General features: G+C 72.3%; 52 protein-coding genes (1 of these 52 running past the window's edge). 27 read left to right on the plus strand and 25 right to left on the minus strand.

The window, feature by feature from the left end:
* Together HWD93_RS04965 and HWD93_RS04970 are read right to left on the minus strand one after the other, a co-directional pair.
* Positions 1–352 carry the beginning of a ThiF family adenylyltransferase gene (locus HWD93_RS04965; protein ID WP_261646204.1) on the minus strand. 746 nt of this gene lie to the left of the window's left edge, so 352 of the gene's 1,098 nt are visible here — the first part of the coding sequence; the start codon lies at positions 350–352; its stop codon lies off the left edge, out of view.
* On the minus strand, positions 349–759 hold the full coding sequence (locus HWD93_RS04970; RefSeq protein WP_071296058.1) for a molybdopterin-binding protein: 411 nt from the start codon (positions 757–759) through the stop codon (positions 349–351). Before HWD93_RS04970 ends, HWD93_RS04965 begins: the two co-directional genes overlap by 4 nt.
* Positions 760–851: 92 nt before the next feature.
* Here HWD93_RS04970 and HWD93_RS04975 point away from each other — a divergent pair, with 92 nt between their 5' ends.
* The gene (locus HWD93_RS04975; RefSeq protein ID WP_071296059.1) at positions 852–2,522 is read left to right on the plus strand and encodes a hypothetical protein; all 1,671 of its coding nucleotides are present in this window, start codon (positions 852–854) and stop codon (positions 2,520–2,522) included.
* Positions 2,523–2,542: 20 nt separating this feature from the next.
* Here HWD93_RS04975 and HWD93_RS04980 read toward each other — a convergent pair whose 3' ends face one another.
* The 5 genes from HWD93_RS04980 to HWD93_RS05000 form a co-directional block, all read right to left on the minus strand.
* The gene (locus HWD93_RS04980) at positions 2,543–3,475 is read right to left on the minus strand and encodes a 4-(cytidine 5'-diphospho)-2-C-methyl-D-erythritol kinase (protein ID WP_070418109.1); all 933 of its coding nucleotides are present in this window, start codon (positions 3,473–3,475) and stop codon (positions 2,543–2,545) included.
* 9 nt (positions 3,476–3,484) lie between these two features.
* Positions 3,485–4,801: an O-acetylhomoserine aminocarboxypropyltransferase/cysteine synthase family protein gene (locus HWD93_RS04985; RefSeq protein ID WP_261646205.1), complete on the minus strand. Its 1,317-nt coding sequence runs from the start codon at positions 4,799–4,801 to the stop codon at positions 3,485–3,487.
* Positions 4,801–5,853, minus strand: a complete 1,053-nt coding sequence (locus HWD93_RS04990; protein ID WP_261646206.1) for an LLM class flavin-dependent oxidoreductase — start codon at positions 5,851–5,853, stop codon at positions 4,801–4,803. Before HWD93_RS04990 ends, HWD93_RS04985 begins: the two co-directional genes overlap by 1 nt.
* Positions 5,854–5,943: 90 nt before the next feature.
* The gene (locus HWD93_RS04995; protein WP_261646207.1) at positions 5,944–6,942 is read right to left on the minus strand and encodes an alpha-L-glutamate ligase; all 999 of its coding nucleotides are present in this window, start codon (positions 6,940–6,942) and stop codon (positions 5,944–5,946) included.
* A 60-nt stretch (positions 6,943–7,002) separates the two neighbouring features.
* Complete coding sequence (locus tag HWD93_RS05000; protein ID WP_071296062.1) at positions 7,003–7,845, minus strand: helix-turn-helix transcriptional regulator; 843 nt, start codon at positions 7,843–7,845, stop codon at positions 7,003–7,005.
* Positions 7,846–7,898: 53 nt separating this feature from the next.
* Between HWD93_RS05000 and HWD93_RS05005 the strand changes: the two genes are divergently transcribed.
* Positions 7,899–8,690 carry an SDR family oxidoreductase gene (locus tag HWD93_RS05005; protein ID WP_261646208.1) on the plus strand — a complete coding sequence of 264 codons (792 nt, stop codon included), beginning with the start codon at positions 7,899–7,901 and terminating at the stop codon, positions 8,688–8,690.
* A gap of 54 nt (positions 8,691–8,744) precedes the next feature.
* Here the strand turns inward: HWD93_RS05005 and HWD93_RS05010 are convergent, their stop codons facing one another.
* The 4 genes from HWD93_RS05010 to HWD93_RS05025 are packed head-to-tail and all read right to left on the minus strand — an operon-like array spanning position 8,745 to position 10,608.
* Positions 8,745–9,194 carry a hypothetical protein gene (locus HWD93_RS05010; RefSeq protein WP_261646209.1) on the minus strand — a complete coding sequence of 150 codons (450 nt, stop codon included), beginning with the start codon at positions 9,192–9,194 and terminating at the stop codon, positions 8,745–8,747.
* Between the two features lie 57 nt (positions 9,195–9,251).
* Positions 9,252–9,791, minus strand: a complete 540-nt coding sequence (locus HWD93_RS05015; protein WP_261646210.1) for a DUF4287 domain-containing protein — start codon at positions 9,789–9,791, stop codon at positions 9,252–9,254.
* Positions 9,792–9,845: 54 nt separating this feature from the next.
* Entirely contained in the window at positions 9,846–10,379 is a 534-nt protein-coding gene (locus HWD93_RS05020; protein ID WP_261646211.1) for a hypothetical protein, read from the minus strand.
* Between the two features lie 4 nt (positions 10,380–10,383).
* A complete protein-coding gene (locus HWD93_RS05025; protein WP_139219788.1) occupies positions 10,384–10,608 on the minus strand; it encodes a hypothetical protein in 225 nt (74 codons plus the stop codon).
* A 125-nt stretch (positions 10,609–10,733) separates the two neighbouring features.
* Here HWD93_RS05025 and HWD93_RS05030 point away from each other — a divergent pair, with 125 nt between their 5' ends.
* Positions 10,734–11,204: a YbaK/EbsC family protein gene (locus HWD93_RS05030; protein WP_261646212.1), complete on the plus strand. Its 471-nt coding sequence runs from the start codon at positions 10,734–10,736 to the stop codon at positions 11,202–11,204.
* Positions 11,204–12,121 (plus strand): pentapeptide repeat-containing protein, encoded by a 918-nt coding sequence (locus tag HWD93_RS05035; protein ID WP_261646213.1) that lies wholly within the window; start codon positions 11,204–11,206, stop codon positions 12,119–12,121. The genes HWD93_RS05030 and HWD93_RS05035 overlap by 1 nt, the downstream gene beginning before the upstream one ends.
* Here the strand turns inward: HWD93_RS05035 and rsmA are convergent.
* The 4 genes from rsmA to rsmI all read right to left on the minus strand — a co-directional run bounded on the left by rsmA (position 12,066) and on the right by rsmI (position 16,342).
* On the minus strand, positions 12,066–12,917 hold the full coding sequence (gene rsmA, locus HWD93_RS05040; RefSeq protein ID WP_070418099.1) for a 16S rRNA (adenine(1518)-N(6)/adenine(1519)-N(6))-dimethyltransferase RsmA: 852 nt from the start codon (positions 12,915–12,917) through the stop codon (positions 12,066–12,068). The two genes, HWD93_RS05035 and rsmA, sit on opposite strands and share 56 nt — an antisense overlap.
* Positions 12,917–13,825 (minus strand): TatD family hydrolase, encoded by a 909-nt coding sequence (locus HWD93_RS05045; RefSeq protein ID WP_261646214.1) that lies wholly within the window; start codon positions 13,823–13,825, stop codon positions 12,917–12,919. Before HWD93_RS05045 ends, rsmA begins: the two co-directional genes overlap by 1 nt.
* Positions 13,822–15,399, minus strand: coding sequence for a methionine--tRNA ligase (gene metG / locus HWD93_RS05050; protein WP_092385954.1), 1,578 nt, complete (start codon positions 15,397–15,399; stop codon positions 13,822–13,824). Before metG ends, HWD93_RS05045 begins: the two co-directional genes overlap by 4 nt.
* A gap of 121 nt (positions 15,400–15,520) precedes the next feature.
* Positions 15,521–16,342: a 16S rRNA (cytidine(1402)-2'-O)-methyltransferase gene (rsmI, locus tag HWD93_RS05055; protein WP_261646215.1), complete on the minus strand. Its 822-nt coding sequence runs from the start codon at positions 16,340–16,342 to the stop codon at positions 15,521–15,523.
* A 65-nt stretch (positions 16,343–16,407) separates the two neighbouring features.
* Between rsmI and HWD93_RS05060 the strand changes: the two genes are divergently transcribed.
* Positions 16,408–18,039 (plus strand): dolichyl-phosphate-mannose--protein mannosyltransferase, encoded by a 1,632-nt coding sequence (locus HWD93_RS05060; RefSeq protein ID WP_261646216.1) that lies wholly within the window; start codon positions 16,408–16,410, stop codon positions 18,037–18,039.
* 41 nt (positions 18,040–18,080) lie between these two features.
* On the opposite strand, the gene HWD93_RS05065 is transcribed toward HWD93_RS05060, so the two are convergent.
* A complete protein-coding gene (locus HWD93_RS05065) occupies positions 18,081–18,728 on the minus strand; it encodes a TetR/AcrR family transcriptional regulator (protein ID WP_071296070.1) in 648 nt (215 codons plus the stop codon).
* A gap of 166 nt (positions 18,729–18,894) precedes the next feature.
* Here HWD93_RS05065 and HWD93_RS05070 point away from each other — a divergent pair, with 166 nt between their 5' ends.
* From HWD93_RS05070 to HWD93_RS05120, 11 genes are all read left to right on the plus strand, one after another.
* Entirely contained in the window at positions 18,895–20,436 is a 1,542-nt protein-coding gene (locus HWD93_RS05070) for an MFS transporter (RefSeq protein ID WP_071302831.1), read from the plus strand.
* A 179-nt stretch (positions 20,437–20,615) separates the two neighbouring features.
* Positions 20,616–21,176 (plus strand): MOSC domain-containing protein, encoded by a 561-nt coding sequence (locus HWD93_RS05075; RefSeq protein ID WP_070418093.1) that lies wholly within the window; start codon positions 20,616–20,618, stop codon positions 21,174–21,176.
* A gap of 83 nt (positions 21,177–21,259) precedes the next feature.
* Complete coding sequence (locus HWD93_RS05080) at positions 21,260–22,153, plus strand: sulfurtransferase (protein WP_071296072.1); 894 nt, start codon at positions 21,260–21,262, stop codon at positions 22,151–22,153.
* Positions 22,154–22,248: 95 nt separating this feature from the next.
* Positions 22,249–23,316: an NAD(P)-dependent oxidoreductase gene (locus HWD93_RS05085; RefSeq protein WP_261646217.1), complete on the plus strand. Its 1,068-nt coding sequence runs from the start codon at positions 22,249–22,251 to the stop codon at positions 23,314–23,316.
* 4 nt (positions 23,317–23,320) lie between these two features.
* Positions 23,321–23,893 carry an AAA family ATPase gene (locus HWD93_RS05090; RefSeq protein ID WP_261646218.1) on the plus strand — a complete coding sequence of 191 codons (573 nt, stop codon included), beginning with the start codon at positions 23,321–23,323 and terminating at the stop codon, positions 23,891–23,893.
* Between the two features lie 38 nt (positions 23,894–23,931).
* Positions 23,932–25,776, plus strand: coding sequence for a thioredoxin domain-containing protein (locus tag HWD93_RS05095; protein ID WP_261646219.1), 1,845 nt, complete (start codon positions 23,932–23,934; stop codon positions 25,774–25,776).
* A gap of 19 nt (positions 25,777–25,795) precedes the next feature.
* A complete protein-coding gene (gene hrpA / locus HWD93_RS05100; RefSeq protein ID WP_261646220.1) occupies positions 25,796–29,659 on the plus strand; it encodes an ATP-dependent RNA helicase HrpA in 3,864 nt (1,287 codons plus the stop codon).
* A gap of 17 nt (positions 29,660–29,676) precedes the next feature.
* Positions 29,677–30,450 (plus strand): CPBP family intramembrane glutamic endopeptidase, encoded by a 774-nt coding sequence (locus tag HWD93_RS05105; RefSeq protein WP_261646221.1) that lies wholly within the window; start codon positions 29,677–29,679, stop codon positions 30,448–30,450.
* Positions 30,447–30,815 carry a VOC family protein gene (locus HWD93_RS05110; protein WP_261646222.1) on the plus strand — a complete coding sequence of 123 codons (369 nt, stop codon included), beginning with the start codon at positions 30,447–30,449 and terminating at the stop codon, positions 30,813–30,815. Before HWD93_RS05105 ends, HWD93_RS05110 begins: the two co-directional genes overlap by 4 nt.
* 6 nt (positions 30,816–30,821) lie before the next feature.
* Entirely contained in the window at positions 30,822–32,120 is a 1,299-nt protein-coding gene (locus tag HWD93_RS05115) for an HAD-IA family hydrolase (RefSeq protein WP_261646223.1), read from the plus strand.
* A complete protein-coding gene (locus tag HWD93_RS05120; RefSeq protein ID WP_071296078.1) occupies positions 32,117–32,773 on the plus strand; it encodes a CatA-like O-acetyltransferase in 657 nt (218 codons plus the stop codon). The genes HWD93_RS05115 and HWD93_RS05120 overlap by 4 nt, the downstream gene beginning before the upstream one ends.
* 24 nt (positions 32,774–32,797) lie before the next feature.
* On the opposite strand, the gene HWD93_RS05125 is transcribed toward HWD93_RS05120, so the two are convergent.
* The 5 genes from HWD93_RS05125 to HWD93_RS05145 form a co-directional block, all read right to left on the minus strand.
* Positions 32,798–33,469 (minus strand): DUF4166 domain-containing protein, encoded by a 672-nt coding sequence (locus HWD93_RS05125; protein ID WP_261646224.1) that lies wholly within the window; start codon positions 33,467–33,469, stop codon positions 32,798–32,800.
* On the minus strand, positions 33,466–34,095 hold the full coding sequence (locus HWD93_RS05130) for an SRPBCC family protein (RefSeq protein WP_261646225.1): 630 nt from the start codon (positions 34,093–34,095) through the stop codon (positions 33,466–33,468). Before HWD93_RS05130 ends, HWD93_RS05125 begins: the two co-directional genes overlap by 4 nt.
* A 223-nt stretch (positions 34,096–34,318) precedes the next feature.
* Positions 34,319–35,938, minus strand: coding sequence for a hypothetical protein (locus HWD93_RS05135; RefSeq protein WP_261646226.1), 1,620 nt, complete (start codon positions 35,936–35,938; stop codon positions 34,319–34,321).
* Positions 35,939–35,940: 2 nt separating this feature from the next.
* Positions 35,941–36,867: a carbohydrate ABC transporter permease gene (locus HWD93_RS05140; RefSeq protein ID WP_175496031.1), complete on the minus strand. Its 927-nt coding sequence runs from the start codon at positions 36,865–36,867 to the stop codon at positions 35,941–35,943.
* The gene (locus HWD93_RS05145) at positions 36,864–37,877 is read right to left on the minus strand and encodes a sugar ABC transporter permease (protein ID WP_258027630.1); all 1,014 of its coding nucleotides are present in this window, start codon (positions 37,875–37,877) and stop codon (positions 36,864–36,866) included. Before HWD93_RS05145 ends, HWD93_RS05140 begins: the two co-directional genes overlap by 4 nt.
* Before the next feature lie 157 nt (positions 37,878–38,034).
* On the opposite strand from HWD93_RS05145, the gene HWD93_RS05150 reads away from it, so the two are divergent.
* From HWD93_RS05150 to HWD93_RS05170, 5 genes are all read left to right on the plus strand, one after another.
* Positions 38,035–39,057, plus strand: coding sequence for a Gfo/Idh/MocA family protein (locus HWD93_RS05150; RefSeq protein ID WP_261646227.1), 1,023 nt, complete (start codon positions 38,035–38,037; stop codon positions 39,055–39,057).
* Complete coding sequence (locus HWD93_RS05155; protein WP_261646228.1) at positions 39,054–40,079, plus strand: Gfo/Idh/MocA family protein; 1,026 nt, start codon at positions 39,054–39,056, stop codon at positions 40,077–40,079. The genes HWD93_RS05150 and HWD93_RS05155 overlap by 4 nt, the downstream gene beginning before the upstream one ends.
* Before the next feature lie 153 nt (positions 40,080–40,232).
* Positions 40,233–40,970: a class I SAM-dependent methyltransferase gene (locus HWD93_RS05160; RefSeq protein ID WP_261646229.1), complete on the plus strand. Its 738-nt coding sequence runs from the start codon at positions 40,233–40,235 to the stop codon at positions 40,968–40,970.
* A gap of 26 nt (positions 40,971–40,996) precedes the next feature.
* Positions 40,997–42,004: a LacI family DNA-binding transcriptional regulator gene (locus HWD93_RS05165; RefSeq protein ID WP_261646230.1), complete on the plus strand. Its 1,008-nt coding sequence runs from the start codon at positions 40,997–40,999 to the stop codon at positions 42,002–42,004.
* A 34-nt stretch (positions 42,005–42,038) separates the two neighbouring features.
* Positions 42,039–42,425 carry a VOC family protein gene (locus tag HWD93_RS05170; RefSeq protein ID WP_071302846.1) on the plus strand — a complete coding sequence of 129 codons (387 nt, stop codon included), beginning with the start codon at positions 42,039–42,041 and terminating at the stop codon, positions 42,423–42,425.
* A 3-nt stretch (positions 42,426–42,428) separates the two neighbouring features.
* Here the strand turns inward: HWD93_RS05170 and HWD93_RS05175 are convergent, their stop codons facing one another.
* Together HWD93_RS05175 and HWD93_RS05180 are read right to left on the minus strand one after the other, a co-directional pair.
* On the minus strand, positions 42,429–43,238 hold the full coding sequence (locus tag HWD93_RS05175; protein WP_261646231.1) for an alpha/beta hydrolase: 810 nt from the start codon (positions 43,236–43,238) through the stop codon (positions 42,429–42,431).
* Positions 43,235–44,008 (minus strand): alpha/beta hydrolase, encoded by a 774-nt coding sequence (locus HWD93_RS05180; protein ID WP_261646232.1) that lies wholly within the window; start codon positions 44,006–44,008, stop codon positions 43,235–43,237. The genes HWD93_RS05175 and HWD93_RS05180 overlap by 4 nt, the downstream gene beginning before the upstream one ends.
* Before the next feature lie 89 nt (positions 44,009–44,097).
* Between HWD93_RS05180 and HWD93_RS05185 the strand changes: the two genes are divergently transcribed.
* The 3 genes from HWD93_RS05185 to HWD93_RS05195 all read left to right on the plus strand — a co-directional run bounded on the left by HWD93_RS05185 (position 44,098) and on the right by HWD93_RS05195 (position 46,595).
* Positions 44,098–44,634 carry a hypothetical protein gene (locus HWD93_RS05185; RefSeq protein ID WP_261646233.1) on the plus strand — a complete coding sequence of 179 codons (537 nt, stop codon included), beginning with the start codon at positions 44,098–44,100 and terminating at the stop codon, positions 44,632–44,634.
* A 16-nt stretch (positions 44,635–44,650) separates the two neighbouring features.
* Positions 44,651–45,199: a dihydrofolate reductase family protein gene (locus tag HWD93_RS05190; RefSeq protein WP_261646234.1), complete on the plus strand. Its 549-nt coding sequence runs from the start codon at positions 44,651–44,653 to the stop codon at positions 45,197–45,199.
* A gap of 61 nt (positions 45,200–45,260) precedes the next feature.
* Entirely contained in the window at positions 45,261–46,595 is a 1,335-nt protein-coding gene (locus tag HWD93_RS05195; protein ID WP_229086779.1) for an NAD(P)/FAD-dependent oxidoreductase, read from the plus strand.
* A gap of 159 nt (positions 46,596–46,754) precedes the next feature.
* Here the strand turns inward: HWD93_RS05195 and HWD93_RS05200 are convergent, their stop codons facing one another.
* Entirely contained in the window at positions 46,755–47,660 is a 906-nt protein-coding gene (locus HWD93_RS05200) for an SDR family oxidoreductase (RefSeq protein WP_261646235.1), read from the minus strand.
* A 95-nt stretch (positions 47,661–47,755) separates the two neighbouring features.
* Here HWD93_RS05200 and HWD93_RS05205 point away from each other — a divergent pair, with 95 nt between their 5' ends.
* Both HWD93_RS05205 and HWD93_RS05210 read left to right on the plus strand, forming a co-directional pair.
* A complete protein-coding gene (locus HWD93_RS05205; RefSeq protein ID WP_261646236.1) occupies positions 47,756–48,328 on the plus strand; it encodes a TetR/AcrR family transcriptional regulator in 573 nt (190 codons plus the stop codon).
* Positions 48,329–48,420: 92 nt separating this feature from the next.
* The gene (locus tag HWD93_RS05210; RefSeq protein WP_261646237.1) at positions 48,421–49,632 is read left to right on the plus strand and encodes an acyltransferase; all 1,212 of its coding nucleotides are present in this window, start codon (positions 48,421–48,423) and stop codon (positions 49,630–49,632) included.
* Between the two features lie 155 nt (positions 49,633–49,787).
* Here the strand turns inward: HWD93_RS05210 and HWD93_RS05215 are convergent, their stop codons facing one another.
* Positions 49,788–50,540 (minus strand): DUF4184 family protein, encoded by a 753-nt coding sequence (locus tag HWD93_RS05215; protein WP_261646238.1) that lies wholly within the window; start codon positions 50,538–50,540, stop codon positions 49,788–49,790.
* Positions 50,541–50,648: 108 nt separating this feature from the next.
* Between HWD93_RS05215 and HWD93_RS05220 the strand changes: the two genes are divergently transcribed.
* On the plus strand, positions 50,649–51,629 hold a 981-nt coding region (locus HWD93_RS05220; protein ID WP_261646239.1), incomplete at its 3' end, for an NAD(P)/FAD-dependent oxidoreductase.

Here is a 51,629-nt window from a genome sequence, read left to right on the forward strand (position 1 = left end):
CGTGGTCGGCGTGGAACGGCTCGGCGAGTGCGACGACCTCGAGCTCCGGGTCGACGCCCCGCACCCGCTCGGCCGCGCACTCGGCCTTGGGTCGGCCGACGTCCGCCGCGGCGAAGAGCGTCTGCCGTGCCAGGTTGGACGTGTCGACGACGTCGTGGTCGACGATGGTGACGCGGCGGAGTCCCGACCCGGCCAGGTACGTGAGCACGGGCGCGCCGAGGCCTCCGGCGCCGACGACGAGGACGCTCGCCTCGGACAGTGCCCGGACGGCCCGGTCCCCCGCGCCCTGGAGCGCCGCGGTGCGGGACAGCAACCGACGGCGGTCGTCGCTCGTGTGCCGGTCGTCGGTCATGCGTCCGTCGGTTCCGCCGGTACCTCGACCGACACCATCGTCGCCTTGACCGATGCGACGGCGACCGTCCCGACCTCGAGCCCGAGGTCGCGGACGGCCTCGGCGCTCATGAGCGACACGACCCGGTGCGGGCCGCTCTGCAGCTCCACCTGCGCCATCACGCCGTCGACCACGAGGTCGGTGACGATCCCGACGAACCGGTTGCGCGCCGAGCTCTTCGTCCCCGACGGGTCGTCGAGCTGCCCGCCGGTGCCGCGGATGTGCGCCGCGAGTTCCCGCCCGTCCACGACGGTCCGTCCGGAGGGGTCCGTCCCCCGCGTGAAGGTCCCGGCGTCCACCATCCGCCGGACGGTGTCGTCGCTGACGCCGAGGTACCGCGCGGCGTCGCGGATGCGGAGCTTCGTCATGGTCCTCCGCACGATACCGGTATGTGGAACTCTCAGTCTGGGCTGCGGGGACGCCGGGCACCTGCCCAGCCGCCGCGGATACCGTCCTCACCGTGACTGCACCACGGACCGGCACCATCAGCATCCCCCGAACGTCGGGGATCGCGCCGGTCCGTGCCCGCTCCCGCTCCTGGTTCCGCGGCCTCGTGTCGAGCATCGGCACCGCCGTCGTCCGTACGCCCGAACTGACGGTCGGCGCGTTCGGCGTGATCGTCTGCGCCGCCTTCGCCTGGGTCCCGTCGCTCTGGTACGACGAGGCCGCGACGGTCACGAGCGCCCAGCGGACCTGGCCGCAGCTCTGGGCCGAGCTGCACAGCGTCGACGCCGTGCACGGGCTCTACTACTCGCTGATGCACGTCTGGTTCTGGCTCGTCGGGTACACACCGTTCACGCTGCGGTTCCCGAGCGCCCTGGCCATCGGCGTGGCCGCGGGGCTCCTCGTCGCGCTCGGGCGCCGGCTCGGCGGACTCCGCCTGGGCATCACCGCCGGGCTCGTGTTCCTCGCGCTGCCCCGCGTGCAGTGGGCCGGGTCCGAAGGTCGGCCGTACGCCACGATCACGACCCTGGCCGTCTGCCTCACCCTCGTCGGCCTGACCGCGGTCCGCCGCACCCGGACGGGTCGCAGCCTGCACTGGTGGGCGGCCTACGGGGCACTCGCACTCGTCTCGGTGACCTTCAACGTCTACCTCTCGCTCGCGGTCGTCGCGCACGCCGTGACCCTGCTGTGGACGCTGGTGGCCCGCCGCGCGGCCGTCCGTCGCGCCACGGTGTCCCGCCGCGGCCACGACCTGGGTCCGGCGCTCGTCACCCGCGGGGTCCTGGTCCGCTGGGCCGTCGCAGCCGCCTTCGCCGCCGTGGCCGTCTCGCCGCTCGTCGTCGAGGTCGCCTCGCAGTCGAAGCAGGTCGCGTGGATCGCCGGCATCGGCGAGCGCACGGGTGTGCAGGTGTTCGCCACGGCGTGGTTCGGTGGCGTCGACGTGTACGCCGCGGGCGCGTGGGCGCTCATGCTCGTCGGCACGGTGTTCGCCCTCGTCGAGGCGCACCGGCGCTCCGCCACGGTCCGGTCGCTCGTCCGAGCGCAGGCGGTCCGCGTCGCCGTGCCGCTCGTCGTCATCCCGACGGCCGCGCTCGTGCTCGCCACGGCGATGGGGAAGCACCTGTACTCCCCGAAGTACGCCACCCTCAGCCTGCCGTTCGTCGCGCTGCTCATCGCCCTCGCCCTGACGCTGGTCCGGCCGAAGGCACTGCTCGCCGCAGCCGTGGCCGCCGTCCTCGTGCTGTCGGTGCCGACGGCCGTGGCCGTGAAGGAGCCGCTCGCGAAGCAGGACTCGACCTGGGCCCGTGCCGCCTCGATCATCGCCGAGCGGAGCACGAACCGCGCCGACGCCGACGAGGGTGTCGTGTTCGGCAGCGTCTACGGGCACCCCGGCACCACCGCCGACGTCATCCGCGTCTCCTACCCGTCGGCGTTCGCGGGCATGACGGACCTCGGCGTGCGCAAGGTCGGAGCCGAGTCCGGCGTCCTGTGGAACCAGACCGGTGACCTCGAGACGACGATCCCGAGCCGCCTGGGCGACATCGACACGGTGTGGTTCGTCGGCGGGACGGTGAAGGCACGCAACATCGAGCCGGAGACCGCCGCGGTGCTCGCGGAGCACGGCTTCACGGCGAAGGAGCACTGGAAGACCGGCACGGTCGTCATCACGGAGTACGTCCGGAACTGACCGGCCGACGGGGCTCGCTGTCAGTGCAGGACGCGGGCGCCGTGCACCGGTCCGGCGGCACGCACCGCGACCATGCCGGCGGCGCTGAGCTCGACCTGCACCTCGAGCGCGGCATCGCGGTCGGCGACGAGGAACGCCACCGTCGGCCCGCTGCCCGACACCAGTCCGGCGAGGGCACCGGCCTTCTCACCGATCTCGAGCGTCGTCGCGAGCGCGGGCTGGAGGCGCATCGCCGGGGCCTGCAGGTCGTTGTGCAGGCAGTCCGCGAGCAGGTCGGGATCGCCGGCGCGGAGGGCCTGCAGCACGTTCGCCTCGACCACGGGCGTGGTGGGTGCCGGCGCGATGTCCGCACGGTACCGCTCACGGTGTTCGTCGAGCGCCCGGTACACGGCGGGCGTCGAGAGGCCGGCGTCGCTCAGGGCGAGCACCCAGTGGAACTCGCCCTTGGCCAGCGCCGGGCTCAGCTCGTCGCCGCGCCCGGTCCCGACCGCGGTCCCGCCGGCGAAGGCGAAGGGCACGTCGGCGCCGAGCTGCGCGGCGAGACGCAGCAGTTCCTCACGCCCGAGCGCGGTCCCCCACAGCGTGTCGACGGCGAGCAGGGTCGCTGCGGCGTCGGCCGATCCACCGCCCATCCCACCGGCGACCGGGACCTGCTTGTCGATGGTGAGCCGGACGCCCCCGCGGTACCCGGCGGCGTCGGCCACGAGGCGAGCGGCCCGGATCGCGAGGTTCGACTCGTCGACCGGGACAGACCGGGTGTCGATCGGCCCGGTGAAGGTCACCGAGAAGTCGTCCGCCGGCTCGGCCGAGACGTCTTCGTACAACGAGACGGCCTGGTACGCCGTCGCCACGTCGTGGTAGCCGTCGTCCTGCAGGGCCCCCACCGACAGGTAGACGTTGATCTTCCCGGGGGCGCGCGTCCGCACACGGGTCGGTGCGGCCAGCGTGGTCATGCCCCCAACCTATCCCGACGCAGCCGCGAAGCCGCGCGCGAGGTCCGCGAGGATGTCGTCCACGTGCTCGAGTCCGATGGACAGCCGGATCAACCCGTCCCCGACCCCCGCGGCCGCCCGCTCCGCCGAGGTCATCTGCACGTGGGTCGTCGACGCCGGGTGCACGACGAGCGAGCGCACGTCGCCGATGTTCGACACGTGGTCGAACAGCTCGAGCGCCGCGACGAACCGCCGCCCGGCGTCGACCCCGCCGTCGAGGTCGAACGCGAGCACCGCCGACGGACCCGCCGGCACGTACTGCTGGGCGAGTTCGTGCCACGGCGACGACGGAAGCCCGGCGTAGTGCACGCCGAGCACCTGGTCGTGCGCGTCGAGCCACGTCGCCACCGCGGCCGCGTTCGACACGTGCCGGTCCATCCGGAGCGACAGGGTCTGGATGCCCTGCAGCACGAGGAAGGCGTTGAAGGGTGCGATCGCCGGCCCGAGGTCCGCGGAGAGCTTCGAGCGGGTGCGCTGGATGAAGGCGCGCCGCCCGAACTTCGCCGCGAAGTTCGTGTTCGCGAACCCGGACTGCTCGATCGTGGCGAGCTGCGGGTACCGCTCGGCGTGCGCCGCCCAGTCGAAGTTCCCGCTGTCGACGATGAGCCCGGCGATGGCGCTGCCGTGCCCGGCGAGGTACTTCGTCGCCGAGTGCACGACGATGTCCGCACCGTGCTCGATCGGCCGGACGAGGTAGGGCGTGGCGATGGTGTTGTCGACGATGAGCGGCACGCCGTGCTCGTGCGCGACACCGGCCACCCCCGCGAAGTCGAGGACGTCGCCGCGCGGGTTCGGGATCGACTCGCCGAAGAACGCCTTCGTCTCCGGACGGACCGCCGCCGCCCACTCGTCGAGGTCGGTCGGGTCCTGCACGAACGTGAACGCGATGCCGAGGTCGCCCAGGGTGGAGGCGAAGAGCGTGTAGGTCGCGCCGTAGAGCGACGCACTCGACACGATGTGGTCTCCGGCGCGGGCCAGGCCGAGGACGGCGAGCGAGGTCGCGGCCTGCCCGGACGCGAGCGCGAGGGCGCCGACACCACCCTCGAGGTCGGCGATGCGCCGCTCGAGGGCCGCCGCCGACGGGTTGTTCACCCGCGAGTACGTGTGACCGGGCGCGTTGAGCATGAACCGGTCGGCCGCGTCCTCACCCGACGGGTACACGAACGCGGCGCTCTGCGCGATCGGCGGCACGTTGGCACCGAACCCGGGGTCCGCACGGAATCCGGCACGGATCTGCCGGGTCTCGAAGGCCCAGCCGGCCTCGGTGCCGTCGGAGGCGTCGCCCATCAGACGACCGCCCCGGACGGCGCGGCCACGGACGGCCGGACGAGCGGGATGACCTGCTCGCCGAACCGGTCCATCTCCTCGAGCTGCGGCGAGAACTGCAGCAGCAGCGTGTCCACCCCGGCGTCCTCGAACTCGCGGATCCGCGCGGCCACCTGCTCCGGCGTCCCCACGAACCCGGGGCGGAGCCCACGGTTCGACACCGAGTAGTCCTCGAGCGACGGCACGTGCTCGAGCTGCGACTTCGAGATGAAGTCCTGGTACGACTCGTAGGCCCTGCCGTGCTGCACGTCCGTGATCCGGGCGAGCTCGGCCTGTGCCTCCTCCTCCGTCTCGCGCACGATGACGTAGGCGGCCATGCCGAACGCCTCGAACGGCGGCAGGCCGGCGTCGACACGGCGCTGCTTCATCTCGGCGATCTTCGTCCGGAGCTCCTCGACGGTGCCGCCGTGGGTCACGTAGGCGTCGGCGTACCCGGTGATCGCCGCCTTGCCGGCCTCGCTCTCGCCGCCGGCGTAGATGCGCGGGGTGACCCGGGGCTTCGGCTCGAGGTGGCTGTTCTCGATGTCGTAGTACTCGCCGTGGAAGGAGTACGGCGTCTCCCGCCAGAGCCCCTTCATGATCTCGACGAACTCCGCCGTGCGCTTGTACCGGTCGTCGTGCTCCGAGAAGATGCCGCCGTACTGCTTGGCCTCTTCCGCCCACCACGCGCTCACCACGTTGAACGTGAACCGGCCGCACGAGATGTCGTCGATCGTCGCGGCCTGCTTCGCCGTCACCGCGGGCAGGTGGTACCCGGGACGCATCGCCGCCATGATCTCGAGGCGCTCGGTCGTCGCCGCGATGGCCGCGGCGAGCGACCAGGCCTCCAGCGAGGGCGCGGCCGTGCCCTTGATGTCGTTGAGGTTGAGCTCCGGCACGAGCGTCAGGTCGAAGCCGATCCGCTCGGCGCGCTGCGCCAGCCGCTTCACGTAGTCGAAGGTGACCGGCATGTTCTCGTTGTCGACGTTGCGCAGCCAGCCGCCGAAGAGCGGGGTCCAGTATCCGAATCGCACGGGGTGGGTTCCTTGGGGAGGTGGGGAGGGACGGACTGGAGGCGCGGGGCGGGCCCGCACCGCGCCTCCAGTCCGGTGGATCTTGCGTTCTCAGGCCGTGAGCTGCGCCGCGTACTGCGTCTCCAGCAGGCCACCGAGGTACCGCGCGATGGAGCGCGGGCCGGAGGCCGGCGCGGTCTCCTCGACGGCGGGGTTGTAGTTCGTGTTCGTGTTGATGTCGTAGACGACCGTGCGACCGTCCGTCGTCTCCATGAACTCGACGCCCGCGATCTGGATCCGCTGCTCTGCGAGGAACCCGCGGAGCTGCTGGACGAGCGGGTGTCCGGCGGTGACCTCCGTGCGGACGCTGAACGCCGGGGGTGCCCCGGCGGCCTCGGTGCCGGGGACGTCGCAGACCGCACCGGCGATGACCTGCGGGACCTCGCACGCGTCGGCCGGGCACAGCTCGAAGCTGCCGGCGCTCGTGTCGACGCGGACGGCGTAGACGAACTCGCCGCCGACGAACTCGACGCGCGTGATGAACGGCTCGCGGGCCGTGAGGTACTCCTGCAGCAGGGTGATGCCGTCGACGGGCTCCTCGAACTCCGGGCTGTCGACGTAGGCGTCGAACTCGGCGAGCGAGTCGAACCGGCGGACGCCGAGGCCCTTGCCGCCCTGGTTGTGCTTCGTGATGAACGGCACGTCCTGGCCGCCGGTGAAGTCGTGGGCCGCCTGCTTGAGCGTCGTGCGCCCGAAGACGGCCGTGGTGCGGGGCACGTCGAACCCGGCGTTCCGGAGCAGTCCGTGCTGGGCGACCTTCGAGACCTCGAGCTCGAGGACGTGGCTGCCGCCGACGACCGGTCGACCGGCACGCTCGAGCCAGCCGAGGACCGCGCGGGTGTACTCCTTCGAGTGCTCGTGCCCGCGCGTGTGCGAGCTCGCCGACATCCGCGACCAGTACACACCCGGTTCGGGGTCGGCTGCGAGGTCGATCTGTCCCTCGGTGAGGAGGATCTCCTCGACGGGGACCCCCTCGGCCTCGAAGGCAGCGGCGAGCGGCGGGAACCACTCGGGGTTCTCGTGGATGACGTACACGCGGGGAGTGCTCACCTCGCCACCCTAGGCACGGCCTGCCGGGAGTCGCCAGGTGTGTGACGCGGGTTTACTCCGTCAGCGGGCGAAGGTCTGCTGGCCGACGACGCCGAGGAGCTCGAGCTTCTGCGCGTCCTCGCTGCCCGTCGGTGCCGTGAAGAGCAGCAGCGCCTGCGTCTGGCTCGTCGTGTGGAGCACCTGGCAGTCCACGGTGATGCGACCGAGCTCGGGGTGGACGAACGTCTTGTGGTCCTCCCACCGGCTCGCCACCTCGTGCAGGGACCACAGCGCTCGGAAGTCCGCGCTGTTCGCCTCGAGGTCGGCGATGAGCTCCGCCGCCCGGGTGTCCGTCGGTCCCGCGGCGCCGACCGCTGCGCGGAGTGCGGCGACCTGTGCCCGGGCGAGCCGCTCGTGCTCCTCCGGCGCGTACTTCGCCCGTTCGTAGCCCGTCATGAACCAGCGCCACGGCTGGTACCGCTCGTTGCCCGGCAACCCCGTGGTCGTGCCGAGGAGCGCGGCCCCGAGCCGGTTCTCGACGAGGGTCTCCCCCAGGTCGTTCACCACGATCGCCGGGGTGTCCTCGAGGCGGTCGAGTACCCGGAGGATCGCGGGGTCGACGTGGTCGGAACGGTGGACCCGTGCGGGCGCGTTGTGCCCGGCGAGGCGGAACAGGTGGTCGCGCTCGTCGAGGCTGCAGCGGAGCGCCCGGGCGATCGCCGCCACCATCTGCTCGGACGGCTGCGGTCCGCGCTGCTGCTCGAGGCGCGTGTAGTAGTCGGCGGACATCCCCGCCAGCGCGGCGACCTCCTCGCGCCGGAGGCCCGGCGTGCGGCGGCGCTGCCCGGAGCCGAGCCCGACGTCTTCGGGGCGCAGCAGTTCGCGACGGCGGCGGAGGAAGTCGGCGAGCCCGGGGCGGTCCATGCCTTCATCGTGCACCGGGTCCGGCGACCGTGCCAGGGATCGGCGGTCCCCCGATGACGGCGCTCTGGTTCGGGCGGTCGGGCGGGTGGATCGTGGTCGTCATGGACATCACGAACTCCACCGTCTTCATCCCCGGCGCGACCTCGGGCATCGGCCTCGGGCTGGCCCAGCGCCTGCAGGCAGCGGGCAGCACCGTCGTCATCGGCGGCCGACGTCGCGCGCTGCTCGACTCGCTGCACGACGAGTACGGCTTCGGCACCGTCGAGCTCGACGTCACCGACCCAGCGTCGATCACCGCCGCGGCCGCCTCCGTCATCGATGCCTACCCGTCGCTCGACGCCCTCGTCACGATGTCGGGCATCATGCGCGCCGAGGACCTGCGATCGTCGGAGCACCTGGCCGACGCCGTCGCCACCGTCGAGACGAACCTGCTCGGCACCATCCGCCTCATCGACGCGTTCCTGCCGCACCTGCTCGGTCGTCCGGCGTCGACGATCGTCACCGTGTCGTCGGGGCTGGCGTACACACCGCTCGCCGCGACCCCGACCTACAGCGCCACGAAGGCCGCGGTGCACTCGTACACGCAGTCGCTCCGCCAGCAGCTGACCGGGTCACCCGTCTCGGTGCTCGAGCTCGTGCCGCCGGCGGTCGCCACGGACCTGATGGGCGAGGGCGTCGACTTCGGCGGGATGCCGCTGGCCTCGTTCCTCGACGAGGTGGTGTCGCTGCTGCAGGCCGGCGCCGCGCCGGAGATCCTGGTGCAGAACGTGCTGCCGCTGCGGTGGTCGGAGCGGGACGGGACGCAGCAGCAGCTCATCGAGGCGCTGGCGTCGCGTCGGCACTGACGATCGGCTCGCCGGCCTCCGCTGGCGGGTCGGCGGAGGCGCCGTCCGCCTCGCTCAGTCGGTGGCGCCGTCCGCCTCGCCGCGGGCTCCGCGCCGTCGGATCACGCCGTCGAGGAACCGGTTGACGAGTCGCCAGGCCGGCCACGCGAGGGCCCCGACCAGCGCCGTGTCGAGCGGGCGGCCGAGCGCGCGGATCACGACGTACGCGCCCGTCATCGCCAGGCCGGTCGACAGGGCGGCGTTGAGGCGGCGGGGTGTCCAGCCCTGGTTGTGGTGGTCGCTGTCGTCGACGCCGTCGCTGTCGCTGGCGCGGTCATCGTCGGGGAGGCGGTCGAACGTGATCCCCCACGCGACGAACAGCCCGCCCAGCACGACGGCCACCCACGCGGCGTCGTCGGAGGGATCCCGGAGGAGCGCGAGCACGGCGAAGACCACGATGGCGCACCCCGCGACCACTGCCGTGAGCAGGAGGACGAGTGCGGAACGGGAACGGGGTGCAGACACCCGTCGAAGCCTAGGGCCATCCGGTCGATCCGCGCGTGCCCCGTTCGGGACCCCGGTTCAGAGTGCCGCGAGCAGGTCCTGGAGCTCCGCCTTGGCGTCGGGCATGCGTTCCGGTCCGGTGAGCCGTTCCCGCTGCACGGCGATCCGGACCGTGCCCGCCCGGGAGCCGTCCTCGGTGGTGAGCAGCACCGACTCGCGATCGGGGAACGTCCACCGCGCCGACGGCCGCTTCCCGCCCCGGCGTTCCGAGGTCGGGGCGAACCCGAACGCCGCCGTGCAGACCGGCACGACCCCGTCGAGCACCGTCTCGCGCTCCCCGGGCACCTGGCGCGACGCCGACACCGCGAACGAGCCGTCCGATCGTTGCCCGGGGATCCGGAGGCCCCGCGCCTGCTCGTACCCGATCGTGACGCCCTGCGCCCACCACGGCTCGACGCCCTGTTCGACGATCCAGGCGGCGATGGCGGCGTGCCCGATCGTCCGTCCGTCGATCTCGTCGATGCGGGCGTACCAGTCGTCCGGCGTGCGACCGGTCGCCGCGAGCACGCTGTCGGCGGCCATCCCCTGCGCGTGCGATCGCACCGTCCCGTCGGTCATGCGGCCATCGTAGGGGCGGTGCGATCGCATCACGCTCGTGATCTCATGATCTCGTCAGCTCGCGGATCCGGACCGCAGTCGCCGCGCAGCATCGACGCCGTCAGGCGAGATGAGGAGCGGGAGTTCCTCGCGCGGAACGGTGCCGAACGCGACGTCGCACGTGACGAAGGCGCTGACATCGGCGGCGATCGCGGTCGCGACCTGAACCGCTCCCCGGGTGGTGAGCCCCCACGTCGACATCAGGAGCGGGAGATCGGACGCGACCTCGTCCACGCCCACCCAGTGCATCGAGATCGACCCGAGCATGCCCTGCCAAGCCGCTATGTACGAGGCCGCGGCGTCCTGGCCGATGTCGAACGCCGCGTCGAACACGTCGAGCTCGAGGAGCGTGGTGTACAGGATCTTGGTGTCGATCAGGTCGAGGCGGTCGAGGAACGCGACGGCCTCGACGTGACCCGGCTCGGAGGGGTTCAGGGCGCGCAGCATGAAACTGCTGTCGAGGAGTACCTGGTCCGGACGCGCGGTGCAGGTGGAGTAGGAGAGCACTCCGCGGTCACCGAACGCCGTCGGGCTGAGCGGCTCGAACACCGGCTCAGACCGCGGTGCGTCGGAAGTGTTCGACCGGTGCGGGCCTGACCTCACCCTGGAACGAGTTCAGCGCGCGATGCAGCCGAGCTCGACGTTCTTCCCGCGTCCCTTCGCGCGGCGGCGTTCGTGTGAGGATCGATGCCATCTCCGCCGCGGTGAACACGCGGACTCCGTGACGCACCTCTGCCGGAGCGGTGTCGGTGGCTGGCGGTCGGTACTGGACGCTCATGGTGTCTCCTTCGGTTCGTGGGCGACCGTAGGCGGGCACGGAGCCGGTCTGCAAACATGTTGGATTTCCATGACTTCGGGGCAGGTGCTCGCGCTCGACACCGCTTCCCACGAGGATGGACGGTGATGAACGACCGCCTCGCCACCGTCCAGCGCATCGTCGCCGAAGCCGGCATCGACGCGACCGCCCGGGAACTCCCCGACTCGACCCACAGCGCCGCGCAGGCGGCCGCCGCGCTCGGCACCGAACCGGGAGCGATCGCGAGCAGCCTGCTGTTCCTGGCCGACGGGGAACCCCTGCTCGCGATGACGTCCGGCCGGCACCGGGTCGACACCGACCTGCTCGCCGCCCAGATCGACGCGACCGAGCTCGCCATGGCCACCGCGAAGCAGGTCCGCGAGATCACCGGGCAGCCGATCGGCGGCGTCTCCCCCGTCGGGCACCCGGCCCCGATCCGCACGGTGGTGGACGAGGCGCTCCGCGAGTACGACACGGTCTGGTCGGCGGCCGGGACCGCGAACAGCGTGCTCCCCCTGACCTTCGAGCAGTTGCTGTCGCTGACCGGTGGGACGGTCGTCCGGGTCAACGACCACTGATGGCGGCGCGGACGCGGGTCGAGCTGGGGCGACGAGAGGACCTCGGCGCCGACTGCGCGAACTGCTTCGGCCTGTGCTGCGTCGCCCTGGCGTTCGCGAAGTCCGCGGACTTCCCGTTCGACAAGGACGCCGGCGACCCGTGCACGAACCTCGACGACGCGGACGGCTGCCGGATCCACCCGCACCTGCGTGAGCGGGGCTTCTCCGGCTGCACGGTGTTCGACTGCTCGGGGGCCGGGCAGAAGGTCTCCCGGCACACCTTCGCGGGCCGCTCGTGGCGCGACGACCCCGACACGCGGCGGTCCATGTTCGCCACGTTCCCGGTCGTCCGACGACTCCACGACCTCCTGCGGTACCTCGACGAGGCGATCACCCTCGTGCGAGCGACACACGACGAGACCTCCTGGGTCGCGGCCTTCGAGCACGTCCGTCTGCTGAGCGACGGGACGCCGGAGGACCTCACCACCCTCGACGTCGACGCGGAGTACGACCGTACCCGTCCGCTCTTGCTCGAGGCGAGCGCGATCGCACGTCGGCAGGGTCCGATCGGTGCCCACGCCCAGCGGGTCGGTCCGGGGACGGACCTCGTCGGCGCGGACCTGCGCGGGGCCGACCTGCGTGGGGCGACGCTGCGGGGGGCGCTCGCCATCGCGGCGGACCTGCGGGGCACCCGGTTGGACCGTTGCGATCTGCTCGGCGTGGACCTCCGCGACGCGGACCTGCGCGGCACCGATCTCCGTGGCGCGGTGTTCCTCACGCAGATGCAGGTCAACGCGGCGCGGGGCGACGCGGCCACGGTCCTACCGGAGGGGTTCCAGCGCCCCGGGCACTGGAGCACGACGGCGGACGCGGCCGCCGGGGTCACTCCGCCGCGGCGAGGACCGTCCGGCCGAGGCGCACGAAGTCGTCGGCGCTGAGCATCTCGCCCCGAGCCGTCGGGTCGACCCCACCGGCCGTGAGGAGTTCCGACGCCCGGGCACTGCTGCCGAGGACGCCGGAGAGGCTCTGGCGGAGCATCTTCCGCCGCTGCTGGAACGCCCCGTCGACGAGCGCGAAGACCTGCGCCCGCAGTGCTTCGTCCCCGGGCGGGTCGTGCCGGTCGAACCCGACGAGCACGCTGTCGACGTTCGGCACCGGCCAGAACACCTGCCGGCTGACCTGTCCGGCGATCGACCACGACCCGTACCAGGCGGCCTTCACGCTCGGCGCCCCGTAGACCTTGCTGCCGGGGCCCGCGGCGATGCGGTAGCCGACCTCGGCCTGCACCATGACGAGCGCCCGTTCGATCGACGGGAAGGTCGCCAGCAGGTGGAGCAGCACCGGGACGGAGACGTTGTAGGGCAGGTTCGCGACGACGTGCGTGGGCGCCTCGGGCAGGTCCGTCGCGGCGACGGTGAGGGCGTCCTGGTGGATGACCTCGAGCCGGGCTGCCGGTTGCATCGTGGCGACCGTGGTCGGCAGCTGGGCGGCGAGTCGGCCGTCGATCTCCACCGCGGTGACGGACGCGCCCGTCTCGGTCAACCCGAGCGTCAGCGAGCCGAGACCGGGACCGATCTCGAGCACCTTCGAGTCGGCGGTGACCCGACCGGACGCCACGATGCGACGGACCGTGTTCGCGTCGTGCACGAAGTTCTGGCCGAGCTTCTTCGTCGGCGTGACGTCGAGCTGGGCCGCGAGGTCCCGGATCTCCGCCGGGCCGAGGAGCGATGCCACTACTGCTCCACCGTCACGGGCTCGGCGTCCCACGCGCCGTAGACGAGCTCGGTGTTCGAGGCGATCTGCGCCGCGAGCATCGAGGCGTCGGTCCCGAGGGTGTCGGCCATCGACCGGAGGGTGAGCGGGATGAGGTACGGCGCGTTCGGGCGACCGCGGAACGGCGTCGGCGTGAGGTACGGGGCGTCGGTCTCGACCATGATCAGGTGACGGGGTGCGACCTCGAGCGCGGCGCGCAGGGGGGCCGCGTTCTTGAACGTCACGGTGCCGGCGAACGACATGTACCAGCCGCGCTCCGCGCAGAGCCGGGCGAGGTCGGGACCGCCGGAGAAGCAGTGGAACACGGTCTTCTCGGGAGCGCCGACACGGTCGAGGACCTCGACCACGGCGTCGTGCGCGTCGCGGTCGTGGATCGTCAGCGCGAGGTCGTGCGCCTTCGCGATGCGGATGTGCTCCTCGAACGAGCGGACCTGGGCGTCGCGGCCGTCCTCGCCGGTGCGGAAGAAGTCGAGACCGGTCTCACCGATCGCCCGGACCCGGGGCAGCGCCGCGAGCCGTTCGATGCCGGCGAGGTGCTCGTCGAGCAGACCCTGTTCCTGCAGCGACGGCGCCTCGTTCGGGTGCAGCGCCACCGCGGCGAGGACCCGCGGCTCACGTGCAGCGATGGCCGCCGACCACTCCGAGGTGGCCAGGTCGGTGCCGACCTGCACGACCCCGCGGACGCCGACGCTCGACGCGCGGTCGAGGTGTTCCCGGTAGTCGAGCGCGCCGTCGCCGCCGTCGGCGATCTCCATGTGGGTGTGGTTGTCGTAGACCGGGACGACGAGCGCCTCGGGCAGGGGCGGGTAGGTCAGGTCCCGCTTGGACCCGTCGCCGTCACCACGGGCGCGGAGGTGGGCGTCGGTCACGCTGCGCCCTGCTCCGACTGCTCGATGCGCGGGAACAACCCGGACTCGAGCGGGACCACGGTCGAGGCACCCTGCCACTCCCACGCACGGTCCACCCGCTGCTCGGCGATCGATCCGCCGGCACCGATCGAGGCCCAGAGCTTCTCGGTCGCCTTCGGCATGACCGGCGAGAGCAGGACGGCGACGGTGCCGAGCCCACGGAGCGCGGTGGCCAGGACGGTGCCGAGCCGCTCGCGCTGCGCGTCGTCCTTCGCCAGCGCCCACGGCTGCTGCTCGGTGATGTACCCGTTCAGCGCGTCGACGAGCTCCCACACCGCGGCGATGGCCTCGTGCGGAGCGAACGCGGCGATGGCGGCGTCGGCGCGCTCGGTGACGGAGACCGCGAGCGCGTCGATCGCTTCGTCGGACGAGGTCAGCGACCCACGCTCGGGCACCGCACCGTCGAAGTACTTCTGCAGCATCGCGACGAGTCGGGAGGCGAGGTTGCCGAAGCCGTTCGCGAGCTCGGCCTGGTAGCGGGCGGAGATGTCCTCCCAGCTGAAGTTGCCGTCCTGCCCGAAGGTGATGGCACGGAGGAAGTAGTAGCGGAAGGCGTCGGACCCGAACGTGTCGGTGATCTCCGACGGCGCGATCCCGGTCAGCTTCGACTTCGACATCTTCTCGCCGCCGACGAGCAGCCAGCCGTGGCCGAACACGCGCTCGGGGACGGGCAGCCCGGCGGCCATGAGCATCGCCGGCCAGATCACCGCGTGGAACCGGGCGATGTCCTTGCCGACGATGTGCACGCTCGGCCAGAGGCGCTGGAAGGCCTCGTCGTCGTCGGTGCCGTACCCGAGCGCCGTGACGTAGTTGAGCAGGGCGTCGAACCACACGTAGAGGACGTGGTCGTGGTCCCAGGGGATCTGGATGCCCCAGTCGAAGCTCGACCGCGAGATCGACAGGTCGCGCAGACCCTGCTTGACGAACGAGATGATCTCGTTGCGGACGCTCTCCGGCTGGATGAACAGCGGGTTCGACTCGTACAGGTCGAGCAGGCGCTGCTCGAAGTCGGACATCCGGAAGAAGTAGTTGCGCTCGGACAGCACCTCGACCGGGATCGAGTGGATCGCGCAGACCTGCTGCCCCTCGTACGCACCGGTGCCGGGGACGAGGTCGCTCGGCTGCTTGTACTCCTCGCAGCCCACGCAGTAGAAGCCCTCGAACTCGCCCGCGTAGATGTAGCCGTCGTCGTACAGCTTCTGCAGGAACGCCGTCACACCGCGCTCGTGGCGCTCGTCCGTGGTGCGGATGAAGTCGTCGTTCGCCACGTCGACGGTGTCGAGGAGCGGCTTCCACGCCTCGGTCACGAGCCGGTCGGCCCATTCCTTGGGCGTGACGTCGTTGGCCGAGGCCGTCCGCAGGATCTTCTGCCCGTGCTCGTCGGTGCCGGTGAGCAGCCACGTGTCGTCGCCGCGCTGCCGGTGCCAGCGCGCGAGGACGTCCGCGGCCACCTCGGTGTAGGCGTGCCCGATGTGGGGCACGTCGTTCACGTAGAAGATCGGCGTGGTGATGCTGAACGAGGACCCGTCGGACATGCGGACCATCCTACGGGCGGGCGGGAGCCGCATGACGCGCCCCGCGCGCCACCTGTGGAGAACCGGACGGGAGGCGCGGTGCGCGTCCGGAGCCGCGCCTCCAGTCCGGTGACGCTCGCGTCTACCGCGCCGCCAGCGCGCCCTCGTAGAGGTCGCGCTTCGACAGCCCCGTCGCGTCGGCGACGGCCGCGGCCGCCTCCTTCATGCGCGACCCGGCGGCCACCCGCTCCAGCACGAGCCGGACCCCGTCCTCGATCGTCGTGTCGTCGAGCGCACCGGTCGACCCCTCGACGACCACGCAGATCTCGCCGCGTACCCCGTCGGCTGCCCACGCCGCGAGCTCCACGAGGGACCCGCGCCGGACCTCCTCGTGCAGCTTCGTGAGCTCGCGGCAGACGACCGCGCGCCGGTCGTCCCCGAAGCCCGCGGCCATGTCCGCGAGCGTGTCACCCAACCGGTGCGGCGACTCGAAGAACACCATCGTCCGCTGCTCCCCGGCGAGCGACGCGAAGAGCCGCCGACGTTCCCCGCCCTTCCGCGTCGGGAACCCCTCGAAGCTGAAGCGGTCGGTCGGCAGCCCCGACACGGCGAGCGCCATGAGCACCGCCGAGGGGCCCGGCAGCGCGGTGACCGTGACCCCGGCGGCCGCGGCGGCCTCGACGAGGGGGAAGCCCGGGTCGCTGATCGCGGGCATGCCGGCGTCGGTGAGGACGACGACGTCCTCGTCCCGCGCGAGCTCGACGACCTCGGCCGCCTTCGCCCGTTCGTTGTGCTCGTGCAGGGCGATGAGGCGCGGGCGGTTCTCGATGCCGAGCGCCCGCATGAGGTGGATCGCGGTGCGGGTGTCCTCGGCGGCGACCACACTCGCGTTCGAGAGGGTCTCGACCAACCTCCGGGAGGCGTCTCCGAGGTTGCCGATGGGCGTTGCTGCGAGCACGATCACGGGACCATTGTGGTCGCCTGTGCGCGGCTGCGGGGACATGGCGGCGATCCGTAGGATGCTCTCCGATGACCAGCGAGCTGACCGACGACCGCACCGCCGTCCCCGACGGGCCGGTCGGCTCCCGTCTCGACGACTGGTGGGGGCGCACACTCTCCACCGCCAGGCGCGTCGCCGTCTGGCGCTGGGCCGGGCCCCTGGCCGTCACGCTGCTGGCCGCGGTGCTGCGGCTCGTCGCCCTCGGACACCCGCACTCGCTCGTGTTCGACGAGACGTACTACGTCAAGGACGGCTGGTCGATCGTGCACCTCGGGTACGAGGGCACCTGGCCGGGCAACCCCGCCGACAGCTCCCAGCCGACGACGGACCAGCGGTTCGCGTCCGGTGAGACCTCGCTGTTCACCAGCGCTGCGGAGTTCATCGCGCACCCGCCGCTCGGCAAGTACCTCATCGGCCTCGGGATGCTCCTGTTCGGCGCGGACAACTCGTTCGGCTGGCGGTTCGCCGTGGCGGTGCTCGGCATCGCGACCGTGTTCCTCACGGCGGTCATCGCCCGGTCGCTCTTCCGCTCGACGCTGGTCGGCACCCTCGCCGGCTTCCTGCTGGCGATCGACGGGCAGGCGATCGTGCTGTCCCGTGTGAGCCTGCTCGACGGGATCCTGACGTTCTTCGTGGTGCTCGGCTTCGGCGCGCTGCTGCTCGACCGTCGCTGGACGTCCAGGCGGCTCGACGCCTGGGTCGCCCGGCGCACGGCAGCCGGCCGAGACACGCTCTGGGGACCGGTGCTCTGGTGGCGTCCGTGGCTGATCGCGATGGGGGTGGCGCTCGGACTCGCGACCGCGACGAAGTGGTCCGGCATGTACTTCCTCGCGTTCTTCGCGGTGTACTCCGTGCTGACCGACATGATGCTGCGGAAGCGGGCCGGCATCGAGTTCTGGTCCTCGAGCGCCTGGCTGCAGCAGGGGCCGGCGTCGTTCCTGCTCACGGTGCCGATCGCGGCGGTCACCTACGTCGCGTCGTGGACCGGGTGGTTCGTGTCGAAGGACGGCTGGGACCGCGACTGGATCGCCACGGGCGGGCAGCGCTGGACCGGCGTGCTGTCGTGGGTGCCGGACAGCCTGCAGAACTGGTGGCACTACCAGTCCGAGATCTACGGCTTCAACATCGGCCTGCACACCCCGCACTCGTACCAGGCGAACCCACTGCTCTGGCTGCTCATGCAGCGGCCCACGTCGATGTACTACGTCGGCACGAACGCCGGCCAGGACGGCTGCACGGCGACCCGCTGCGGGGAGGCCATCACCGGCATCGCGAACCCGTTCATCTGGTACGCCGCGGTCATCGCGACCGTGGCGCTGCTGGTGCTCTGGATCCTGCGCCGCCGGTGGGAGTACGCCTTCGTCCTGATGGGCGTCGCGGCGGGGTACCTGCCGTGGCTGCTCTACGTGAACCGAACGGTGTTCCAGTTCTACACGGTCTCGTTCGAGCCCTTCATGGTGATGGCGCTCGCCGCGGCGATCGGGTTGGTGCTCGGGTCACGGGACGATCCCCGGCCACGCCGGACCCGAGCGGTCGTCTGGGTCGGCGTGTACCTCGGGGTCGTGGTGCTCGCGTCGGCGTACTGGTTCCCGATGTGGACCGGCATGCAGATGCCGTGGGACTTCGTCCGGTCGCACTACTGGGTGCCGAGCTGGTTGTAGTGCTCGGCCGCCGCGGTGCCGGGACTGCGACGTGCGCGGCGTCAGGACTGCGCGTGCAGCGCTCGCTCGATCGATTCGCGGTCGAGCGGGTCGCCGAGCATGGGCGCTTCCCGTTCGCCTGGTAGCACGCCCTCGATGAGGACCTCGGCGTAGCGGCGCCACGCGTTCGGGTCGTGCGCGCGGGTGGTGTCCGCGACGGCGCCGACCATCGAGGTGAGCATCGGCAGGTCGCGGTAGTCGAACCCGACCCGCACGACGCCGGCGTCCCGCGCACGGCGGATGATCTCGGAGACCTGGGTCTCGAGTCGATCGCGTTCCTGCACGATCGACGGACGCGACTTGCCGGCACGCACGATGGCGTCGGCGAGGGCCCGGTCGCGTGCACGGAACTCGAACACGCCCATCAGGTACACCCGCAGGGACTCGCGCGGATCGGACTCGTCCGCCGCACGTGCCGCGGCGTCGTTCATCGCCTCGAACTTGGTGGCGAGCAGCGCCTCGATCAGGGAGTCCTTGTCGGCGAAGCGTCGGTAGACCGTCCCGACGCCGACCCCGGCCTCGTGCGCGATGTCGTTCAGCGTGACCGACAACCCGCGTTCCGCGAAGCACTTGCGTGCCGTCTGCAGGATCAGCTCGCGGTTGCGTGCTGCGTCGGCGCGGAGGGGGCGCTCGAGGTCGGTGGTGCTCACGGCCTCGACGCTAGTTGAACTTTCTGGGAATAAGCGGATGCGGACCTTCCGTTTCGGTCTACACTGGTCACAAGCGGATGCATCGCATCCGCTTCACCCCTCCCTCTCCCGGAGCGCCCGACGGCGCGTGCTCCACCATCCCTCCACCTTCTCGAAGGAGGCTGCCGTGACGGCAGAACAGACCGTGCCGACCCCCACGGGGACCGCACCCACGACTTCCGGCTCCACGCCCGACAAGAGCAACCACCGTTGGATCGCCCTGGCGGTCATCGCCCTCGCGCAGCTGATGGTCGTGCTCGACGCGACGATCGTCAACATCGCACTGCCCTCGGCCCAGGCCGACCTCGACTTCGGCACCGACCAGCGCCAGTGGATCGTCACGGCGTACTCGCTCGCGTTCGGGTCGCTGCTGCTCCTCGGCGGGCGGCTCGGCGACCTCTTCGGCCGGAAGAACACCTTCATCATCGGGCTCGTCGGCTTCGCCGTGGCGTCCGTGCTCGGCGGCCTGGCGGACTCGTTCGGCCTGCTCGTCGCCGCTCGTGCACTGCAGGGCGTGTTCGGCGCGCTCCTCGCCCCCTCCGCGCTGGGCATGCTGACGACGACCTTCCGCGACCCGAAGGAACGCGGCCGTGCGTTCGGCATCTTCGGGTCGATCGCCGGCTCGGGTGCCGCGATCGGCCTGCTCCTCGGCGGCGTGCTCACCGAGTACGCGTCGTGGCGCTGGTGCCTCTACGTGAACGTCGTGTTCGCGGTGCTCGGCGTGATCGGCGCCCTGGTGTTCATGGCGAAGCCGCCGAAGGTCGAGCGCCCGCGCATCGACGTCGCCGGTGTCCTCACGATCACTGCCGGCCTGGTCGGCGTCGTCTACGGCTTCTCCAACGCCGAGACCAACGGCTGGGACTCCCCGGTCACGATCGTCATGCTCGCCGCGGGCGTGGTGCTCATCGCGGCGTTCGTCTTCATCGAGACCCGCGTCGCGCACCCGCTGCTGCCGCTCCGGGTCGTGCTCGACCGTGACCGCGGTGGCTCGTTCATCGCGATCGGCCTGGTGGCGATCGGCATGTTCGGTATCTTCCTGTTCCTGACCTACTACCTCGAGCAGACCCTCGGGTTCAGCTCGCTGCAGACGGGTCTGGCGTTCCTGCCGATGCCCCTCTCGATCATGATCTCGGCGACGCAGATCGGCGGTCGCCTGCTCCCCCGCGTCGGGCCGAAGGTGCTCATCTTCGCCGGTGGTCTCGTCGCGTCGATCGGTCTGCTGCTGCTCCTCCGCACGGACCTCGACAGCTCCTACGCGGGCACCGTCCTGCCGGCGCTCATCGTGATCGGCCTCGGCATGGGCACGATCTTCTCGTCCGCGATGAACACCGCGACGACCGGGGTCGCCCGTGCCGACGCGGGCGTGGCCTCGGCGACGGTGAACACGATGCAGCAGATCGGCGGCTCGATCGGTACCGCGCTCCTGTCGACGATCTTCGCGGACGTCGTGGCGAACAGCCTCTCCGGGCTCTCCGCGGCGCCGACGAAGCTCCAGCAGGCGCAGGCCGTGCTCGACGGGTACCACGTGGCGTTCGGCATCTCGGCGGGCGTGCTCGTCCTGGTCGCCCTGGCCGGTGGGCTCCTCATCAACCGCCAGTCGGTGCGGCTCGCGAAGCTCGAGCACGCCAGCGCGGCGACGACGGGCAGCATCCCGACCGCGGCGCACTGACCCGTCCCGCTCGTCACGAACGGCCCGTCCCGGTTCTCCGGGGCGGGCCGTTCGTCGCTCGCGGGCTCGCCCTGGGTTGCACGCGGTCTTCGACAACCCGCGGGCGGATCGACTCGCGGAACGTCGCACTCCGCACGGGACCCCTCGCGCCCCGACCCGATCCGCGCCAGGATCGAGGGGTGACCGAACACCAGGAAGACCACGCCGCCGTCGTCTCCGTCAGCCGCGACACCGATCACCGGTTCAGCAAGCCGGTCGTGGACGAGGTCGTGCTCGTCGCCGGCTGGGGCATCGAGGGCGACGCACACGCCGGCACCACGGTCCAGCACCGGTCCCGGGTCGCGCGGGACCCCTCGCAGCCGAACCTGCGGCAGGTCCACCTGCTGCACACCGAACTCTTCGACGAGGTCGCCGAGGCCGGGTACGAGGTCGCTCCGGGCCAGATGGGCGAGAACGTCACCACCCGCGGCGTCGACCTGCTCGGGTTGCCGACCGACACGCTCCTGCACCTCGGCGACGACGCGTGCGTCCGCGTGACCGGCCTGCGGAACCCGTGCCAGCAGATCAACGACTTCGAGCCCGGGCTCCTGCGCGCCGTGCTCGGTCGCGCCGAGGACGGCTCGGTCGAGCGCAAGGGCGGCGTGATGGCCGTCGTCGTCACCGGCGGGGTCGTCCGCCCCGGGGACCGTATCCGCGTCGAGGTCCCCGCCGGCACGCCGGAACCGCTCCGTCCGGTCTGACGATCCGCCGCAGGACGCGGCCCGGTTGCGCCGTGTGTCGGTTTCCCTCGCACACGTCAGGGGTGCCGATTACCCTTTCCGGCATGGCCCCCGTCCTGACCTCGCCGCTCGTGTCGACGCAGTGGCTCGCAGACCACCTCGGTGCTGACGAGCTCGTCGTGCTCGACGCGTCCGTGCACACCGCGGGGACCGGTCTCGAGACGACGTGGCAGACGGCGCGGGACTCCTACGAGCAGCGCGGACACGTCCCCGGCGCCCGGTACGCCGACCTCGTCGAGGCGTTCTCCACGCCCGACGCCGACGTCCCGTTCACCCGACCCGGCGCCGAGCGGTTCGAGTCCGCCGCCGGCGACCTCGGCGTGACGAACACCTCGACGGTCGTGGTCTACGACGACAGCGTCGGCGAGTGGTCGGCGCGGCTCTGGTGGATCTTCCGCTCGTTCGGCTTCGACTCCGTCGCTGTGCTCGACGGGGGCTTCACGAAGTGGCGGGACGAGGGTCGCCCGGTGCGCGTCGGCGCGCTCCGATCGGCGCCGAAGCCAGCGTCGACCCCGGCGTCGCACGTGGGCGACGCGACGGCGACCACGACCTTCCTCGCGGGCGAGGAGCGTCCGCTCTGGGCCGACCACGAACGAGTCCTCCGTGCCGTCTCGGGCGAGCAGCCCGCGTCGCTGGTGTTCGCCGCGCCCGAGTCCGCCCTCGGCGCCGAGCACCCGCCGATCGTCCCCGGCAGCACCCCGATCACCGTGGACACGCTCGTGGACCCCACGACGAACGCGTACCTGCGCCGTCCCGCCCTCGAGCAGGCCTTCGCATCGGTACTCGACGCCGACGAGATCGTGACCTACTGCGGTGTCGGCAGTGCCGCGTGCGTCGACGCCCTCGCGCTGACGGTGCTCGGCCACGAGAAGGTCCGGGTCTACGACGGGTCCCTGCTCGACTGGTGGCGGCGCGAGCCCGAGGCGCTGGCCTCCTAGCCCGACGACACCGGCCGCCGACGCCCGTCACACCGGCGGCCGACACCGGCGGCCGTCTCGGGTGGCCCCGCGCCCGCGCCGACTACCGTTGACCCATGAGCACCAGACGCGCGGTCGTCCTCGGCGGTACCGGCGGGATCGGTTCGGCCGTCGCGCGTGCGCTCCTCGACGCCTCCGGACGCGGCGGCGACGACTGGCAGGTGGACGTGGTCGCTCGCCGCGGTGGCCCCGTCGCCGACGAACTCACCGCGGCGGGAGCGACGTTCACCCCGGGCGACCGTCGCGACACCGCCGTCCTCCGCGCCCTCCTCCGCCCCGGCGCCGACCTGCTGGTGGACACGGTCGGCCTCACCCGCGACGACGCCCGGCAGCTCCTGCCCTTCCTCGAGGACGTCGGCTCGACCGTGTTCGTGTCGTCGAAGGCCGTGTACGCCGACGAGCAGGGTCGGCACGCGAACTCGCTGGACAAGCCCGTGTTCGGCGGCGCAGTGACCGAGCTGCAGCCGACCGTCGCGGCGGGCGACGGCGACCCCACCGGTCGTGACGGCTACGGCGCCGCCAAGGTCGCCGCCGAACAGGTGCTGCTCGACCACGGCGCCCCGGTCACCGTGGTCCGGCCATCGAAGGTGTACGGCGTCGGCATCGGTCGGCCCCGCGAGTGGTTCGTCGTCCGGCGGGCGCTGGACGGTCGGGAGCGCATCCTCCTCGCCGACCACGGCCGCAGCGTCGACCACACCACGGCGGCCAGCGGCATCGGTTCCCTCGTCCGTCTCGTCGCCGACGCACCGGACCGCCGCATCCTCAACGTCGCCGACGACACCGCGCCGAGCGTGCTCGAGATCGTCCGGACCATCGCGGGCCACCTCGACCACCCGTTCGACGAGGTCCTGCTCGACGCCGACGCCCCCGCGTTCGTGGGCACCACCCCGTGGACCACGCCGACGCCGTTCGTCCTCGACACCACCGCTGCACGCTCCCTCGGGTGGGAGCCGCCCGTGTTCGCGACGGCGGTCCGGCCGGAACTCGACTGGCTCGTCGAGACGGCGCACGCGGTCCCGGTCGGCAGCGACGTGCCGTGGGCCGACGACCCGTTCTGGGACCGGCTGTTCGACTACGGCCCCGAGGACGCCGCCCTCGCCCTCCTGTCGCTCAGCCGGGACTGACGCCGTGCCCCGCTCCGAGGTCCTCTTCATCGGGGGCAGGTCCGGCGTGGGCAAGTCGACCGCGGCAGAGGCACTGCACGACCTGCTCGTCGCCGCCGACGTCCGGCACGCCGTCATCGAGGGCGACTTCCTCGACCTCGCCCACCCCGCGCCGCACGTCGAGCACCCGGAGGCCCGCGTCGCCGAACGGAACCTCGCCGCGATGTGGGCCCGGTACCGCGAACTCGGCCACCACCGGCTCGTGTACACGAACACCGTGTCGGTGCTGGAGCGGGACGCGTTGGCCGAGGCGATGGGCGACGATCCCGTCGTGACCGCCGTGCTGCTCCGCGCCGGCGACACGACGACCGCCGACCGGCTGCGCCGTCGATCTGGTGGGCACCTCCCCGAGGCGCAGCTGGCGCACAGCACACGGACGGCCAGGAGGCTCGACTCGGCTGTCCGAGGCGACGTCACCCGGGTGGACACCGACTCCCGGTCGCCGGCCGACGTTGCCGCGCAGCTCGCGTCGCTCGTGGGCTGGGTCCGTCTGCGGCTGCCTGTGGACACCGCGGATCCGTCCACAGATCGCGACTGAGGGCAGCGCACCCAGGACGGTCGAGGCAGGCTGGACGCATGACCGACAACCGCCTCGGCTCCGCCGTCAGCCCGTACCTCCGCCAGCACGCCGACAACCCGGTGGACTGGCGTGAGTGGGGTCCGGAAGTCTTCGCCGAGGCCCGCGAACGCGACGTCCCCGTGCTCGTGTCGGTCGGCTACGCCACGTGCCACTGGTGCCACGTCATGGCACGCGAGAGCTTCTCCGACCCGGGCATCGGCGAGCTGCTCCGCCAGGACTTCGTCGCGGTGAAGGTCGACCGCGAAGAACGGCCGGACGTGGACGCCAGCCTGATGGCCTCGGCGAGTGCCTTCACGCAGCAGCTCGGCTGGCCCCTGACGACGTTCCTCACACCGGACGGGCACGTGTTCTTCGCGGGGACGTACTTCCCGCCGTCGCCCGTCGGGCAGGTGCCGGCGTTCCGGCAGATCCTGGCGGCGGTGCTCGACGCGTGGACCGAGCGCCGGCACGAGGTGGACGCGAACGCGAGTGCGATCGCGGCGGCGATCCGGCAGGGGGCCGAGGCGGACCGGACCGCCCGCGCTGGCGCGAACGGTGGCGGGGACGAGCCGCGCCTCCCGAGCGTCGACGACGTCCGTGCCGTCGTCGACCAACTGGCACAGGCCGAGGACACCACATACGGCGGTTTCGGCGGTGCTCCCAAGTTCCCGAGCGCGCCGCTGCTCGAGTTCCTGTCGGACGTCGCCGCCGACGGCGACGCTCGGGCGTCCGCACTGCTCGAACGTTCCCTGCACGCGATCCGCGCGAGCGAGCTGACCGACGCCGACGGCGGGGTCTTCCGGTACGCGACCAAGCGCGACTGGTCGGTGCCGCACTACGAGCGGATGCTCTACGACAACGCGGGAGTGCTCGCGGTGGCCGGGGCGGAGCAGGCCCGGGGCATCGCCGACTTCCTGCGGGACACGCTCCGGCGTGCGGACGGCGCGTTCGTCGCGGCGCAGGACAGCGAGTCCACCATCGACGGCCGGCGGGTCGAGGGCGAGTGGTACCGACTCCCGCTCGACGAGCGTGGGCGGCTCGATCCTCCGCCGCTCGACGACCAGGTGCTCACCGGGTGGAACGGCCTGGCGATCCGGGGGCTCGCGATGGCCGGGGCCCGTCACGGGGACGCCGAGATGATCGCGCTCGCACGGGGTGCGGCCGACGCGATCGTCGCCGGACACCTCACGGACGGACACGTGTCGGTGCGGTCGAGCACTCCGCGCGGCGCGTCGACGGCGGCGCCCACCATCGAGGACGTGGGACTCCTCGCCGAAGGACTCCTCGAACTCGCCCTCGTCACCGGGGAGCTCCCGTACGCCGACGTCGCGCGCACGCTGGTCGACGACGGCCTGGCCGGTCGGTTCGACACCGACCCGGTGCTCGCGGCAGCCGGCACCGCCACGGGCGAGCAGCCGCAGACCGCCATGCGCTCCGGCACGGTCGCACTCGCCGCGGCCGCCGCGACGCTCGCCGCACTGACCGGCGACGAGTCGTACCGGGGGGCGGCGGTGTCGCTCGTGGCCGACCGGGCCGTGACCGGGACGGAGCGGCCGCTCGGGCACGCCGATGCCCTCGGGGTCGCGCTCGCGCTGCAGCGTCCCTCGCGCGAGGTCGTCGTGGTCGCGTCGGACCCGGACGACCCGATCCGTGCGGCGGCCCGCGGCGCTCGGCGTCCGGGGACCGTCGTCGCCACGGTGACCCCGGCGCAGGCGGCCGACTGGTCGGCCGCGGGCTTCACGCTCTTCGAGTCCCGTGACGGGCTCGACCCCGCCGGGTACGTCTGCCACGACCGCGTGTGCGCCCTGCCCGCGCGGTCGGTCGACGAGCTGACGGCACAGCTCAGCGCCCCGGACGCCTGACGGGTATCCTGGAATGCTCATGTCGACCACGCTGCCCGTCATCACGTACCCGCCCGAACTGCCGGTGTCGCAGCGGCGGGACGACATCGCTGCCGCCATCCGCGACAACCAGGTCGTGATCGTCGCCGGTGCCACGGGGTCGGGCAAGACCACCCAGCTGCCGAAGATCTGCCTCGAGCTCGGACGTGAGCACATCGGGCACACCCAGCCCCGACGGATCGCGGCCCGGACCATCGCCGAGCGCGTGTCCGAGGAGCTCGGGGGCGAGCTCGGCGGCCTCGTCGGGTACCAGGTCCGCTTCACCGACAAGGTGTCCTCCGACACCCGGGTCAAGCTGATGACCGACGGCATCCTGCTCAACGAGATCCACTTCGACCGCGACCTCAAGCGGTACGACACGATCATCATCGACGAGGCGCACGAGCGGTCCCTCACCATCGACTTCCTGCTCGGCTACCTCAAGCGGCTGCTCCCCCGCCGGCCCGACCTCAAGCTCATCATCACGAGTGCGACGATCGACCCCGAGTCGTTCTCGCAGCACTTCGGCGGGGCACCGATCATCGAGGTGTCCGGCCGCACCTACCCGGTCGAGATCCGGTACCGGCCGCTCGTCGCGGAGGACGCCGACGACGCCGACCGCGACGACGAAGGCGACGAGGACGATCCGCGGACGGACGACCACGGCGGCCGCACGGCCGACGACCGCGACACGATGCAGGGCATCACCGACGCGCTCGACGAACTCGCGCAGGAGGACCCGGGCGACGTCCTCGTGTTCCTCTCCGGCGAGAACGAGATCCGCGACGCGCAGGACGCCATCGAGGGCAAGCGCTACCCCGGTACCGAGGTCCTCCCGCTCTACGGCCGCCTGTCCGCCGCCGACCAGCACCGGGTCTTCGAGCGGCGCACCACACCGGGCATCCGACGCCGAGTGGTCCTCGCCACCAACGTGGCGGAGACGAGTCTGACGGTCCCCGGCATCAAGTACGTGATCGACGTCGGCACCGCCCGCATCTCCCGGTACTCGCCGCGGGCCAAGGTGCAGCGGTTGCCGATCGAAGCGATCTCGCAGGCGAGCGCGAACCAGCGCTCCGGTCGCGCGGGCCGCACGAGCGCCGGCATCGCGATCCGGCTCTACTCCGAGGACGACTTCGAACGCCGTCCGGAGTTCACCGACCCCGAGATCCTCCGAACGAACCTCGCGGCGGTGATCCTGCAGATGATCTCGCTGGGGTTCGGTGACATCGAGGCGTTCCCGTTCCTGCAGCCGCCGGACTCCCGGGGTGTGAAGGACGGCCTCGACCTGCTCCGCGAGCTCCGAGCCGTCGACGCCGCGGGCACGATCACGAAGACCGGCAAGCAGCTGACCCGGTTGCCCATCGACCCCCGGCTCGGACGCATGGTGCTCGAGGCCGGTCGGCAGGGCGTCGGGCGCGAGGTCATCGCCGTCGTCAGCGCCCTGAGCATCCAGGACCCGCGCGAGCGCCCCCTCGAGAAGCGCGCCCACGCCGACCAGTTGCACGCCCGGTTCGCCGATCCGACGAGCGACTTCCTCACCCTGCTCAACCTCTGGAACCACATCGAGGACAAGCAGGACGAGCTCTCGTCCAGTGCGTTCCGCCGCCTGTGCAAGGCCGAGTTCCTGAACTACCTCCGCATCCGCGAGTGGCAGGACCTGTACCGGCAGCTCTCCCGTGCGGCGAAGCAGGTCGACGTCCGCATCGGGCAGGCTCGATCCGACGACGGCGACGCGGTACACCGTTCCCTGCTGGCCGGACTCCTCAGCCAGATCGGTCTGCGCGACCGTGAGAAGCGCGACTACCTCGGCTCGCGGAACACCCGGTTCGTGGTGTTCCCCGGCAGCGTCCTCGCCAAGAAGCAACCGGACGCGGTGATGGCAGCCGAACTCGTCGAGACGAGTCGGCTCTTCGCCCGGACGGTCGGTCGGATCGACCCGGCGTGGGTCGAGCCGCTCGCCGGAGACCTCCTGAAGCGCACCTACGGCGAACCCCACTGGGAGAAGAAGCAGGGGGCGGCGGTCGCCTACGAACGGGTCACCCTGTTCGGCGTCCCGATCGTCCAGCGCCGCCGCGTGCAGTACAAGCGAGTCGACCCGGAGCACTCGCGTGAGCTCTTCATCCGGCACGCGCTCGTCGAGGGCGAGTGGGACGCGCAGCAGGCGTTCGACCGCGACAACCGCAGGCTGCGGCGCGAACTCGAACAGCTCGAGGAGCGCACGCGTCGCCGCGACATCCTCTTCGACGACGAGCGGGTCTTCGAGTTCTACGACGCCCGCATCCCGGCCGACATCGCGACCACGCGCGACTTCGAGGGCTGGTGGCGCCAGACGAGGCGCGAGCAGCCGGACCTGCTCACGATGCGCCGGTCGGACCTGCTGGACGAAGACGCGGCCGAGGCCGCACAGGACCAGCAGGAGTACCCGACCCAGTGGCGGAGCGGCGACCAGCGCCTCGCGATCAAGTACCGGTTCGAACCCGGCGCACAGGACGACGGCGTGAGCGTGCAGGTGCCGCTCGCGCTGCTCCCCCGCATGCGCGAAGAGGGCTTCGACTGGCAGGTCCGCGGCCTCCGCAAGGAGCTCGTCACGGCGCTCATCAAGTCCCTGCCGAAGCAGATCCGGAAGAACGTCGTCCCCGCTGCCGACTGGGCCGAGAAGATCGTCGCCGAGCTCCCCGACGACGCCCCGACCGAGCCGACCGAGTCGTTCCGCGCCACCCTCGCCAAGGCGATCCAGCGCATGACCTACGTGCCGGTGTCGGAGTCGGACTTCGACCTCTCGCGGGTACCGGCCCACCTCCTGCCGACGTGGGCGGTCGTCGACGAACGCGGCCGTCGGGTCGAGGCCGGCAAGGACCTCTCGGCCCTGCAGACGAAGCTCAAGGATCGGACGCAGCAGAGCGTCGCCTCGGCGACGACGCGCGCCGCAGGGCGTCCAGGAGGCGCGGCTCGCGTCGCGTCCGCCGCCTCCGGTGGCGCCGTGGAGCGGTCAGGGCTCACCGCCTGGCCGTCCGACGACCTGCCGCAGGTGCTCGACACGAAGCAGGCAGGTGGCGTGATCCGCGCCTACCCGTCCCTCGTGGAGGAGGGCGACGGCCCGAAGGCGACGGTCGGCGTCCAGCTGCTCGCGACGCCGTCCGACCGGGCCGTGCGGATGCCCGCGGGTGTCCGGCGGCTGGTCATGCACGCGGTGCCCTCGCCGGTCTCGTACATCCAGTCCCACCTGACCGCGCAGGAGAAGCTCGCGCTCGCCGCCAGTCCGTACCCCTCCACCGCGGCGCTCTTCGACGACGTCCTCGCGGCGGTCGTGGACGCCGGGATCCGCCGGGCGCACGCCGACGGGTTGGTGTTCACGAAGACCGACTTCGAGTCCGTGCGCGACACCGTGTCCGCGACCGTCGTCGACACGATGTTCACCGCCGTGTCCGAGGTGGCTGCGGTCCTCGCCGCGCACCGGGCCGCGGAACGGTCGCTCAAGCAGGCGAACTCGATGTCGCTCCTGCCGGCGCTCACGGACATGCGGCAGCAGATGGAGCGGCTCGTGTTCCCGGGGTTCGTCTCGGTCGCCGGACTCGATCGTCTCCGGCGCATCCGGGTGTACCTGCAGGGTGTCGACGCACGCGTGCAGAAGCTCCTGCAGAACCCCGGCCGAGACGCCACGTGGATGCGCGAGGTCACCGTCGCGACCGACCGGTACGTCGACGCGGGCGGCACCTTCCCGCCGGCCGTCGGAGCGCACCCCGAACTCGTGCACGCCCGCTGGATGCTCGAGGAGTTCCGGCTCAGTCTGTTCGCGCAGGAGCTCGGCACCGCCGAGACGGTCTCGCTGCAGCGCATCACGAAGGCGCTGGCCGCCGCCCGTTGATCCGCTAGCCTCGGGGCATGGTGGGGACGACGGCAGGGCCGGAACGGGTGCAGGCGCGGTACGGCAAGGCGATCGAGCGCAGGGACGGGCGGGACTTCCCGTACTACGACGGTGATCCGCTGCCGTTGTCGATCCTGCAGTGGGTGGCGGTGATCGCCGCGTGTGCCGTCGGGTTCCTCGTCCTGAGCTTCACCCCCGCGGCGGACAACGTCCAGTCGCTGGTCCCCCGGTTCCTCTTCGCCGCGATCCCCCTCGCGGTGTTCATCGCCTTCACCCGGCGGCACTGGTCGCGGATCTTCCAGCGGACCACGGCGCGGGACGTCCTCACGATGGTGGGGTTCGCGGTGGCGAACCTCATCGTGACCTTCGCGGTGGGCATCGTCGTCAAGTACGTGTTCGGCGCGAACTCGAACGGTGCGACGGACGGCATCCACGGCGCGGGCGAGGTGACGGCCTTCTACGTCGGCACGACGATCCAGCTGTTCGGCGAGGAGCTCTTCTCGATCCTGCCGTTCCTCGCCGTGCTGTCGTTCTGCGCGCGCGGCGGGATGTCGCGGAAGGGCGCGATCCTCGTGGCGTGGCTCGTGACGGCGGTCTGGTTCGGCGCCGCGCACCTGCCCACGTACGGCTGGAACCCCGTCCAGGCGTTCCTCGTCATCGGTGTCGCACGGCTCGTCCTGACGCTGGCGTACATCCGCACGAAGAACATCGCCGTCAGCACCGGCGCGCACATCATCAACGACTGGGTCCTCTTCACCTTCGCGATCGTCACGGCGGGAGCACTCCTGTGATCGGCACACTCGACGTCATCGTCCTCGACTGCGCGGACCCTCGCGCGCTCGCCCGCTTCTACGCCGAACTGCTCGGCGGCGAGATCGTCGGCTTCGACGAGGAATGGGCCGAGGTGGCCCTGCCCTTCACGGACCACCGGCCGATCCTGGCCTTCCAGCAGGTGGCGGAGTACCGCGCCCCCGAGTGGCCCGGCCAGGATGTCCCGCAGCAGAGCCACCTCGACGTGAAGGTCGACGACCTGGACGCCGGCGAGACCGCGGTCCTGGCCATCGGGGCGACGGCGACGGGCTCGGGGACGGACACGTTCCGCGTGTACCTCGACCCGGCCGGGCACCCGTTCTGCCTCATCCGTCCGAACGACTGACGGCTCGTGACGGGCATCCGCGCGGTCCTGTTCGACCTGGACGGCGTCATCCGGCACTTCCACCCGGAACACGTCGCGGCCATCGAGCGCGCGCACGACCTGGCCCCGGGAACGATCGAGGCGGTGGCGTTCGCCGCACCCCTGATCGACGAGGTCACGACCGGCCGGATCACCCGGGCCGAGTGGGTCCGGGCCGTCGGCGAGCGCATCGGCGACCCGGCCGCCGCCGAGGCCTGGGGCCGACAGCCGTTCACCCCGGACGCCGAGGTGCTGGCGCTCGCGGACGAGCTCCGCGCTGCCGGGTACACGACGGCGGTGCTCACGAACGGCACGGACGGCATCCCGGCCGAGGTGGCCTCGTTCGGCCTGCACGACCGGGTCGACGCCGTGTTCAGCTCGCACGAGATCGGGTTCGCGAAGCCCGACGTCCGGGCCTTCCGGCACGTGCTCGACGCGCTCGACCTCGACGGACCCGAGGTGTTCTTCACCGACGACTCGGAGCGGAAGCTGGCCGGGGCGGAGGAGCTCGGCATGCGGGTCCACCACTTCACCGGGGTCGACGGACTCCGTGCTGCCCTGCGCTCGAGCGGCATCGACCTCACCGACGCCGGTGGATCCACCTACCGGGCCCGCATCGACCTGCTCGCGGAGGCGGTCGACGGGTTCGAGGCGGTGCTCCGGTCGGGCGACCACAGCGCCGCGGTGCCGTCCTGCCCGGGGTGGACGCTGACGGACCTCGCCGGGCACCTGACGGACGTCCACCGCTGGGCCCTCGGCCAGCTCACCGGAACCGAGCAGGAAGCGCCGGAGCCCGCCGACCTCGCCGACCGGTTCCGAGCCGGCGCGGACCGCCTCGTGGCCGCGCTCCGCGGGCGCGCCGCGGACGCCGCGTGCAGCGCGATCTACCCACCCGACACGGCCGGCACGTGGGCACGACGGCAGCTGCACGAGACGACGATCCACCTGTGGGACGCACAGCAGGCGGTCGGGGGCAAGCCGCGCCTCCAGGCCGACACCGCGGCCGACGGCGTGCGCGAGGTGGTCGGCGACCTGTACCCGCGCCAGGTGCGCCTCGGCCGCGTCGACCCGTTGTCGGAGACCGTCGTGTTCCGGTTCCCGGACGCCGACGGCGAGGCGGAGCTCGTCGGGACGGCGGGTGCCGGGCCGACGGTCCGGGTGACGGGGCGGGCGGAGGACCTGCTGCTCGTCCTCTGGGGCCGACGCCCGCTCGACGCGGTCGCCGTGACGATCGACGGAGACCGTTCGGCACTCGACCAGGCGCTCGCGACGAAGCTGGTCCCATGACCGAGCTCCGCCCCGTCGACCTCGACCGCTGGCCCCGACGCGAACACTTCGAGCACTACCGCGACCGGGTGCCCTGCACGTGGGAGATGACCGTCGAGCTCGACGTGACGGACTTCGCCGAGACCGTGCGCGCCACGGACCGCCGCACGTACGCGTCGCAGATCTGGGCGATCGCCTCGGTGGTGAACCGGCACGCCGAGTTCCGGATGCAGCTGCTCGACGACGGCTCGCCCGCCGTCTGGGACGTGGTGCACCCGATGTTCACCGTGTTCCACCCCGACACCGAGACGTTCTCGGTGCTGACCGTGCCGTACGACGACGATCCGGCACGCTTCCACGAGGCCGCGGTCGCCACGATGGAGCGCTACCGGGACGACCACCGGATGTTCCCGCAGGAGGACCGCCCACGGAACGTGTTCGACATCTCGACCCTGCCCGGGGCGTCCTTCACCGGGTTCGCCCTGCACGTGCGGGACGGCTGGGACCACCTGCTGCCGATCTTCACCATCGGCCGGTACCGGTTCGTCGAGGGACGCACCCTGATGCCGCTCGCGCTCCAGGTGAACCACGCGGTCACGGACGGCTTCCACGGGTCCCGGTTCGTCGACGAGCTCCAGACGGTGCTCGCCGAGGCGGGGTGGCTCCGCCGCTGAACACCCTGGTGCCCGCCGCCGCGGTCAGGTCCGGAGTTCGGTCCGCCGCGGCTTCAACCGCTCGGGGGCGTCGGTCGCCGGCGTCCACTCACAGGTGAACGTCCCGCGGTAGCCGAACAGGAACCCGAAGACGCGGTTGTGCACCTCGAGGTCGACGTGGAACGCCTGGTCGTCGTCCGACCACCACTCGTGCAGGGTCGCGCGACCGCTGAACAGCATCGGGAAACGGAACGCGATCGGCCCCTCGTAGAACCGCTGCGCGTCCGAGGTCAGGACGAGGCCACCGCGGTCGTCGACGGTCAGGTCGAGGTCCACCGCGAGGTGCTGGTGGGAACCGAGGTAGTCGAGCACCCGGCCGTCGACGAGCACCATCGTGGCGTCGAACCGAGCGGTCCGCCCGGGCTTGGTCGTGTAGGTCCGGACGAACGTCACCGTCTCGCGGCCGTACCGGTCGCGGTAGGGGTAGTTCTCGATCGTGAACGGCACGTCCGTCCCGACGTTCGGGACGAGGATGTTCCGCAGTCGCCCGATCTGCAGGAACGGCACGGTCCACCACGGTCCCCGGCGGATCGACGTCATGACGCCGCGGCCGGTGCACGCCTCGGCGGCGTCGAGACCGACGCCGAACCTGCGGCGCATCTGCGGGTGCAGCCGCTGGAAGTCGGCGCCGAGCGCCTCCTCGAACACCGAGCTCATCGGTCGCCTCCCGGGTCGGGCAGCGCTGCCAGGGTGGCGGGCGCGTCGTGCAGCTGGTCGCCTCGCCGGGTGCCACCGACGGGCGCGCGGCGGGTCCTGGAGGCGCGGGGCCGGTCCCGCTGCCACGGCTGCAGCACCGAGGTGAGCGGCCAGGCCTCCGGCTTGGCCCCGCCTTCCAGCCAGATCCGGAGCCGGTCGAAGCTCCACGCGGTCGCCCAGCCGAGGAGCGGCCGGACCACCAGGTCGAGCGGGCCCCAGCCGGAGTCGTAGTCGTAGCCGGTGACGAACCGGGTGCGCCCGTCGTCGGTCGGGACGTACCGCCAGTAGCCGCGGCCGGCCCGGATCGGCGACAACCGGTCGTCGGTCGCGAACCGCAGTGCCGACGTGCGGGTGCCGTCCGCACGACGTCGCTCGCCGATGCTCACGCCGGTGCCGTGCACGTCGTGCACCGGGGAGCGCCGGACGTACGTGAAGCGGGCGGCACCGTCGGCGTCCGCCGGCTCGGGGACGATCTCGGAGAAGCGGACGTCCCACCGGACGTGCTGCTCGGGGTCCTGCGTCGCCGCCCACACCCGGTCGACGTCGGCGTCGATGACCGTCTCGACGTAGATGCCGCGCTTCCCCACAGGGCTGAGCGTAGGGCACGGAGCGCGCCGGGTTCGGGCAATCCGCGCGACCCGTGACCGTTCCGGTTCGCGATCCCCGGGTTCCGCGAACCGGAACGGTCACGACCGGAGGCGGATGCGAACGTCCGCGAGCCAGCGGGGTCCGGTGGGGGGGCGCGCCGGGCTGCGGGACGGGAGGCGCGGGGCGGGGCCGACCCGCGCCTCCCGTCCGTCAGCAGCCGCGTCAGGAGGCGCGCGCCTCCAGCGCCTGCTCGTACTCGCTGCGGATCGCGTCGCCGCCCCGGCGGCGCCAGTCGCGCACCGTCGCCCGCCACGACGAGACCGTCGCCCGCCCGAGCAGCACGTCGTTGATCGCGTTCGTCGCGAACGTGCCGACCGCCGGTCCCTTCGTCGAGTTCGTCGGCGAGTACAGGCCGTAGACGGGGTTCGGCAGTCCGCGGTCGAGCCAGGACGCCAGCGACTCGTACACGGTGTCGGTCATCGTCGGATTGCCCGCGTAGTAGAGCGGCAGCGGGCACTCGGTGAAGTACTGCAGCGGGAACTCGCCGAGCGCGGTCTCGCTGTTGCCGGTCTTCGTCAGGACCGGGGCGCCGTCGCGGTACTCGAAGTCGCGCCCCTCGATGCCGAACTTGCGGTAGGTCCAGGCCTCGGTGCCGAACGGCGACGCGCACCAGTTCAGGACGTCGAGGAGCATCCGCACCCGGGACTCAGAGCCGGCGGCCACGGACGTGATCGTGTTGTTCGGGTCACCCAACCAGGGCTTCGCGGCCTCTCCGGACGGTCCGACGAACGGGGCGATCGTCAGCTCGAACCCGGAGCCGGGCGTGGCCTGCTGCAGGAGTCCCGGGATCGCGCTGTACGTGTCGGACAGCATCAGCGCGGAGCCCTGCACGAACCAGACCTTGCCGTTGTAGGCCGTGACGCTGTCGGGGTGGACGAGGTCCTCGGCGATGAGCCGGCGCGACACGTCGAGGAGCTCCACGTACTCCTCGAGCTCGTACATGTGGGTGAGCCGCCCGCCCTGCTCCTGCCACTGGTTCGGCAGGCCGAGCATCGGCGCGAGGATGCTCGTCGGCACCGAGGCCAGGGCCCATCGGTTCGCGTGCGGGTCGGAGACCTGCCGGCAGAGCTGCACGAACTCGTCGACGCTCGAGAACGACGGGTCGACGCCGAGCCGCTCGAAGCGGTCCTGGCGGCGGTGCAGCGCCTGCGAGGTCAGCGGCCCCCGGGGCACGGGGACGCCGTAGATGCCGCCGGAGAACACCGTCCCGCGCCACGACGCCGTCGGCAGGTTCGCCAGGTACGGGTAGTCGCGGACGCCGCTGCCGGAGAGGTACGGGCTGAGGTCGGCGGCCTTCGCCTCGAGGAACTGCGGCAGGTACGAGAACGCCTGGTTGATCGTGAAGACGTCGCCGAGGGTGTCGCCCGCGACCTGGGTGGCGAACTTGTTGCCGAAGTCCGCGTTCGGGGTGATCGTCAGGTCGAGGTCGATCCCCATCCGCTCGTCGAGGCCCTGCCAGTACGGGTTGCTCCCCTTCGACGGCGGGACGGGCGAGTTGGTGGGCACGCTGCCGTGCACGGTCGAACCGTCGCCGGGCTTGCCCCTGGTCGGCACGAGGGTCGCCGGGATCTTCCGGAAGGCGCTCGGCATGAGTGGGCTCGTCTTCGGCAGGACGGGCTCGGGGCCGCCGGTCCACGGGACGTAGTCCGGCAGCTGGACGGCCTTGTTGATGGCCCGGACGTCGGTGGACCGGGTCACGGTCGAGCAGCTGGCCAGGAGGGTGGTGGCGGCGATCCCGAGTCCGCCCGCGACGAGCGCGCGGCGGCTGATGGAGGTGGTCATGGTCAGCCCTTCACCGCGCCGGTCAGGACACCCTTGGCGAAGTGCCGCTGCAGGAACGGGTAGACGATGAGGATCGGCACGATCGAGACGACGAGGATCGCCATCTGGATCGAGGCCTGCGGGGGCAGCGCGTCGGAGGACGTGCCGAGGTCGGCGCCGCCGAGCTGCGCGTTGTTGATGACGTAGGTGCGCAGCACGAGCTGGAGCGGCCACTTCGCGGTGTCGTTGATGTAGAGCAGCGCGTTGAAGAAGGCGTTCCAGTAGCCGACCGCGTAGAACAGGCCGATCACGGCGAGGACGGCCTTGGACAGCGGGAGCACGATCCGCCAGAAGACCTGGAAGTCGCCGGCGCCGTCGATGCGGGCGGACTCGATGAGCTCCTTCGGGATCGCCATGAAGAACGACCGCATCACGATGACGTTGAACGCGCTGAGGGCCGTCGGGAGGATCAGGGCCCAGTACGAGTCGAGCAGCCCGAACTCCTTGACGACGAGGTAGTTCGGGATGAGCCCGGGCGCGAACAGCAGGCTGACCAGCACGAGGCTCAGGACGAACCCGGAGCCGTACGACCCCGGACGGCTCAGGGCGTAGGCGAGCATCGCGCTGACGAACAGGCTGATGAGCGTCCCGACGACGGTGATCCCGATGCTGACGAGCATCGCGCGGGTGACGACGCCGCCGGCGAAGATGCTCTGGTACGCGCCGAGGTCGAGTCCCTGCGGCCACATCACGAACCCGCCGGCGTCGTTCACCTGGGCGACGGGCGCGAGGCTGGTCGACACGATGCCGACGAACGGCAGGATGACGACGAGGCAGATCACGAGCAGGACGAACCCGGTGAGCAGCCGTCCGGGCAGCGGGGGTGCGTCCGGGCCACCGCGGCGGCGCTTCTTCGTCCGGGGGACGGTCACGGTGTGCGTGGCGGTCACTTCGCCTCCTTCTGGTAGACGCCCGCTTCGCCGAAGACGTGCGCGAGCTTGTTGGCGCCGAGGACGAGCAGGACGCCGACGACGCCCTTCACGAGCCCGACCGCTGCGGCGACGCCCCACTGCCCGCCGAGCACGCCGTTGTTGTAGACGTAGGTGTCGAGGACCTCGCTCGCGGCGCGGCCGACGGCCTGCTGCTGCAGGAGGATCTGCTCGAACCCGACGGTCAGGGAGTCGCCGAGCCGGAGGATGAGCAGCAGGATGATGATGCCGCGCATGCCGGGCAGCGTGACGTGCCAGAGCTGCCGCCAGCGACTCGCGCCGTCCATCTTCGCGGCCTCGTACAGGCTCGCGTCGATCTGGCTGAGGACCGCGAGGAACAGGATCGTCGCCCACCCGGTGTCCTTCCAGATCACCTGGCTGGTCAGCAGGGCGATGAACCCGTTCGGGTTGCCGAGGAAGTCGATCGCGTCACCGCCGGCCGCGCGGATGGCGTTGTTCACGAGCCCGGAGCCGCCGAGGATCTGCTGGAACACCGCGACCACGATCACCCACGACAGGAAGTGCGGCAGGTACAGCACCGACTGCACGACCTGCTTGATCCGCTCGGAGAGCAGCGAGTTGAGCATGAGCGCGAGGATGATCGGCGCCGGGAACACGAACACGACCTGCACGAGCGTGATGAGCAGCGTGTTGCCGAGGGCGCGGAGGAACTCGGGGTCACCGTCGAAGATGACGGAGAAGTTCTCGACGCCGACCCAGGGGCTGCGGCCGAGCGGCACGAAGGGCAGGTACTCCTGGAACGCGATGAGGTTCCCGAGCAGCGGCAGGTAGTGGAACCCGAGCAGGAGCGCGACGCCGGGCAGGCCCATGAGCAGGAGGACGCGGTCACGGCGGATCCGCTGCCACGTGCTGCGCCGCCGGAGCCCGGGGTCGGGTGGTGGTGCCGCTCCCGGGTCGCGCTGTGCAGCGGTCCTCGTGCGGTCCGTCGCACGGTCGTCGAGCTTCGTCACTCGGTGGCCCCCTCCGTTGGATTCCTGGAGCGACCCTGGCGGTGACGGCAACCGTGCGGCAACCCGTTGCCAAACGTTTCCATCGTTGTAACGGTCCATCGGGACGAAGCCGGGTCGCATCGCCGCACCGCGTCCGGCGGACCTCTACGCTGGCTCCATGACGCTGCAGTCAGCACCCCGACCACGCCGGCGGATCGGACTCGTGGGCGCCGGCGGCATCGCGGTGGCGCACGTCCCCGGGCTCCTCCGCCTGGGCGACCTCGTCGTGCACTCGGAGGACGGTGCGCCCGCGCTCGCCGCCGCCTTCGCGGACGAGGCCGCACGGGTCGGCAGCACGATCACCGTCGCCGACTCGCTCGACGAGCTGCTCGCCGCGGTCGACGTCGTCGACCTGGTCGTCCCGACACCGGCCCACGCCACCGTCGTCCGCGCGGCACTCGCGGCGGGCAGGCACGTCGTCTCCGAGAAGCCCCTCGCCCGCACCGACGCCGACGCCGACGACCTCGTCGCCCGGGCGGCGGACGCGGGCCTGCAGCTCTACCCGGCGCACGTCGTCCGCTGGTTCCCCGCGTACCGGCGCCTGCACGAGGCCGTCACCACGGGCCTCCTGGGCGACCTCGCCGTGCTGCGATTCTCCCGCTCCGGCGCCTTCCCGACCCGAGTCGCGTGGTTCGGCGACCGGGCGCAGTCCGGCGGCATCGTGATGGACCAGATGATCCACGACCTCGACATCGCCCGCTGGGTCGCCGGTCCGGTCACCCGGGTGTCCGCCGTCACCGTCCGCACGGGCGACGACGAGCACCCGGTCGAGGCCGCGCACGTCCTCCTCACGCACGCGTCCGGCGCGATCAGCCACGTCGCCGGACTCTGGGGACCACCGCACCTGGCCTTCAGCACGGAGTACTCGGTGACCGGCACGCGCGGCAGCCTGTCGCACTCGTCCCTCGCCGAGGAGGACACCCGCGCCGACCTCGCGACCCCGAGCGCCGTCGACGGGTTCCTGCCGTCCGTCGACCCCGCCGAGGACCCGTACGCCCTCGAGCTCGCGGACTTCGTCGCCGCGTTCGACGGCGGGCCGCTCCCCCGCGTCAGTGCGGCGGACGGTGCCGTCGCGGTGCGCCTCGCCAATGCCGCCCTGGCGTCGATCGAGTCCGGACAACCCGTGGAGGTGACGCTGTGACCCTCCGCGTCGGCGTCCTGTCCTTCGCCCACACGCACGCGATCGGGTACCTCTCGGCGCTCGCCGCGATGCCCGACGTCGAGGTGCGCGGGACGGACCCCGGCGGCGTCTCGACCGGCACGACGCTCGGCGAACTCCGGGGCGCCGACCTCACCGGAGCGCTCGGCGTCGACCACGCCGACACGGTCGACGACCTCCTCGCCTGGGGGCCGGACGCCGTCGTGGTCACCAGCGAGAACGCGCGGCACCGCGAGTTCGTCGAACGGGCAGCCGCCGCCGGCGCACACGTGCTCTGCGAGAAGCCGCTCGCCACCTCGTGGGAGGACGGCCTCGCGATCCGCGACGCCGTGCAGCGCGCCGGGGTCACGCTGATGATGGCCTACCCGGTGCGGTTCGCGTCGGCGTTCGACCGGTTGCGGGCCACGCACGCCTCGGGTGCGCTCGGCACGGTGTTCTCGGTCCGCGGCGCGAACAACGGCATGCTGCCGCTCACGCGCGACTGGTTCACGGACCCGGCGCTGAGCGGCGGCGGCGCGATCGTCGACCACGTCGTGCACGTCGCCGACCTCGTCGACGGGCTGACCGGCGCGCGACCGGTGTCCGTCACCGCCGTCGCGAACCGCGTGCTGCACGCCGAGCGCGCACGGGCCGAGACGGCCGGGCTCGTGACGGTGACCTACGACACCGGGATGGTCGTCGCGGTCGACTGCTCGTGGAGCCGCCCGGACACGGCGCCGGCGTGGGGCGGCCTGACGCTCGACGTCGCGGGGACGGGCGGCACGGTGTCGGTCGACTTCTTCGGCGCGGCGGCCAGGGGGCTCGACGCGGTCGGCGGCCGGCCGATCGAACTGCGGTACGGGGCGGACCACGACGTGCCGATGCTGCGGACGTTCCTCGACGCGGTGCGCGCCGGCACGCAGCCCCAGCCCGACGTGCAGGCCGGGTTGCGGACGCTGTCGATCGTCCTCGCGGCGCAGGAGTCGGTGCGGACCGGCAGGACGGTGCCCGTCCCGACGGCGTGAGCGACGCGTCGCCCGGCGACCCCACTGCGGACGGGAGGCGCGTGGCGGCCCCGACCCGCGCCTCCAGTCCGTCACACGCCGGCCGGGAGGCGCGCGACCGGCCCGACCCCCGCCTCCGGTCCGCCACCCGGCCGGGCGGGGCATGCTGGACGCATGACCCTCGAGCAGTACGCCAACTCGTTCGGAGCCGCTGCCGATGCGTACGAGCGCGGACGGCCGGGGTACCCGGACGCGGCGGTCGACTGGGTCCTGCCGCCCGACGCCCGACTCGTCGCCGACGTCGGCGCGGGGACCGGCAAGTTCACGCGGAGCCTCGTCGGACGTGCCACGGAGGTCGTCGCCGTCGAACCGGACCCGGCGATGCGCGACCGGCTCACCACGGTGCTGCCCGACGTGCGGGCGCTCGCGGGGACCGGCGAGTCGATCCCCCTGGCCGACGGGAGCGCCGACGCCGTGACCTTCGCGCAGGCGTGGCACTGGGTCGACCCGGTGCGGGGGTCGCAGGAGGTGGCCCGGGTCCTCCGCCCCGGCGGCGTGCTCGGTCTGGTGTGGAACGTCCGCGACGAGACCCGGCCCTGGTCCGCCCGGATCAGGGCGATCCTGTCCCAGCCCGAGTCGCGGGTGAGCGTCCAGAGCGCGCCGGTCGTCGGAGCACCGTTCGACGGCGGCGCCGTGGAGCACGAGCGGTTCCCGTGGGTGCACGAGCAGGACCGGTCGGCGTTCCTCGACATGGTCGCCTCCCGCAGCTACGTCAGCGTGCTGCCGCCGGACGAGCGCACCGCCCTCCTCGACCGGGTGCGGCGCGTGCTCGACGACGATCCGGAGACCGCCGGGAGCGCGACCGTCCCCGTCGGCTACACCACGTACGTGCACCGGTACGTGCGTCCCTGAGCCGCAGCCGCGCTACGCTCGTGGCGATGCGCGCGACCGTGCGGGACGTGGCTGCCCTCGCCGGGGTGTCGCCGAAGACCGTCTCCAACGTCATCAACGGCGGTGTCGTGGTGCGCCCGGAGACCCGCGCACGGGTCGAGCAGGCACTCGCCGAGCTCGACTACGTGCCGAACCTGTCCGCCCGGGGTCTGCGCAACGGACGCTCGGGCGCGATCGCCCTGACGCTCCCCGAGATGGCCAGCGCCTACTCGGCCGAACTCGCGCAGTGGTTCGTCGAGCTCTCGCGGGAGCGCGGCTGGACCGTGCAGCTCGACCAGACCGCGAACGACCCCGCCCGCGAGCGCGACCTCGTCTCGCGTGCCCGGGCGCACCTCGTCGACGGGCTGATCCTCAACCCGGTGTCGCTCAGCGCGAGCGTCCTCGCCTCGACCGAGGGGCTGCCCCCGACCGTCGTCATCGGCGAGGTGGAGCCCGAGCACGTCGACCAGGTGCACGTCGACAGCCGTGCCGCGGCCGAGCAGGTGACGGCGTACCTCGTCGGCCGGGGCCACCGTCGGATCGCGATCGTCGGTGCCGCCCGTGACGTCGAGGCCACCGCGACGAGCGAGCTGCGGGAGCGCGGGTACCTCGCGGGCCTCGCGGCGGCGGGCATCGGTGCGGACCCGGAGCTCCGGGTCCCGCTGCCGGCGTGGTCGACCAGCGCGGCGGCGTCGGCGTTCGCGGCGTGGCTCGACGAGCACCCGCTGCCCGACGCGGTGTTCGCGTTCACCGACTCGATCGCGTTCGGCGTGCTGCACGTCCTCGCCGCGCGTGGTGTGCGGGTCCCCGAGCAGGTGAGCGTGATCGGGTTCGACGACGTCGACGGGGCCGCGTACGCGATCCCCGCGCTGAGCACGGTGTCGTTCGACCGACGGGCGTTCGCGACGGCGGCGCTCGACCTGCTCACCCGGCGGATCGAGGACCGCGAGGCTCCGCCCGAGACCGTCGTGGTGCCGCACCGGATCGTCGAGCGCGCGAGCGTGGCCACGCGCTGACCGGGGCGGGCGGGTCCGGCGTACGCTCCGCCGCATGACCGCTGCCGACCCGTCGATGCCGACGCTCGCCGCCACCGTGCTGCAGTCGCCGGACCCCCTCGCGCTCGCCCGGTTCTACGGCGCGCTGACCGGCTGGACCGTCCACGAGGACGACCCGACCTGGGCGCGCATCCGCCCCGAGGACGGCCCGGGCCTCTCCGTGCAGTACGAACCCGCCTACGTGGCGCCCACGTGGCCCGGCACCGAGGACGCCCCCGGCATGCAGCTGCACCTCGACTTCCAGGTGGAGGACCTGCCGGCGGCGGTGACCAGGGCGGAGGGACTCGGCGCTCGTCAGGCAGCGTTCCAGCCGCAGGAGGACGTCCGCGTGCTGCTCGACCCCGACGGACACCCGTTCTGCCTGTTCCTGCCGGGCGCCTAGGGCTCAGGCCAGGGTCGGGCCAGGCTGGGGCTCGGCCGGGGTCGGGCCGGAGCTCGGCCGGGGCTCGGCCGTGCCCGGGTGGTCCGGGTCCGCCGCCGCCAGCACCGCCGCACGCGTCCGCGGGTCGCCGAGGATGCGGAAGTGCCCGCCGACCGGGACCCGCACGTTCGTCGCTCCGGCGAGCGCGCTGCCCTCGGGGATGAGCGTGTCGAAGACGCCGTACACGCTGGTGATCCGGGCGTTCGCGTCGAGCTCCCGTGCGAGGCCGGCGAGCACCGGGTCGCTCGACCGGAACGCCCGCAGGTGGCGGACGGGTGCGAGCCGCGCGTACCCGGAGCCCGCGAACGGCGTCGACACCGCCACCATGCGGTCGATCCGCCCGTGGTCGTCGAGGCGCGTCATCGCGTACTTCCCGATCAGCCCGCCCTTGCTGTGCGCGACGAGCAGGACGTCGCGGAGGTCGTGCTCGTTGAGGTACGCCAGCACCTCCGCCGCGGACTCCGGCACCGGACGCAGGTTGTGCCGCAGCACCGGCAGCACGTGCACGGGGTGTCCGCGGTCGTGCAGGGCGTCCATGAGCGGACGCATGAAGTGCCAGGTCTCGTAGACGCCGGGCACGACGACGACGGGCTGGCCGTCGCCGCTCCGGTAGTCGTCGGCGGTGGTCGGCCCGAGGCTCCGCACCTGCCAGCGGATCGCGTACCACCAGTCGAGGACGGCCCACCGGGTGCGGCGGAGCAGGGAGACGTGGACGGGAGGCGCGGTGCGGTCCGTGCGCGTCCCGTCCGTCCCCGACGTGGTCGCGTCGGTCACCGCAGCCCCTCCAGGGTCTGCACGCGGCGGAACTCCCCCACGAGCCGCGCGAACGCCACCGGCTGGCGCTCCTGCACGTGGTGCGGCCCCGGCAGCTCGACGAACGCGCCGCGCGGGGCGGTGGCGGCGACCCGGGCGGACCAGTCGTGGCGCGCGATCGGGTCCTCGGTGCCACGGACGACGAGCACCGGCTGCGCGAGCTCGGCGACGGTGTCCTCGAGGCGGTAGCGGAGCATCGGTCGGAGTTCGGGCACGTACTGCCGCACGCTCCGCAGGTAGTCGGTCACGAGGACGGCGTTCATCCGGGCGCCCTCGACGAAGCCGTCCCGCCCGAGGTCGAGCGCCTGCGTGAGCAGTCGACGACGACCGGCGGCGATGACCGGACCGACGAGCACGACCGAGGCGACGACGTCCGGGTGCCGACGGGCCGCCTCGGTGACGACCTGCGTCCCCATCGACTGCCCGACGAGCACGAGGTCCCCGGCCCCGCGGGACCGCACGGCGCGGACGACGAGGTCCCCGAGCTCCGTCATGGTGAGGCGCCGGCCGGCCGCCGGGAGCCCGCCGAAGCCCGGCAGGTCGACGCTCACGGTCCGGTGCGTCGCGGCGAGCGCCCGCTGCGACCGTGCGAACGACCGGTGCGACATCCCGATGCCGTGCACGAGCACGACCGTCGGGGCAAGGGCGTCGTGCAGCCTGCCGGCCGGCGCGAGAGTGTGCAGGCGCACGGGGAGTCCGTCGATCCGGACGGTCTCGACTCTCGCGCGCACGATGCGAGGCTACGCGGACGGCGCTGTGCACAGTGACGCTCCAGCGTCGTCATCGCCCGCACATAGGCGACCGGTCTGTACTCGTCCTCATGACCGAGCGCACCCCCGTGAACCCCGAGTCCCGCGAGTCCCGCGACGACGTGGACCCCGCAGCCCACCAGCCCACCACGCCGTACCCCGCCAGCCCGGCCGGCTGGGGCGCCGCTCCGACGCCCACATCGACCGCGACGCTCGACGCCCCGGCGCCGGCGCCCGAGCACCCGTACGCGACACCGGCCCCTCCCGCGGGCTCGTGGAACCCGGGCGCCCCGAACGGCGCGACGCCCTGGTACGGATCCGCGGCGACGCCCCGGCGCGGGCGCGGCCCACGACCGCCGTGGTTCTGGCAGGTGCTGGCCGTCGGGGTCGGCCTCGCGGCGCTGCTGGTCGGCGGCGGCATCGGCTTCGCCATCGGACACGCGATCGGCGGCGGCACGAGCCAGTCCACGACGCAGGTGCCGGGCACGAACGGCGGCACGAACCAGTTCCCCGGCGGCGGCACCGGACAGTTCCCGGGCAACGGCACGCAGGGCGGCACCGGCACCGGCACCGGATCGGACACGAGCGGTTCCTCCGCGAACAGCTGAGGGCTACGCTCCGACCATGCGCAAGGTCACCGCTGGACTCTTCACGTCGGTCGACGGCGTCGTGCAGGACCCGTACACCTTCCAGTACGACTCCTTCGACGACGAGCTCGGTGCGGGTATGGGCGCGTTCATGGCCCGCACCGACACGGTCCTCCTCGGCAAGAACAGCTACCTGGAGTGGTCCGAGTGGTGGCCCGCCCACCCCGACGACCCCTTCGGCCAGTGGATCAACCCGATCGAGAAGCACGTGGCGTCCACCACGCTCGGCGACGACCTGGCGTGGGAGAACAGCACCCGGATCACGGGCGACGTCCCGGAGTTCGTCCGCGGGCTGCAGCAGCGGGACGGCGCCGACATCGCGGTGTGCGGCAGCGTCACGCTCGTCCGCAGCCTGCTGTTCGCGGGGGTCCTCGACGAACTGCAGCTCATGGTGCACCCGGCGATCGCCGGCTCGGGCCGCAGGCTCTTCGAGCCGACCGACCCGCCCACGCGCCTGCGCTTGGTCGACAGCACCGTGACGAGCAAGGGCAACGTCGTGAGCACCTACGCGCGGCTCGACGCCTGACGGAGGTGCGCAGCGCCTCCCGGCCGTCGAACGACTGTCCGAACCGCGCGTACCCTCGGTGGTGACCATCTCACCATCCGAGGAAGCCGGAGTCAGCATGCCCCAGGACACCCGCCCGCACGTCGTCATCGTCGGCGGTGGATTCGCCGGTGTCGCGGCCATGCGCGAGCTCGCCGACGCACCGGTGCGGGTCACCCTGGTCGACCGCCACGTCTACAACATGTTCCAGCCGCTCATGTACCAGGTGGCGACCGGTGGGCTGAACGCCGGCGACGTGACGTACTTCCTCCGGAGCCTCCGCGCGAAGCAGAGCAACGCCGAGTTCCGGCACGGGCTGCTCACCGGCATCGACCCGGTCGAGCGGGTCGCGGAGATGTCCGACGGCGAGCACCTGCACTACGACTGGCTGATCCTCGCGAACGGCGTGAACACGAGCTACTTCGGCACGCCCGGCGCGTACGAGTACGCGTACTCGATGTACTCCCGCTCGCAGGCGCTCCGCATCCGCGACGAGCTGTTCACCCGCCTCGAGGAAGCCGCCGCCAACCAGGGCCCCGACGAGATCAAGATCGTCATCGTGGGCGGCGGCGCGACCGGCGTGGAGATGGCCGGTGCGCTCGCCGAACTCCGCGACCAGGCCCTCGTCGGCGCGTACCCCGAGATCGAGCGGGGCAACATCTCGATCACCCTCGTGCACCGCAGCGGCGAGCTCCTCAAGCCGTTCGCCCCGCGGCTGCGTCGGTACGCGGCCAAGGTCCTCCGCAAGCGCGGTGTGGTCCTGCGCCTCAACACCGGCGTCTCCGAGGTCAAGCCCGACGGCGTGATGACGGCCGAGGGCGAGTTCATCCCGGCGTCGCAGGTCATCTGGGCGACCGGTGTGGCCGCACACAAGGAGGTCTCGGGCTGGGGCATGCCGCAGACCCACGGCGGACGCATCCAGGTGAACGACGACCTCAGCGTGAAGGGCGTCGAGCGGATCTTCTCCGCCGGTGACATCGCCGCGCAGGACGACGCCCTCGCGCAGCTCGCCCAGCCGGCACTGCAGGGCGGACGGCACTCGGCGCGGCAGATCGTGCGGCTCATGGCGGGCAAGCCGACCGAGCACTTCAAGTACTTCGACAAGGGCACGATGGCGACGATCGGCACGAACGCCGCGGTGGCCCAGCTCCGTGGCGGCATCACGATGGTCGGGCCCGTGGCCTGGGCGGCGTGGGTGGCCGTGCACATCGCGTCGCTGCTCGGCAACGGCAACCGGCTGTCGACGCTGTCGCACTTCTTCGTGCGGTACCTCTGGTTCATGCGGAAGCGGGCGATCCCGATCGTCGGCGACGTCCGGCCCGTGCGGCCGAACGGCGACCGCGAGCCCGAGCCCTGGCAGATGCAGAAGGCGGAGTAGGCGCGCGGGCGCCGCGCGCCCACTTGGTGAGCAGAAATGGTCAGGTCCGGAGACGGGACCCGACCATTTCTGCTCACCAAGGGCGGTGGTCCGGACCGGCGACGGCCTGGAGGCGCGGGGCGGGGCCGCCACGCGCCTCCAGGCCGACGGTGGGTCGCGCTACACCATCCGCACGTCGGAGTAGGCGCCGGCGGCGATGTCCTCGAGCAGCCCCGGCCCGGTGGGCTCCCAGCCGAGGAGCTCGCGCGTGGCCTCGGACGTCGCCGACATCTCCATGCCGAAGAACTGCCCGATGAACCCGAAGTGCGACAGCGCGTCCTGCGGATCGATCGAGGTCACCGGCAGCCCGAGGGCGTCGCCGATGGCCTCGGCGATCGCCCGGGTCGGGATCGCGGTCTCGGCGACGGCGTGCAGCTTCGTGCCCGCGGGTGCGTGCTCGAGGCCGAGCCGGACGAGCCGAGCGGCATCGGTGACGTGCACGGCGGCCCAGCTGTTCGTGCCCTCGCCGATGTAGCCGGAGACGCCGGTGCGGTGTGCGGCGGCGACGATCGCGGCGATGAACCCGTGGTCGCCGGTGCCGTGCGTGGTCGGGCTGAAGCGGGCCGCGATGGTGCGTACGCCCTGGTCGACGAAGTCGAACCCGCGGTTCTCGCTGCCGCCGCGCATGCTGTCCGGGCCGACGAACGGGTTGGGGTCCGCCTCGGTCGAGGGGCGCCCCTGTGCGAGTCCGGCGACGCCCGAGGCGACGACGAACGGCCGGTCGGTGCCGACGAGCGCCTCGCCGATGGTCTCGACCGCGGCGCGTTCGCTGGCGTTCGTGGCGGCCGGGTTCGCCCAGTCGTGCTTGTTCGCGAGGTGCAGGACCCCCTCGGACGCGGCGGCCCCGCGGCGGATGGCGTCGAGGTCGTCGAGGTCACCGCGGACGACGGCGACGCCCTTCGCCTCGAGCGCGGCGGCCGACGAGTCGGAGCGGGCGAGGCCGGTGACGGTGTGTCCGGCGGCGAGGAGCTCGTCGACGGTGTGGGAGCCGATCCATCCGGAGGCCCCGGTGACGAACACGTGCATGTACTTTCCCTTCGCAGGTGTCCACGGCGGTGATGTCATGAACTGACATCACCGTAGCACTCGATGTCAGTCGCTGTCATCAGTAGACTGCGGACATGGCGAGATGGCAACCCGGGACCCGTGAGCGACTGCAGGCCACGGCCCTGCAGCTCTTCGCGGAGCAGGGGTACGACGAGACGACGGTCGCCGAGATCGCCGCCGCGGCCGAGGTCACCGAGCGCACCTTCTTCCGACACTTCGCCGACAAGCGCGAAGTGCTGTTCGCCGGGCAGGACGACTTCCTCGGCATGTTCACCACCCCGATCGAGGCAGCACCGGCCGGCACCCCGCCCTTCGACCTCGTCCGGCTCGCGCTCGACGCCAGCGGCGCGTTCTTCCCCGACGAGCGCCGCCCGTGGTCGCGCGCACGCCAGGGCATCATCGACGGCAACCCCGCACTCGGCGAACGGGAGCTCGGGAAGCTCGCGACCCTGAAGGTCCGACTGGGTGAGGTCCTGCGCGACCGAGGCCTCCCGGAGCCCGCCGCGACCATCGCCGCCGAGACCGCCGTCACCGTGTTCCACCTGTCGTTCGCGCAGTGGATCGCCGCCGACGAGGACCGCCCGTTCGCCACGATCGCCCACGAACGGCTCGACGCCCTGACGACCCTGGTGCACCCCGGTCGTTGAGACGGCTCTTACCTTCCGCGAGCATCATGTAACGATCCGGTCACGGCCCGACGGCCCGTGACCCCATCGACAGCATCGCGCAGGAGGCGTCCGTGGCCATCACCACGACCTCGCCGGAGCGGACCCGCACGACATCCGCACCGGCCGACACCGACGGCAGGCACGCACGACCGACGCCCCCGCCGCCGCTCACGAACCGTGCTCCGGCGCTCGACGGGCTCCGGACGGTCGCGATCCTCATCGTGATCCTCTACCACCTGCACGTGCCGCAGTTCGAGGGCGGGTTCATCGGCGTGACGGTGTTCTTCGTGCTCTCCGGGTTCCTCATCTCGACGCTGCTCCTCGGCGAGCACCGCCGCACCGGGCGCATCCGGCTCGGCTCGTTCTGGACGAAGCGACTCCTCCGCCTCTACCCGGCACTGCTCGCGCTCGTCATCGTCGGCCTCGCGCTGTGGAACTGGGTCGGCGACTACAAGGGCGCCTCGTTCTCCCCCGGCGAGGCGGCGTTCATCGCGCTGAGCTACACCGGCAACCTCTTCCGCTCGTACTGGGACACCACGCAGGGCGTCTTCGCGCACACCTGGAGCCTGTCGATGGAGGAGCAGTTCTACCTCGTCTGGCCGCCCGTCCTCGTGCTCCTCTTCGCACTGCGGTCGCGTCGGCGCTGGCTGATGACCGGGCTCGGCGTCGTGATCGTCGGTGCCGCAGCGGCGGCGTGGCTGAGCTACCGGACGCCGAACAGCGGCGCGACCCCGGACGTGTACTTCTCCCCCGTGCTCGGCGTCGTGCCGCTGGCGACCGGGTGCCTGCTCGCACTGCTCCTCGACGACGAGCGCTTCCGGACGTGGGCCTCCGGGATCGCCGGACACGTCGGCACCTGGCTCGGAATCGGGCTGCTCGCCGCGGTGCAGTTCTGGATCGACGACGACTGGACGCAGCACGCCTGGTCCTTCGGCGTCGTGCTCCCGGTGACCGGGCTGATCTCGGCGCTGCTCATCGGTGGGCTGGTGTCGGTGCGGTCCCCGCTGTCGGCCACGCTCGCGTGGACGCCCGTGTCGTGGTTCGGTCGTCGCGTTTCGTACTCGGCGTACCTCTGGCACCCCGTGGTCATCGCGCTGCTCGGCACGTTCGCGATCGGGGCGTGGGGCAAGGTGTGGCTCGTGGGGGCGGCGCTGCTGGTCGCGGTCGGGGCGGCCTACGCGGTCGAGGTGCCGGTCGAGCGGTTGCGGAAGCGGTTCCGTGAGGCCCGGCGACTGGTCGCCGCGGACCGGTCCGCGCGCGAGACGGCGGACGCGACCGCCTGACGGACGGGAGGCGCGGGTCGGCCCCGCACCGCGCCTCCCGACCCACGGTCTGCCGGACGCGAGACGACCGACGGTGCGTGCACCGCGCCTCCCGACCGCGGTCTGCCGGACGCGACACGACCGACGGCGGCCGCACGGCGCCTCCGGGGTCCGCGTCAGCGGGTGCGATGGCTGCGTCCGACCAGCAGTCCGACGGCGCCGACCACGAGCACCAGCGCGACGACCACCGGCAACCGGAAGGCGAGCTCGGTGACGATCCCGGCGACGCCACCGCCGCCGAGGAGCACCCGACCGGCGATCCCGAGCACGGCGAGGACGACGATCGCGCCCGCGGCCACCACGACCGCGGCCTCCCACCGAGCGACCGGCGGCATCCGACGCGGTGTGCTCCGTCGCCACCACACCGCGGCCGCGACGACGAGCCCGAGCAACCCGAGCACGCTCGAACCGTCCTGCACGCCGGCCCAGACCGGGTAGGCCGCCGGGCCCTCGCGGAGGAACGGGATCGCCTGCACCGCCCACCCGGCCTCGTGCGAGAACGCGTCCCACACGACGTGCGTCACGCTCCCGACGAGACAGGCGACGACGACCGCGACCGCCCGGCGGACGGGCCGGTCCCCGGCACGCGGAGGGGCCGACCAGCTCGCCGGCAGCCGCTCGCGGACGCCGGGCACCGCCTCCGCCCACGCCGGCCGCACCAGGTACCACCAGGCCAGGAGGACGACCATCGCGACCACCAGGTCGATCGTCACGACGCCCACCCACGAGTGCGCCACGACGTAGGGCGGCAGGAACGGCGCGAACAGGACGGCGTCCGGCGCCATGGCTCCGACGGCGACCGCCGCGACGGGCAGCGGGGTGCGGCGGGCGGCCAGGGCGACGACCGCGTGGCTGACGGTGAAGGGCACGACCCCAGCATCGCGGACGGCCCCGGTGGAGCGCTTCGGTCGAGCGGATGACCCCGGGGCGCCGATCGGCTGGGTGGGCGCTGCGCCGACCGTCCGTAGGCTCGGGCCGTGACCACGGAGCGCGTCGACGTCCTCGTCGTCGGCGGTGGGCCCGTCGGCCTCTTCGCCGCGGCGCTCCTCGCGGCCCGCGGGCTCGAGGTCGTGGTGTGGGAACGGCGCGAGGGTGCGCCGACGGGCTCTCGCGCGATCGGGATCCACCCGCCGTCCCTCGACGCGTTCGCGGCGATCGGGCTGGACGGGCCGGTCCTCGCGGAGGCCGTCCGGGTCCGCCGAGGGGTCGCGCGCAGCCGTGGCCGGGAGCTCGGCGCCCTGACGTTCGACCATGCGTCGGCCACGCACCCGTACGTCGCGACGCTCGACCAGCACCGGACCGAGACCCTGCTGCGGGAACGGCTCGCCGCGGCAGCGCCGGACGCGCTCCGGACCGGCACGGTGCTCTCGGCGCTCGAGCGGCACCCGGACCACGTCGACGCGGTCGGGACCGGCCCCGGCGGCGCGGTGGCCGTGCGGGCCCGGTTCGTCATCGGGGCGGACGGCTCGCGGAGCACCGTGCGGGACCTGCTCGGCATCGCCACCACCGGTCGCGACTACCCGGACCGCTACGCGATGGGGGACTTCGCCGACGTCGAGGACCCCGCTGCCCGGACGGACGCGCTCGTCGACGTCGGACCGGCCGGCGTGGTCGAGTCCTTCCCGTTGCCCGGCGACCGTCGTCGGTACGTCGTGCTCCTGGCGTCCTCGGACGATCCGTCGCCGAGCGCGGCGGACCTCGCTGCGATCGTGGCGGCACGCACCGGTGTCCGGCCGGACCCGACGTCCTGCAGCATGCGCAGCGGGTTCGGTGTCCGACGCCGGGAGGCGGAGCGGGTCGGTGTCGGCCGTGTCGTCCTCGCCGGGGACGCGGCGCACGAGATCAGCCCGATCGGCGGGCAGGGCATGAACCTCGGGTGGCTCGACGCGGCCGAGCTCGCGCCGCTCCTCGCGGAGGCGGTCGCCTCGGGCAGCGCCGGCCCGTGGCCGGAGTACGCG

This window comes from Curtobacterium sp. C2H10 (assembly GCF_025407985.1).
Classification (GTDB): Bacteria; Actinomycetota; Actinomycetes; order Actinomycetales; family Microbacteriaceae; genus Curtobacterium.

Bases quoted from the DNA above. Each gene is read 5' to 3' on its own strand.
- HWD93_RS05200 (WP_261646235.1), bottom strand. From the start codon at position 47,660: ATGCACGTGTTCGTCACCGGGGCCTCCGGATGGATCGGCTCCCACACC.
- HWD93_RS05120 (WP_071296078.1), top strand. From the start codon at position 32,117: ATGACCGAGCTCCGCCCCGTCGACCTCGACCGCTGGCCCCGACGCGAA.
- HWD93_RS05000 (WP_071296062.1), bottom strand. From the start codon at position 7,845: ATGGACCGCCCCGGGCTCGCCGACTTCCTCCGCCGCCGTCGCGAACTG.
- HWD93_RS05170 (WP_071302846.1), top strand. From the start codon at position 42,039: ATGACCGCTGCCGACCCGTCGATGCCGACGCTCGCCGCCACCGTGCTG.
- HWD93_RS05080 (WP_071296072.1), top strand. From the start codon at position 21,260: ATGGCCCCCGTCCTGACCTCGCCGCTCGTGTCGACGCAGTGGCTCGCA.
- metG (WP_092385954.1), bottom strand. From the start codon at position 15,399: ATGTCCGACGGGTCCTCGTTCAGCATCACCACGCCGATCTTCTACGTG.
- HWD93_RS05125 (WP_261646224.1), bottom strand. From the start codon at position 33,469: ATGAGCTCGGTGTTCGAGGAGGCGCTCGGCGCCGACTTCCAGCGGCTG.
- HWD93_RS05185 (WP_261646233.1), top strand. From the start codon at position 44,098: ATGACCGAGCGCACCCCCGTGAACCCCGAGTCCCGCGAGTCCCGCGAC.
- HWD93_RS05095 (WP_261646219.1), top strand. From the start codon at position 23,932: ATGACCGACAACCGCCTCGGCTCCGCCGTCAGCCCGTACCTCCGCCAG.
- HWD93_RS05085 (WP_261646217.1), top strand. From the start codon at position 22,249: ATGAGCACCAGACGCGCGGTCGTCCTCGGCGGTACCGGCGGGATCGGT.
- HWD93_RS05165 (WP_261646230.1), top strand. From the start codon at position 40,997: ATGCGCGCGACCGTGCGGGACGTGGCTGCCCTCGCCGGGGTGTCGCCG.
- hrpA (WP_261646220.1), top strand. From the start codon at position 25,796: ATGTCGACCACGCTGCCCGTCATCACGTACCCGCCCGAACTGCCGGTG.
- HWD93_RS05035 (WP_261646213.1), top strand. From the start codon at position 11,204: ATGGCGGCGCGGACGCGGGTCGAGCTGGGGCGACGAGAGGACCTCGGC.
- HWD93_RS05015 (WP_261646210.1), bottom strand. From the start codon at position 9,791: ATGACCGACGGGACGGTGCGATCGCACGCGCAGGGGATGGCCGCCGAC.
- HWD93_RS05190 (WP_261646234.1), top strand. From the start codon at position 44,651: ATGCGCAAGGTCACCGCTGGACTCTTCACGTCGGTCGACGGCGTCGTG.
- HWD93_RS04980 (WP_070418109.1), bottom strand. From the start codon at position 3,475: ATGACCACGCTGGCCGCACCGACCCGTGTGCGGACGCGCGCCCCCGGG.
- HWD93_RS04970 (WP_071296058.1), bottom strand. From the start codon at position 759: ATGACGAAGCTCCGCATCCGCGACGCCGCGCGGTACCTCGGCGTCAGC.
- HWD93_RS05135 (WP_261646226.1), bottom strand. From the start codon at position 35,938: ATGACCACCTCCATCAGCCGCCGCGCGCTCGTCGCGGGCGGACTCGGG.
- HWD93_RS05160 (WP_261646229.1), top strand. From the start codon at position 40,233: ATGACCCTCGAGCAGTACGCCAACTCGTTCGGAGCCGCTGCCGATGCG.
- HWD93_RS05005 (WP_261646208.1), top strand. From the start codon at position 7,899: ATGACGGCGCTCTGGTTCGGGCGGTCGGGCGGGTGGATCGTGGTCGTC.
- HWD93_RS05025 (WP_139219788.1), bottom strand. From the start codon at position 10,608: ATGAGCGTCCAGTACCGACCGCCAGCCACCGACACCGCTCCGGCAGAG.
- HWD93_RS05150 (WP_261646227.1), top strand. From the start codon at position 38,035: ATGACGCTGCAGTCAGCACCCCGACCACGCCGGCGGATCGGACTCGTG.
- HWD93_RS05030 (WP_261646212.1), top strand. From the start codon at position 10,734: ATGAACGACCGCCTCGCCACCGTCCAGCGCATCGTCGCCGAAGCCGGC.
- HWD93_RS04985 (WP_261646205.1), bottom strand. From the start codon at position 4,801: ATGGGCGACGCCTCCGACGGCACCGAGGCCGGCTGGGCCTTCGAGACC.
- HWD93_RS05060 (WP_261646216.1), top strand. From the start codon at position 16,408: ATGACCAGCGAGCTGACCGACGACCGCACCGCCGTCCCCGACGGGCCG.
- HWD93_RS05105 (WP_261646221.1), top strand. From the start codon at position 29,677: ATGGTGGGGACGACGGCAGGGCCGGAACGGGTGCAGGCGCGGTACGGC.
- HWD93_RS05205 (WP_261646236.1), top strand. From the start codon at position 47,756: ATGGCGAGATGGCAACCCGGGACCCGTGAGCGACTGCAGGCCACGGCC.